Below are 57,671 nucleotides of genomic sequence, written 5' to 3' on the forward strand. Positions count from 1 at the left end.
GAATTTAAAAAATAATAAGGCACTGAACATATGAGTGGAAACAAACCTGAAATCGCTACCAAAACTGGGGCTAAAACCATACAAAATAAGGTACTTTAAAAATCTCCCACAAATACTTGACTCAACCGTAAATAGGGAATGTATTGACCTTCATCCAGTTCGTCTATTAAGGTATAGGTAAAGTGGCAAATGTTATGGGGGAGGATTGTTGATGATTTATCGTTACAAGGATAAAATTCCAAAGATTCATGAAACAGCTTTCATAGCGGACGGTGCTAAGGTGATTGGTGATGTAGAAATTGGTGCTTACGCCAGTATTTGGTTCCATGTGGTTTTACGTGGAGATGAAGGACCAATTCGGATTGGTGACCGATGCAATATCCAGGAAAATTCAGTCTGTCACTTATATGAGGGGTTCCCACTCATATTAGAAGATGAAGTAACGATTGGCCATAATGCAATTGTCCACGGATGTACATTGCGAAAGGGTGTTCTTGTAGGGATGGGAGCGACAGTGCTCGATGGTGCGGATATTGGGGAATACTCGATAATTGGTGCGAACAGCTTTATTCCATCTGGTAAGGTTATTCCACCACGCTCACTCGTCATTGGTTCACCGGGTAAGGTTGTCCGGACTTTGACAGATAAGGATATGGAATTAATTGAAGAAACCATTCGTACGTATGTTGGCAATGGTAAGGACTATAAACAAAAGGAGATTTTTGAACGGATAGATTGAATGTAGTAGACTACTTCAACCTAGTTTCAGGATAATAGGAAAGGAGATTGCTCCGCAACGGACGGGGTCAATCTCCTTTATGTTTCATATGGCATCTCATATATGTCCTGGTGTTTTGGATAATTTCTCAAATCATGATTGATTGCAAATTTCCCCGTTCTATCCTGATGAAGCTTCCATTTCTATCATCCTAAGTAGCACAGCGTTTTCAGATATTCCCCGACAAATTTGTCACAGATGGCTGTAATCCCCGTCCTTTAAGAATTTTTGTTGATAACCAGCATGGTAAGCGGGGGATCAACAGCCAGTTAAGGCCTGATTCGTTCAACTAACCATCCGTGGGTGAAGGAAAAAACCCCACGGATTGAAGTTTCAGTTTATTTTCCCCTGTCCATTTAGGAATTTATCTTTTGACCAACTTCACCACGTTCAAATACAGTTTCAAAAAATCGTTTGGCCGGGGTTGCCAGCACATTGTAATAGTCTTGAAAAAGCGAGGCAGCCGAATCTCCTAGCCACTCTTCTGGCAGTAATTCCTTTGGCAGACTTGGATCAATAAATAAGAATTTTCGATATTCATGAACGAGCAAGGCACATGTGACGAAACAGCTGCCATCACTCATTTCACCTTTTTCTATTTTATTTTTTTCAATAATATATTTTTGGCTGTATTCCTGAATGAATTGGGCGTACTTGGCATTCACTTCCTCCAGGTCCCAGCATTTTTGTACAAGACTTGCTGGTGTTTCCATTCCTTCATAGCTTGCTTTAAAAAAAGATACATATGGGTGAATATTGTATTTATCCAGTAGCCTGGTAATTTGCTCTTCAAGTGGATTTGGTGTAATCCAGCAGCTGTTCGATAATAAACCGAAACCGCTCCATACGAGCTCCTTACGTAATTCATCCCGTAGATGGCGCTTTTCCTCTGGAATGGTATAGATGAGCATCCGCCATGTACCATCCCATTCCGGTGCTTCCGATTGGTAAATTCGTTTAGATGCTTCTTCCATTCGGGCCTGCCCGCGCTCTGTTAAAGAATAATAGCTTTTATTGCCACGTCGTTCTGATTGAACCCAGCCCTGCTTGCTCATACGGGATACTGCTGCTCGAACCGCCTGTTCATTATGACCGAATTCTTCCAGTAATCGAATGAGACTGCCAATCCATATGACATTGCCATAATGGCGGATATAATCTCCAAATAAGGTAAATATCATGGATCTTGTATTGAACTGTTTTTCCATTTGTTATCCCTTCTTTATCTGTTGTAAATGTGTTGTAAAAGGCTAATCTGCTCTTTAGTGTACTATAACGGCAGAAAAGATTCATCCTATATCCTTTTAAATTGCATGACTAAAATAAAACGGAATATCAATATAACGTATGATTCTAATAGCTGAATAATAGGATAATAGTAACATGATAAATGAAACAACGCCATGTTATAGGGATTTAATCAATATAAAGTATCTTTATAATTAGAAAATTATTTTTATTCTTGCTTATCGTATAACATTTTGTTAAGATGACGTTAAATAATCGTAATGGAGTGATGCTGCGATGTATAACTATGTAGAAGATGGTGATTCGCAAACGACAGCATATATGGCAGATGATCAAGAGAAGTATGAACAGTTTATGGCCCGCATCGAGGCGGGGGAGAAAATAGAGGCAGATGATTGGATGCCAAATGATTATCGACAAGCGCTTATCAAGCTCATTTCCATGCATGGGATAAGTGAAATTATGGGGGCGCTCCCAGAAAAAGAATGGGTTCCAAAAGCACCGACTTTAAGAAGGAAACTCGGGATTATGGCGAAGGTTCAGGACGAAATGGGCCATGGCCAGCTGCTATTACGTGTAACAGAAGATTTAATGCGTCCATTTGGCAGGAATCGTGAAAATTTGATGAAGGATTTATTAAATGGTGATTTAAAATTCCATAACGTCTTTCATATGCCTACCAAAACATGGGCAGATGCCGGGATGGTTGGCTGGCTTGTGGATGGAGCGGCAATCATTTCTCAAACCAATATGCTTGATGCTTCCTATGGTCCATATCAACGTGCTTTACAACGAATCTGTGCGGAGGAAGTATTTCATGCCCAGCATGGTGAATCTATCATTATGGCATTAGCAGAGGGTACAAAACAACAGCGGGACATGTTACAAGAATCATTAAATCGATGGTGGCCATCCCTTTTGATGTTCTTTGGACCTGCATCCGCTGCAACGACCGGCTCTTCCAAGCAGGATATCATGATTAAATATCGTATTCGCAAAAGTACGAATGAGGAGCTGCGCCAAGCATTTTTGAGTAAATATATGCCGCGTGTATTTTCTTTAGGACTCACGGTTCCAGATGAAACCTGTCATTATGATGAAGAAAAGGAAGAATGGATCTATCAGCAGCCTGATTGGGAGGAGTTTAAGAAAATCATCCGGAATCAAGGGCCACGTTCAAAGGAGCGTTTACGCTTACGGGAAATTGCCTATGAAAACAATCGCTGGGTTAGGCGAGCGTTGGCAGCACAGCCAGTGGGCTAAGGAGGGAGCAGACGGGATGGGAACAAATGAAACAAATTTTTACCAGGAATATGAAGTCTTTAGTAAGCGAAGTGCAAAGGCTCCGGTTCAACATCAATTCAGCTTATTAGCCCCAAATGAAGAAATGGCATTGATCATGGCACAGGAAAATTTTATGCGCCGGGAGGATGTGCTGGATGTATGGGTCGTTAAAAAAAGTCATATCCGCGCCATGACAAGTGAAGAGCGGCAGAATTGGACCAAACGTTTGGATAATAAAGATTATCGGACGACAAAAGGCTATGGCTATTTACGAAAAAAATGGCGTGAAAAAGAGCAAGGCATGCTGGATGAAAAAGAAATTCTCTCCTGGAAAGAGGTGAAGAAATCATGACTGCCATCGAATCGCCTAAACAAGCATTGGAAAATCAAATCTATGCGCTGGCATTAAAGGATTTGCTTTATCAGCTGGCAGATGATGATTTCCTCATTTCTTTTCGCGGCTCTGAATGGCTTGGTTTAGCTCCGCATGTCGAGGAAGATGTTGCTTTTTCTTCCATTACACAAAACACAATGGGGCACGCATTTCTTTTCTATTCCTTGTTGGAGGATTTGGGAGCAGGTGATGCGGATAAATTAGCGCATGCCCGACCTGCAAAGGAACGGAAAAATACAGTCTATGCGGAGAAACGGAATGGGGATGGCTCTTATTTGGAAGATCCCTATTATGATTGGGCCTTAACGGTTGTGCGGTATTTCTTATATGAAGTCTTTAAAAAAGTAAAGTTGGAAGCGATTACAAACTGTTCTTATCGGCCGCTCGCAAATGTGGCGAAGAAGGTTTTGATGGAGCAGCCTTATCATTTAGCCCATTGGCGATTATGGTTTCAACAGCTGCAGGAGGCAAATGAAGATGCTGCCGCTAGAATACAGCAACGTGTGGAAGAAGCATGGCGGCAATTTGGTGATGCCTTTGATCTTGGACCATATGGCACGGAGATGCAGGAGGCTGGATTGATAGCGGATGAGGAAACCTTGTGGGCTGCTTGGTTTTCGGAGGTGCAGGAGGTTATACAGCATATGCCTGCAGGACCGCTTGAAAAACAACTTGGATCTGGAAGATTTGGGGAGCATACAGCTGATTTAGATCATGCGCTGCATATCCTGTCAGAAGTTTATAACAGTGATCGTGAAGCAGTATGGTAAAACGGCTGAACGGAGGGAAGGCTTGTGGAGGAAAAGAAACGATTCATAGCGATTGAAGCTGTGTTAAGAACGGTTGATGATCCAGAGCTTCCTACAGTGAGTGTGTTCGATTTAGGGATGATTCACGAAGTAGTAATTACCGGGAATCACGTTGCCATTCAGATGGTGCCGACCTTTATTGGCTGCCCAGCACTGGATTTTATTGAAAGAGATGTGAAGCAGGCAGTGGAGGCGATGGATTGGGTAGAAAGCTGCTCGGTGGCATTTACATTTGAAGAAAAATGGTCAACCGACAACATTACGGATGTAGCAAAGGAACGGCTGAAAAAGCATGGTATATCACCGCCGCCGGAAAATTATCAGCCAGGTGAGGAATGGACCGTTGATTGTCCATTTTGTGGATCAGACTATACATCTATGGAAAATGTTTTTGGACCAACTGCCTGCAGGAGTATTCTCTATTGCATTGCCTGTAAAAATCCGTTTGAAGCAATGAAACCGGTCGTGGAATATGTTTATGAATAGATAACAAAATGAGGAGGAACAATTGAATGGCCAAAGTGATTGCATTGTACAAGCAACCAGCGGATCAGGAGAAGTTTGATGAACATTATTTTCATACACATGCCCCTTTAACGCGTAAAATTCCTGGATTACGTGATATGAAAGTAACCAAAATCATTGGTTCTCCGATGGGGAAAAGTGAATATTATTTACTCTGTGAAATGGTTTATGATGATTTGGATTCACTACAGCAAGCAATGAAAACAGATGAAGGAAAAGCTTCTGGTAAGGATGTGATGCAGTTTGCAGGTGATTTGGTGACACTCATGATTGGTGAAGAAGTCGATGACTGACTATATTCAAGCTACTGTTGATGGCCATATTGGTGTGATCCAGTTGAATCGTCCAGAAGTGGCGAATGCACTGAATCGGCAAATGGTCGATGAGATTGTGCAGCAATTGGAGAAGTTTGATCAAGATAGAGCGATTCGGGTGATTGTAATAAAAGGGAATCACCAAGCTTTTGCCGCGGGGGCGGATATTGAGGAAATGATAGATGATACACCGTTTTCCCTGGAACAGCTCAATCAATTTGCTGTTTGGGATCGGATTCGTCTCATTAAAAAGCCGCTATTGGCTGCTGTAAATGGGTATGCCTTAGGTGGTGGCTTTGAGCTTGTATTGCATTGCGATTTAATTATTGCAGCAGCGGATGCCCAGTTTGGTTTTCCGGAGGTAACCCTTGGTGTTATGCCTGGAGCAGGAGGGACACAGCTTTTGACGAAGATGATGGGCAGACAGAAGGCATTGGAATGGATTTGGTTAGGCGAACGCATGCCGGCAGAGGTTGCCTACCAGTACGGAATCGTCAATCGTTTGGTGGCCCCGGAGCTCGTGGAAGAAGAAACGATGCGGTTGGCAAGCCAGTTAGCAACACGTGCACCGTTCGCGATGAAACTCATCAAAGAAGCGGTTGATGCAGCCTTTGACTTAAGGCAGGAAGGAATGACGGTAGAAAGGAAAAACTTTTACCTAGCCTTTTCATCAAATGATCAGCAGGAGGGCATGCAAGCGTTTATGGAAAAACGGCCGCCTTCCTTTAAGGGGGATTAAAGCATGGGATGGGATACAATCCTGTATGAAAAAAGAAATGGCGTTGCAACGCTGACCCTCCACAGACCAGCAGCATATAACGCTTTTACAGAAATGATGAACAAAGAAATGATACGTGCCTTGAAGCAAGCTTCTCGTGATAAGGAAGTTCGTGCCATCGTAATTACCGGCAGCGGCAAGGCTTTTTGTGCTGGTCAGGACTTAGAAGGCGTGGATGAAACGACGAACCACGCTGCATTTCTTCGGGAACGCTACCATCCGATGATGAAGGAATTGAAAAAAACACCCAAGCCAATTATTGCGGCTGTTCAAGGTGTAGCAGCTGGAGCAGGGATGAGCCTTGCACTTGGCTGTGATTTTCGTATCGTACAAGAACAGACGAAATTTGTGCCCGCTTTTATGCATATTGGACTCATCCCTGATTCCGGGTTTTTGTATGTACTGCCAAGATTAGTAGGCTATGCCAAAGCATTAGAAATCGCCACCATTGGTAAGCCAATCACGGGTGAGGAGGCAGTGGAGCTTGGGCTTGCTACAGAATGGATAGAAGCAGCCTTTTGGGAGGAACAGGTCATTGCGTTTGCGGAGCAGCTGGCAGCTTTGCCAACAACCGCTTTTGGATTAGTGAAACGCTACATGATGGATGGAATGCATATGCCATATGATGCCATGCTGGAGGCAGAAGCACAGGCTCAGCGAATTGCTGGCCTTTCAAATGAACACCGGGAAGGTATGCTTGCTTTTGAAGAAAAACGTAAGCCGAATTTCTCTGGTAGTGAATCGGGAGGAAAACGATGATGGAAAAAACAATAACAAGTGAAGCAATCACGGAAACAGGAGAAATGAAACGTAAGCATTATGACATGGTGATCAACGGAAAACGGGTGGCCGGAGCAGCTGGAGATACATTCGAAACCTTCAATCCAGCAACGGGGGAAGTCCTTGCAACGATTGCATTGGCACAGGAAAATGATGCAGAAAAAGCGGTTCAAGCAGCACGGGATGCATTTGATCATGGAAAATGGCGTAAGTATCCGGTAGGAAAACGTTCCAGGGTATTGAATCGAATTGCTGAAATCATGCGCCAGCGCTTTAAAGAGCTTGTGAAGATGGAAGTATTAAATAGTGGTAAATCTGTTGGTGCTGCACAGGTTCAAATCAACCAGGCTATTGAGGATTTTGAATTCTATGCAGGAGCAATTGTTGGTCATCGCGGCAAGGTAAATAATATGCCATACGGATTTTTTAACTACACACATAAGGAACCAGTCGGGGTATGCGCCCAGATTATTCCCTGGAATTATCCAATCATGATGGCTGCGTGGAAAATTGCACCAGCGATTGCTGCTGGCTGTTCTGTCATTATTAAACCTGCAAGTCTTACACCAATTACAGCCATTTTATTAAATGAAATTTGCCACGAGGCCGGTGTTCCGGAGGGAGTAGTAAATACTTTACCGGGATCAGGAGCAGTCGTAGGGGATTATTTGGTGAAGCATGAAGCCATTAATAAAGTAGCTTTCACCGGCTCGACACCAACCGGGAAGGACATTATGGAAAAGGCATCTAAAACATTGAAACGCATTACTTTGGAACTGGGTGGTAAATCACCGAATATTGTCTTTGAAGATGCGGACATGGACGCAGCCGTTGCGGGTTCATTATTCGGGATCTTTTTTAATACAGGTCAGTCCTGTGAGGCGCGTTCTAGAATGTTCGTCCATGAATCTATTTATGAAACATTTATGGAGCAGTTTATTGCGAAAACAGAGAAACTGCAGTTAGGCGACCCGTTTGATAAGACGACTCATTTAGGCTCTATCATTAGCAAGGAACAATTGGAGATTATCGATGGTTATGTGCAGTCTGCCAGGGAAGCTGGTGCAACCATTGCAACAGGTGGGAAGAAATTGCATTTGGAAGGCCTTGAAAATGGCCATTGGTATGCACCGACAGTCATTACAGATGTCACGCCAGATATGAAGGTCGTACAGGAAGAGATTTTTGGACCGGTCGTTGTGGTGGAAAAGTTTACAGATGAAAAGGACGTTATCCAGCGTGCCAACGATACCACATATGGTTTAGGTTCTGCTATTTGGACGACAGACCAAGGGCGCGCGACCCGGGTGGCCCATCAAATTCAAGCTGGCATTGTGATGGTAAATAGTCCATTCTCTGCTTTTCCAGGAACGCCATTTGGCGGCTATAAGCAGTCTGGATTTGGCCGGGAGCTTTGTGTTGAAACACTGGATCTTTATATGGAGGATAAAAGTGTGCTCGCCTATTATGGTGCCAAGCCAATTAATCCATTTGGCGTGTAAGAAAGGAAGTCTATGATGAAGATCAACACAATTATAGTAGTCGGTGCCGGCGTGATGGGGCGAGGAATTGCCTATTCGACAGCCCTTTCCGGATATCAAACCATTTTAGTCGATGTGCACGCGCAACAGCTTGCGGATGCATCTACCGCAATTTCTAAGTTGGTCCAAACGGGTATGGGGCGTGGCAAGGTAACGGCATCGCAAGCTAAGCATCTGGAAGCGTGTTTATCGACGACCTTGGATGTTCAGCAAGCCCTATCTCATGCGGATTTCGTTATTGAAGCTGTTCCTGAACAAAGGAATTTGAAAAAGGAAATACTAGCAACTGTGGATCAGTATGCACCAGCACATGCAGTTATTGCTTCAAATACTTCCACCATTAGTCCGACTGAGCTTGGTTCCTATACGTCAAGACCAGCACAGGTTGCAGCGATGCACTTCTTTAATCCAGTGCATCGGATGAAGCTGGTAGAAATTGTTCGTGGGTTGGAAACAAGCGATAAAACGATTCAACTTATTCAAAGACTGGCAGAGAATATAGGCAAGGAAACCGTGCATGTGCGCGATTTTCCAGGCTTTGTCACAAGCCGCATTAGTGCGATGATTGGGAATGAAGCATTTTATATGCTGCAAGAGGGGGTAGCTTCAGCGGCAGATATTGATAAAGCAATTAGGTTGGGGCTTCATTTTCCGATGGGACCTTTGGAGCTCGGTGATTTGGTGGGACTGGATACACGGTTAAATAATTTACGATATTTGCATGAAACACTTGGAGAAAAGTTCAGACCAGCTCCCTTGCTGGAACAATACGTCAAAGCAGGGCGTTTGGGCAGGAAATCAGGCAGAGGGGTTTATGATTATCGTAATGAATGAGAGGAAGAACCAATGAGAGACGTTGTCATAGTAGATGCAGTCCGAACACCAATCGGTCGATATAAAGGGGCATTAAAGGATGTCCGGCCGGATGACTTGGGTGCAATGGTTATTCAAGCATTATTAGAAAGAAATGGCCAATTGGCTCCAGAACATATAGAGGAAGTTGTCTTTGGAAACGCGAACCAAGCTGGTGAGGATAATCGTAATGTTGCTCGGATGTCGCTGTTACTGGCAGGTCTACCAGTTTCAGTTGCCGGCACAACGATTAACCGGCTTTGTGGTTCAGGCCTGGATGCGGTTATTTATGCAGCGAGAGCGATTGCTGCCGGTGATGGGGATGTGTTTATTGCGGGTGGTACAGAAAGCATGACACGGGCACCGCTTGTGATGGCAAAACCAGCTCAGGCGTTTCAACGTGGTCATACAGAATTATTTGACACGACCATTGGCTGGCGTTTTATAAATGAAAAACTAACGGAACGATTTGGGGCAGATTCCATGCCGCAAACGGCGGAGCACGTAGCGAAGCAATTTGCCATTTCACGACAGGAGCAGGATCAGTTTGCTTATCACAGTCAACAATTAGCGAAGCGGGCGATTCAGGCCAATCGCCTGCAGGATGAATTAGCTGTTGTGTCATACAAAGATCGAAAAGGAAATGAGGTAAGGGTGAGCGCAGATGAACATCCTAGACCAGACACAACGCTTGAGAAACTTGGAGAGCTTCGACCCCTATTCGATGGAGGAACAATAACAGCTGGCAATGCATCAGGAATAAACGATGGCGCATCAGCCTTGCTTTTGATGAGTGCGGATAAAGCGAAAGAGCTGAAGATAAAACCACTTGCGACTTACCGAGCTTCTGCGGTTGCAGGAGTGGAGCCACATGTGATGGGACTAGGCCCAATTCCGGCAACGCAGAAAGCCGTCGCCAGGGCAGGCTTAAATCTGGAGGATATTGGGTTAGTGGAGTTGAATGAAGCATTTGCCTCACAAACGCTGGCTTGCATTCGGGAGCTTGGCCTGAATGAAGAGATTGTCAATGTAAATGGTGGTGCCATTGCATATGGCCATCCACTTGGTGCAAGTGGTGCGCGGATATTAACCACACTACTACATGAAATGAAACGACGAGGTACTGCTTTTGGTATTGCGACTATGTGTGTAGGAGTTGGTCAAGGGATTGCGCTTGTCGTTGAAGGTCATACATGATGTGCATGGATAAAACATGACGCAAGGGAAGGGTGACACGATGTCTAAGGTGCTGTTGGAAATAAAGGATCGGCTTGCTTATGTGACCATTAATCGTCCAGCGTCACTAAATTGTTTTGATTATGAAACGCTATGTCAGCTGCAAGAAACTGTGGAAAGGCTACATGTCGATTCGCAAGTACATGTAGTCATGATTACCGGTGCCGGTGAAAAAGCTTTTTGTGCTGGCGCAGATTTGAAGGAAAGAAAGGGACTAACAGAATCTGAGGTTAGGCGCAATGTAAGAGCAATCCAAGCAGCTTTCCAAGCCATTGAAGATTTACCGCAGCCTACAATTGCAGCGGTAAATGGTTATTGCTTTGGAGGCGGGATGGAGTTAATGCTGGCCTGTGATTTTGCATTTGCTGCACAGCATGCCACGATGGGCCTGACGGAAACGAGCTGGGCGATTATTCCAGGTGCAGGGGGGACGCAGCGATTGCCACGCCGCATTGGTGAGATGAAAGCCAAGGAATTAATCTTTACCGCGAAACGCATTTCGGCAATGGAGGCTTATGATTTAGGGCTTGTTCTACGAATAACCGACAAGGATTCCTTAAACACCGCATGTACGGAGCTGGCCGAAAGCATCATGAGTAATGGTCCCATCGCGGTTCGTCAAGCCAAGTTTGCCATTAACCACGGCTTACATACGGATTTGCAGACCGGATTAGCATTGGAGGCAAAGGCATATGAGCTCACTATTTCTACAGCAGATCGTATGGAGGCGCTAACCGCCTTTGGAGAAAAAAGAGCACCAAATTTTACTGGAACTTAATCATAGCGCCATCAAACAGAGAGGATCATCTATATGAACGCAATATGCAATTTACTGCAAATTAAATATCCAATCATTCAAGGAGGGATGGGCAATATAAGCAATGCCCAGCTTACTGCAGCAGTTTCAGAAGCTGGTGGATTAGGGACCATTGGCTGTGGTACGTTGTCTCCCGCTGAAGTTGAAGCTATTATTTGTGAAACAAAACGGCTGACAAACAAGCCATTTGCAATCAATATACCAATCCAAGTTTCTCCTTACACAAAGGAATTGGTCATGCTCGCTATACAGCATCAGGTAGGGGCAGTCTCCTTATCAGCGGGAAACCCAGCATCGATCATTCCTATTCTTAAGGGAAATAGCATCAAGGTCATGGCTGTAGTAGCTTCGGTAAAACACGCAAAAAAAGCAGCTGCAGCAGGTGCTGATATGCTAGTGGCGGAAGGGTTTGAAGCTGCGGGTATAAATTCTAATTTGGAGCTGACTACCTTTACCCTCATACCACAAATTGTGGAGCAAGTATCTATTCCAGTTGCAGCAGCAGGGGGAATTGCCGATGGAAAAGGACTTGCTGCAGCATGGATGTTAGGAGCTCACGGGGTACAAATGGGGACAAGGTTTATTTCTGTTAAGGAAGCCCCGTTTCATGATACGTATAAAAAACGAGTGATGACAGCAGCAGATACAGAAACGATGATCATCGGGCGTTCTATTGGGCAGATGAGGAGAATCCTGAGATCTCCCTATGGTGAGCAAATCGCTGTTCGTGAAGCGGAAGGAATCACGAAAGAGGAATATCAGCAATTAACCTCAGAAGTGCAGCATGTGAACGGTGCATTAAAAGGGGATGGCGTGCAAGGATTTATGAATGGTGGTCAAATTGCAGGACTTATTACAGATATGCCAACCGTTGAAGAACTGCTGGAAAAGATGATGTGGGATGCTAAGAAGCAGCTTGAACATGGATGGAAGCAATGCAATGTATAGATCAAATTCATTCCTACTGTGTTCACAACATATTGACCGCATTATAACACGATGATAAAATAACGTGTAAATAACGTTATAAACGTTATATAAAAACAATAAATTGTAAGCGCTTTAATAAGGGAGATCTATACTGTATTAGCACTATTCCCACTGTGTAAACAAAGAATTTAAAAGGGGTGTCAGCTGTGAAGCCAGGTATGGAAATCGGCAGGCAAGAAACCATTGATATTCAAGTGACAGCGGATATGTTTGCAAGCTTTGAGGGGGATGTGGTTCATCCCGCTTATTCAACCGTTGCCATGGTATATCACATGGAATGGGTATCCAGAAAGATTATTCTTCCTTTTTTAGAGGAGCATGAGGAAGGTATGGGAGCGGCTGTAAAGCTCAAGCATCTTGCACCATCGCCTTTACATTCCCAAGTAACCCTGACTGCAACGCTGATCGCTTATGAGAATAACCAGGTGATTACGAAGGTGGATGCCCATAATATAAACGGATTAATTGGTGTTGGCGAAGTAAAACAAGTCATTCTTCCTAAAACAGTCATTGAAGAAAAGTTAACCGTAACACGCCTTGAATAGGAAGTAGCCCCTTATTTATGAAATGAAACCTTTGCTGTAACCACTACCTGAACAAAGTATAAAGGAGGTAATCCGTATGGGCTCGATTAAAGACATGACGCCGCATGATAGCAGCAGAGTATTGGATAAAATAGCAGGCCATGAACAAGTCATGTTTTGTAATGATCCAGGATCTGGTTTACAGGCAATTATCGCTATACATAATACAGTGCTTGGACCAGCACTTGGCGGTTGTAGAATGTATCCATATGAAAGCTTGGACGAAGCTTTAGATGATGTACTTCGACTTTCCGAGGGAATGACCTATAAATGCGCTGCAGCAGATGTCGATTTTGGCGGAGGGAAGGCAGTGATTATCGGTGATCCTCAAACAGATAAAACACCGGAATTATTTCGGGCTTTTGGTCAATATGTTGAAACGTTAAATGGTAGATTTTATACCGGTACAGATATGGGAACGACGATGGATGATTTTGTTTATGCGCAAAAAGAAACGAACTGTATCGTTGGTGTGCCGGAAGCCTTTGGCGGTGGTGGAGATTCTTCTATTCCAACTGCAAAAGGTGTGGTATATGGTTTACAAGCAACCTGTCACACCATATTTGGCTCGAATGAACTAAGTGGAAGATGTTTTGCCTTACAGGGACTTGGAAAAGTAGGTTATAAAGTAGCGATGCATTTGCTGGAACAAGGTGCATATCTATATGTTACAGACTTAAATATGGAATGGATTGAAGCGATTCAAGAAGTAGCAAAATCCACATCCGGTACGGTTGAGGTAGTAGATGGAGACGCAATCTATCAAGCTGATGCTGATATATTTATTCCTTGCGCCATTGGTGGAGTCATTAATGATGATACTTTGGCGCAATTTCGGGTGCGCGCCATTGCTGGTTCCGCGAATAATCAGCTCGCTTCACAAGCACATGGAGTTCAGCTTGCGGAAAAAGGAATCTTATACGCGCCAGATTACATCATCAATTCCGGTGGTTTAATTCAAGTGTCTGATGAATTGTATGGAGCAAATAAGGAACGGGTGTTGATGAAAACGAAGGAAATCTATTATAGTCTGTTGGATGTATTTCAACAGGCAAAATTAGATGGTGTCAGTACGATAGAAGCGGCCAATCGTATTTGTGAAAAGCGGCTCGAGGACCGGAGAAGGAGAAATAGTTTCTACTCTCCCGGAATCAGGCCAAAATGGAAGATACGAAACTAGCAGATCGGAGTGAAGTGTAATGGAAGCATCCTTTCCAATGAAGCAAATCATGGATGAGGAAGGTCGTTTAGTAGATCCATCTTATCAGGAACAAATAGATGAAAAACTTGTACAACAATTGCATTATCATATGCTCCGTATTCGTACGTTTGACCGTAAGGCAATAAGCTTGCAACGACAGGGGCGAATTGGGACGTATCCCCCATTTGAAGGTCAGGAAGCCTGTCAGGTCGGTAGTGCGCTTGCGCTTGGAGAAGGCGACTGGGTCTTTCCAACCTATCGTGATCATGGGGCAACACTAACCTTTGGTGCCGATATGGTGCGGATGTTTTTATATTGGAATGGTCGTCAGGAAGGCTGTGTAGCCCCGCCTGGAAAGCACATCTTTCCTGCTGCGGTTCCGATTGCAACCCAAATTTTACATGCAGTCGGTGCATCCTGGGCAGAAAAAAGAAAAGGTACAGACCGCGTGGCGATTGCCTATTTCGGTGATGGTGCAACATCAGAAGGTGATTTTCATGAAGGTTTGAACTTTGCGAGTGTCTTTCAAACCCCAACGATATTATTTAACCAAAATAATGGTTATGCCATTTCGGTTCCGATTGAGCGACAAATGAATTCCAAAACGATTGCACAAAAATCAGTCGCATATGGGATGCCTGGTATTCGAATTGATGGTAATGATTGTTTTGCGGTTTATTTTGAGACAAAGCGGGCAGTAGAAGCAGCACGTGAGGGAAATGGTCCGACTTTAATTGAAGCGGTAACCTGGCGTACAGGTGCACATACAACGGCAGATGATCCAACGAAATATCGTCCATCTGGAAAAGGGAAGGATATTGTCGATCCGCTTGTTCGATTGGAACGATTTATGAAAAATGATGGTTACTGGGATGAACAGGCAGTAAAAACATTGCAGGATAAGCTGAATGACGAGGTGGAAACAGCTGTGAAGGGGATGGCGGAATTTCCAGCTCCGAACCCGGAAGATCTGTTTGACCATGTATTTGCGGTCCTTCCACCACAGCTGCAGGAGCAAAAAGAATTCTATCTTGAATTTTTGAAAGGGTGATGGTGATGGCAACTAAAATGGAAGCCATACAAGCCGGTCGAACCTCCACAAAGGTAATGACAATGATTCAAGCAATTAATCAAGGGCTGCGGACCATGCTTGAGGCAGATGAAACGACCATTTTACTTGGGGAGGACATTGGTAAAAATGGTGGCGTTTTCCGTGCGACAGAGGGATTACAGGATGATTTTGGCGAGGAGCGGGTTGTCGATACGCCCCTATCCGAATCCGGAATTATTGGTGCATCGGTAGGTCTCGCGGTAAATGGCTTTAAACCAGTTGCAGAAATGCAGTTTATGGGATTTGTTTATCCAGCATATGATCAGATTATGACACATGTTTCACGGTTGCGCATGAAAACCATGGGGAGATTCTCCGTTCCAATGGTTGTACGTACACCATACGGGGCTGGAATCCGGGCGCCGGAGATACATTCAGACAGTGCAGAGGCATTGTTTACGCATATGCCGGGGATCAAGGTCGTTTGTCCATCGAATCCGTACGATGCGAAAGGCTTATTAATTGCTGCAATAGAAGACCCTGATCCAGTGATATTTATGGAACCCATGCGCAGCTACCGTGCGACGCGTGGAGATGTGCCGGAAGAAAAATACACGGTGGAAATTGGTAAAGGAGCGCTGCTTGAAGAAGGAACCGATCTGACGGTGATTGCCTGGGGAGCGATGATTCCGCTTGCACAAAAAGCAGCAAAGGCAGCAGCGCAACTAGGTATCCATTGTGATGTGCTTGATTTACGAACGCTATATCCACTTGACCTGGATCTGATTGCTTCATCCGTCCAAAAGACTGGGCGTGTAGTGATTGTTCATGAGGCGCAGCGAACAGGTGGACTTGGAAATGACATTATTTCATCAATCAATGATACATGCTTTCTTCATCTGCGGGCACCAATTGGACGTGTGACAGGCTTTGATGTTCCGGTGCCATTTTTTGCATTGGAGGAGCATTATTTGCCAACAGTTAAACGAATCACCCAGCAGATAGAAAGTGTTTATCGATTTTAATAAAAAGCTATCCGGAAATGAGGTGGGATATATGTTGGAAGTAAAATTACATGATATTGGTGAGGGAATGACAGAGGGGGAAATTGTCAGCTATCTTGTAAAAGTTGGTGACCAAGTAACGAGCGATCAGCCTCTTGTAGAAGTTCAAACGGATAAAATGGTTGCAGAATTACCTTCCCCAAGTACAGGTATAGTGAAAGATATTGTGGTTGAACCTGGTGTTACGGTAGAAGTAGGTACGACACTTTTATATATTGAAGCTGATCAGACGGAAAAAGTGGAGCCATTAGATCATACCGTACCGGTACAATCAGCAGTAAAGGAAAAAACGCAGCCACATATACAGCAGCATACAACTGCACTTCATGCGCTTGCTGCACCATATACAAGAAAGCTTGCAAGAGATCGGAATATGAATATCGAGGTCATTCAAGGCACAGGACCGGATGGCAGGGTAACGGATGCGGATGTATTGCAATTTGCGGCACAACAAGAGCAGCCAGCAGTTAATACGACTTTTTCATTACAGCGGTCAGAACCCCAAAATGAAGTCTTGGATGAAATCCCTTATCGAGGAATTCGCAGACAAATTGCTAAAAAAATGACGAAATCGTTATTTACCATTCCACATGTAACCCATTTTGATGAAGTGGACATGACAAATTTACTTTCCCTACGGCAAGCATTAAAGGATAGTGGACAACGGATTACCGTGGCTGCTTTCCTTGTGAAGGCACTCGTATTTGCATTAAAAGATTTTCCGATATTCAATGCAGAGCTGGATGAGGAGAATGAGCGAATTCGCTTAAAAAAACAATACCATATTGGAATGGCGACAGATACCGACAATGGTTTGCTCGTTCCCGTTATCCAACATGTCGATAAGAAAACCATTGGTCAAATCCATGATGAGGTGAAACACCTGACGGAAGCAGCCAGAGCCAACCGTTTGAAACCAGCAGAAATGAAAAACAGCACCTTCACCGTGAGCAATGTTGGTCCGCTCGGAAGCACGGCTGCAACACCTATCATTAATTATCCGGAAACTGCACTGATTGCTTTTCATAAAACAAAAAAGACACCAGTAGTAAATGAAAGAGATGAAATCGTGATTCGCCAAATTATGACGCTATCGATGTCATTTGATCATCGGGTAGCAGACGGTGCGACAGCAGTTGCCTTTACTAATCGATTTGCCGAATTCATAGAGCAGCCTGGCAAATTGTTACTGGAAATGACGTAATACCATGTGGGAGAAACGATAGGAGGAGATAGATGTAACAGCTTCGATTTATATTGCGTCGTCGAAAAATGAATCTGGAAAATTGCTTTCAACAGGAATCTGCTAACTACCTGAATACATGTCCATCACATTGCACGCAATAAAGTGAAATTTCAATGGGGGCTTGACCTCCCCACTGAATGTTAGTTGAACAGAATCGGACCTTTACGGGCAGTTGATCCCCCACTTATTTTTATTGTTTCATCTTCAAATCTTGAAGCGAGGGTCTCACTGCCCGTTAAGACGGGATAAATGTAAGCGCAATCATTGTATCACTTTTCAGAAAAGTCCGTAAAAGTACTTGATTATCTACTAGTCAGTGGTATAATTTCTCTTAAAACTTTTTTGACTTTGGGTTCTCCTGAGTAATTAAAATTTAACGGGTGTAGGAGGTAACAATGCAATGAAAAAATGGTTCCAGCTGTTGGTATTGGCAATGATTGGTGTTTTAGTTTTGGCTGCTTGTGGAACGGATTCAGACGATGCTTCCGGAAAAGATGATGGGGATGGAAAAACATATAAAATTGGAGTTTCTCAATATGTCGAACACCCATCCTTGGACAGAGCATATGAAGGCTTCCAAAAGGCAATAGAAGATGCAGGGATAAAGGCTGAGCTTGAATTTAATAGTGCCCAGGGGGATCAGAATAATGTGAAACCCATTTCGGATAATCTGGTAGCAGATCATGTTGATTTAATCTTTGCAAATGCTACACCGAGTGCACTAGGTGCGAAACAAGCAACGACAGATATTCCAATTGTATTTACTTCCGTAACAGATGCTGTGGGGGCTGAGCTCGTATCGGCAATGGATGAGCCAGGAGAGAATATTACTGGTGTGATTGACCTTCATCCAGATGCAATTAAGGAAACGGTGAATTTTATCGATAAATATTTTTCGGGAGTAACAGTAGGTTTAATTTATAATGCGGGTGAGCAAAATTCTGTATCCCAAACAGATGCAGTAAAGACGGCTGCAGAGGGAACAAGCTTAAAGCTGGTGGAGCGGACAGTGGCCAATTCTGCGGAGGTACATCAGGCAGCAACAACACTTGTGGGAGAAGCGGATGTATTCTATATCGTTACAGATAATACAGTTGTATCCGCATTGGAAAGTGTAGTAAGTGTAGCGAATGAACAGGATATTCCACTATTTGTCGGCGAGCCGGATTCGCTGGAAAAAGGTGGTTTTGCGACATTTGGAATTGACTACTTTACCATTGGTTACCGCACTGGTGAAATGGCAGTAGAGATTTTATCTGGGGAAAAAACGACAAAGGATATACCGGTAGAGATACCACCTGAAATCCAATTATTTATAAATAAACAGGCTGCGGAGGAACAGGCTGTCGAATGGAATGAAGACTGGGATCAAGACGCCGAATTTGTAGAAACGGCAGCGGAATAAATCCACATATACATCTATGCCACGGAGACAGGGTGGGGTATGATTAACAGCCTGTCCTGACAATTGAACGGCAGTGACTGCAGAAAGGTGGGCGTTATGTTTTCATTTATTGCAATATTCGGAGCAGTAGAATCAGGTGTTATTTATGCCATCATGGCGCTTGGTGTATATTTATCCTTCCGTGTACTTGATTTTCCAGATTTAACAGTGGATGGAAGCTTTGTAACCGGTGCTGCCGTTGCTGGGATCTCGATTATGCACGGTGTTTCACCAGTTCTTGCAACGTTACTGGCTGCTGTAGCCGGATTTATTGCCGGCTGTGTGACGGGAGTATTGCATACAAAAGGTAAAATTAATGCGCTGTTATCAGGAATTTTAATGATGATCGCTTTATATTCCATTAATTTAAGAATTATGGGCCGGCCAACTTTGTCTTTATTGAACGAAACAACCATTTTTAAGCAATTACGGGATTTTTGGTCTGGAACAGGATTGGATACTTTTTTCAATGGTATGTTGGCAGCAATTGGTATGGAGCGCTTTCCTGCTACATGGGCCATTGTTTTAGTCATGATGGTGGTAACATTGGCCATCAAATTTATCACAGATTATTATTTGAAAACAGAGATTGGTTTGGCGCTTCGGGCAACAGGTGATAACCAGCGTATGATTCGCAGCTTTTCCGCAAATACGGATAATTTGATCATTGTTGGAATTGGATACTCCAATGCCCTTGTTGCATTTTCCGGAGCTTTAATTGCACAGCATGGCGGTTTTGCTGATGTTGGTATGGGAATCGGTATGATTATCATTGGACTTGCTTCCGTTATTATAGGAGAGGCGCTATTCGGGACAAAGACCATTGCAAGGGCAACCATCGCGGTCATTGGTGGTGCTGTCATTTATCGGATTGTGGTCACCATTGCACTCCGGGTTGACTTCCTTGATACAGGCGATATGAAGCTCATTACCGCTGTACTCGTCATTGCAGCACTTGTTGCTCCAAAAATGATGCAAACCCATCGGGAAAAGAAGCGCCGCCAAAGAAAACGGGCCGAATTGGAACGTATCAAGGTAGGGGAGGTGTGACATGCTCCAGTTAAAGGATATTTCCATGACATTTAACGAAGGAACACCAGATGAGAAAATAGCGTTGCAACACACCAACCTGGAATTGGAACGGGGTGAATTCGTAACGATTATCGGAAGTAATGGTGCTGGAAAGTCTACCTTGATGAATGTAATATCCGGCAATCTGATTCCTGATGTTGGAGATGTTTTTATCAATGAAAAACAGGTTGTTCATTTGCCGGAATATCAACGCTCCGCATATATTGGCAGAGTATTTCAGGACCCGATGGCAGGAACAGCACCATCGATGACGATAGAAGAAAATTTGGCACTCGCCTATTCACGCAATAAAAAACGGACATTACGCCTTGGCGTGAATAAGAAGAGGAAGACTTTATTCAAGGAATATTTAGAAACACTTCATTTAGGGCTGGAAGATCGGTTAAATGCTAAGGTTGGTTTTCTTTCCGGCGGGGAGCGTCAAGCATTGTCACTCCTCATGGCCACTTTTACCAATCCAAATATTTTATTATTAGACGAGCATACAGCTGCATTGGATCCTTCCCGTGCAGCGCTCATTACCAAACTGACGAAGGAAGTCGTTGGCAAATCGAAGCTGACAACCCTTATGGTTACCCATAATATGCAACAGGCACTAGATCTTGGTACACGGCTGATTATGATGGATAAAGGACAAATTATCTTTGATGTTTCCGGTGAGGAAAAACAGAAATTGACGATTGAGGATTTGTTGACAGAATTTCAGCGTATCCGCGGTCAAAAATTTGAAAGTGATCGTGCTGTACTTGGTTAATAAAAAAGCAAGCAGATTCTGGACGTGGATTTGCTCGCTTTTCTGTTATCACAGATTAACTGGCTGTAGGCCCCCCACTTTAGGAATTATTGTTGATAACAAGCATTGTAAGCGGTGGAACAACAGCCAGTAAAGGCCTGATTGGTTCAACTAACAATCCGAGGGGGAAGTGCGAAGGCCCCCCCACGGATTGAAGTTTCACGTTATCACAAAGCTTGATCCACAGCTGTGAGCAGTTCGCCAATCTGTTGGTCCTGAATCACGAGATCAGCCATTCTATCTAAAGGAGTAGCATCGTGATTGACGATGACAAGCTTGGCACCATTTTCTTTTGCAAGCACTGGAAACATGTTGGCGGGTGTGACTGTTAGCGAGGAGCCGAGTACAATAAATAATTCTGCTTTTAAAGCTGCTTTTTCTGCTTGACGAAATGCATCCTCCGGTAACATCTCACCAAAAAGGACGATACCAGGGCGAATCGGACCGCCACATGTACAATGCACCGTTCCTTGAACATAATCATCTTGTTGAAAGGCTTGACCACAATGGTGACAATACAGCTTCCGAAATGTACCATGAAGCTCCATCACTTTCGTATTCCCCGCATCGTGATGAAAGCCATCCACATTTTGTGTAATGATGCCTTGGATTCGATTCTTCTTCTCCCAGCTGGCAAGCACATGGTGCCCTTGATGTGGTGCGAATGCTTTGACATCGGCCAGCCTGCTTTGATAAAAAGCAAGAAAGGCGGCTTCATTGTTTTCCAGCGCATGAACATTTGCTAATTCTTCAGGATTAAACTTTTCCCATAATCCCCCTTTTGCCGAACGAAAATCAGGCAGACCACTTTCTGTTGACATCCCTGCTCCAGTAAAAACAACAGTATAGTTGGATTCCTGTATCATTTCTGCTAACGTACGCATGCGTATTCGCTCCCTTTCAATATTCATTTCCATATCGTGTTGTATCAAAGGATTTCTTCTGCATATCATTATAGTACAGTTTGCTTGCGCGGTGTTATAATTGGGTATAGATGAATGAAAGGGGTAAGGTTACGTATGGAACGTATTGTGTTGTTTGATGGCGACTGTAACTTTTGTGATGCAAGTGTACAGTTTATTTTAAAGCGCGACCCAAAAGGATTGTTTAAATTTGCTTCCTTATCCAGTGACATTGGCAAGGAATTACTTGCAGCCCATCATGTGGATACTGCGGGAGATAGCTTTGTTCTCCTAGAAAATGGGCAGGTATATGAGCAATCAACTGCCGCTTTACGCATTGCTAAACAGCTTTCTGGAGCATGGAAGTTCAACTATGTCTTCATTGTCATACCAAAACCATTACGAAATCTGCTTTACCGCTTTATTGCCCGAAATCGCTATAAATGGTTTGGTAAAAAAGAAAGCTGCATACTACCAAGTCCAGAACAGCGAAAAAGATTTTTATCACAGGCATAAGGGAAAGCCTTGATAGGAAATCTTGCTAAATCTATGTTTATAATCGAATCAAGCTGAACCGTCAAAAAAAGCTAAGCAATCGCTGGAAAATTAAACGAATCGGGCTGAACCGTCAAAAAGTCACAAGCAATCGCTGGATAATTAAACGAATCGGACGGAATCGTCAAAAAATAGTAAGCAATCGCTGGAAAATTAAACGGATCAGGCTGAATCGTCAAAAAATCACAAGCAATCGCTGGATAATTAAACGGATCGGACGGAATCGTCAAAAAATCACAAGCAATCGCTGGAAAATTAAACGAATCGGACGGAATCGTCAAAAAATAGTAAGCAGTCGCTGGAAAATTAAACGGATCGGGCTGAACCGTCAAAAAATAGTAAGCAATCCCTGGAAAATTAAACGGATCGGACGGAATCGTCAAAAAATAGTAAGCAATGCCTGGATAATTAAACGAATCGGGCTGAACCGTCAAAAAAAAGTAAGCAATCGCTGGAAAATTAAACGAATCAAGCTTAATCGTCAAAAAAAGCTAAGCAATCCCTGGATAATTAAACGAATCGGGATGAATCGTCAAAAAATCACAAGCAATCCCTGGATAATTAAACGAATCGGGATGAATCGTCAAAAAATCACAAGCGATCACTAGATTATTAAACGAATCGGGCTGAACCGTCAAAAAAAAGTAAGCAATCCCTGAATAATTAAACGAATCAAGCTTAACCGTCAAAAAAAAGTAAGCAATCCCTGAATAATTAAACGAATCAAGCTTAATCGTCAAAAAAAAGTAAGCAATCGCTGGAAAATTAAACGAATCAAGCTTAATCATCAAAAAACACAAAGCAATTTCTAGATTATTAAACGACTCAAGAGAAACCGCTAAAGGATCAGCATATATTCCAAAATGTGTTCCAATAAAAAAACCACGAAACAGTAATTTGCTTCGTGGTTTTTATTATGATGGTTATACAGCACCTTGTGCGATCATCGCGTCTGCAACCTTTGTAAAGCCAGCGATGGTTGCACCAACGGAGAAATTCCCTGGTTCGCCGTGTGCTTCTGCTGCTTCGATACAGCTTTGATAAATGTTTTTCATGATTTCATGAAGTTTTTCATCTACTTCTTGGAAAGACCAGGAGCTGAACGTACTGTTTTGTGCCATTTCCAATGAAGAGACGGCCACTCCGCCAGCATTTACAGCCATTGCTGGTGCAAATAAAATATCCTGCTCTTGAAAAATTTCAGCTGCGTCTGGTGTGGAAGGCATATTTGCTCCCTCTGCGACTACTTTTACACCATTTTTTACAAGCTGCTTTGCTGCTGCTTCATCAATTTCATTTTGAGTGGCACATGGCAAAGCAATGTCACATGGGATGGACCAAAGTCCGGTACAATCCTCGACATAGGTAGCGCTTGGGTGACTATCTACATAATCACTGATTCTTCTGCATTCTACCTCTTTTAGCTGTTTGACTGTATCCAAGTTAATACCAGCTTCATCATATACATAACCATCAGAGTCACTGCATGCAACAACGGTAGCACCAAGTTCAATGGCTTTTTCCATGGCATAGATGGATACATTACCTGAGCCAGATACGACGACCTTGCTGCCAGCTAGCTGGTGACCTTCATTTTTTAACATTTCTTGAACGAAGTAGACAGTACCATAACCAGTTGCTTCTTTTCGACCGAGGCTGCCGCCATAGCCAATGCCTTTTCCAGTAAGTACGCCTGCTTCGAAACTGCCACGCAGCCGCTTATATTGGCCAAATAAATAGCCGATTTCTCTTGCCCCAACACCGATATCACCAGCTGGAACATCTGTATGTGGGCCGATATAATTGACGAGCTCTGTCATAAAGCTTTGGCAGAACCGCATGATCTCTCCGTCCGATTTACCCTTTGGATCAAAGTCCGATCCACCTTTACCTCCACCAATTGGCTGTCCAGTTAATGCATTTTTAAAGGTTTGTTGAAAGGCTAGAAATTTTACAATGCTCATATTAACAGTTGGGTGGAAGCGTAGACCACCTTTATACGGTCCAATGGCACTGTTAAATTGTACGCGGAAACCGCGGTTAATCTGAACCTTCCCGTTATCATCTACCCACGGTACGCGAAAGGTAATTGCCCGTTCAGGTTCTGTCAGACGTTCTAAAATCTGATGTTCCAAATATGTGGGGTTTTTCACAAGTGTGGGTTTAATAGATTTGAAAAATGTAAGAACCGCTTGATGAAATTCCTTTTCATGTGGGTCACGAGTCTGTATTTTGGAGAATACCTCATCAAGATGACGTTGAACATCTTCTTCTTCTTTTGAAACTGTTTTAAATATGCTCATTCGTGCACTCACTCCCTTCCAATGTAATCAGCACGACTTGAAAATTTCTGATATAATCTAATTTTACAGACATCCATTCATCTAAGCAATATTAATTTCAGATATAATTCATGCCGAAATGAGATAAGGCGGTGGAACATCGTATGGAATTACGGCAAATCAAGTATTTTATCGAAGTAGCTAGACGAGAGCACGTGACAGAAGCGGCAAATGCATTACATGTTGCACAATCAGCTGTCAGCAGACAATTGGCAAACTTAGAAGAAGAACTGGGTGTCAGTTTATTTATCCGTGAGGGCAGAAGTGTTCGGTTAACACCGATTGGGAAAGTATTCCATCAACATATGGAGCAAGCGGTGAATCTAATTGATGATGCTGCTCAAATTATCGATGAGTATACAGACCCGGAACGCGGAACCATTCATGTCGGTTTTCCTAGCAGTTTGGCTTCTTACATACTGCCAACGGCGATTTCAGCATTTCGTGAACAATTTCCACTTGTGAAGTTCCATTTGTTTCAAGGGTCTTATTATGAATTAAAAGAAGCTGTTGTAAAAGGTGATATTAATATGGCGCTGCTTGGTCCTGTCCCAAACAATGATAAAAAATTGAAGGGATCGATTTTATTTACCGAGAGAATGGTTGCTTTATTGCCGAAATCACATCGATTTTCAAAACGAACTTCGATTCAGCTTGCAGATTTACGGGAAGAGGCATTTGTTTTATTTCCCAATGGATATATATTGCGCCAATTAATTATGTCTGCTTGTGGGCAAATTGGCTTTCAACCGCTTGTTTCCTTTGAAGGGCAGGATATTGATGCTATTAAAGGCTTGGTTGCTGCTGGCCTTGGTATTTCCATTGTTCCAGAAATCACATTAGTAGATGGTGTACCGCATTCCGCCGTAAAATTACCGATTACAGATCCGGATATTAAACGGACTGTCGGTGTGGTTGTGCCGAAAGATCGTGAGCTGCTGCCAACAGAGAAATTATTTTATCATTTCTTACTCGACTTTTTCCGTCGATTAGAGGAATTTCAAAATTAAATTTATATCGATTCTATTGATTTACCTTTTTTTCTATGATAGGCTATTCATACAACATATTGATAAGGTGAATATAAAAGATGCTATATATAGTATCGCGAATGATGGTGACAAGCAATTGTCTTGAAAGGGAATCCAGTGTAAATCTGGAACTGCCCCCGCAACTGTATGTGTGAACGAAAGAGGTATACCACTGTATGGAACTGCTAAAAAGGCGGTCATATGGGAAGGCCTTTAGTAGGGTGAAGCACAGAGTCAGGAGACCTGCCATGATTTGCAGTTTCATTTCTTCGGGGTGGGAGAAGGTGAGGCGATGGAGACTGTATGTAAATCTGTCGTTATAAGCCACTCATGCCGGGAATGAGTGGCTTTTTATATGAAAAAAGGGAGGAATTTTTCGTGACAACAAAGGTATCGACTGGCTTTACAGAGGGCATTGAACAAATGATTAAACAAGCGGTTTCTGGACTAGCAATCCAAACTGATGCATATATGGAAAAATCATTACGGGCAATAAAAGAGGATACCTCTGCAGAGAAAAAGGCAGAAATTCTGATTAATAATGCCTTGGAAAACATTGATGAATCTGAACCGAATTGGACCTATGTGGCAAGTCGTATCTATTTGCAGGAATTGTATAGAAAAGCTGCCAAAAATAGAGGCTATGAGGCGGAGCAAGCATATGGAGACTTTTTGGAGCTGGTTCAGGTATTAACTGAAACTGGTATTTATACACCTGCATTGCTTGAAAAATATACAGCTGATGAAATACATTATTTAGGGAATCAACTGGAGCAAGAGCGGGATTTATTATTTGATTACCTAGGTATATATACGTTGGCAACACGTTATCTGGCAACGGATCACGAAAAAAATACATATGAATTACCACAGGAACGCTGGATGATTATTGCGATGCATCTGATGCAGGATGAAGCAAAGGACAAGCGTTTGGCGTTGGTAGAGGAAGCATATTGGGCGTTAAGTAATTTGTACATGACGGTTGCAACGCCAACAATGAATAATGCTGGTAAAACCCATGGTCAGCTTTCTAGCTGCTTCATCGACACGGTAGATGATAGTCTTCAGTCTATCTATGATAGTAATACAGATATTGCCAAGCTATCTAAAAATGGTGGCGGTATTGGTGTTTACATGGGGAAGGTACGTGCCCGCGGAAGCTCAATTAAAGGCTTCAAAGGAATGTCCAGTGGAGTTGTGCCTTGGATTAAACAGCTGAATAATACGGCAGTTAGTGTGGATCAGCTTGGAACGCGTAAAGGTGCCATTGCGATTTATTTGGATATATGGCATCGGGATATTGAACCATTCTTAGATTTAAAATTGAATAATGGGGATGACCGGATGCGCGCTCATGATATTTTTACTGGTGTTTGTTTACCAGACTATTTCATGGAGCAGGTTGAAAAGCGTGGCGATTGGCATTTATTTGATCCGCATGAAGTACGCCAGGTCATGGGCTTTTCATTGGAAGATTTTTATGATGAGACAAATGGTGCTGGACAATGGCGTGAAAAATACGAAGCATGCATTGCAGAGGAAGCTTTATCCAGAAAAGTAGTTCCCGCTATTGATATCATGAAGCGTATTTTAAAATCACAGCTGGAATCTGGTACGCCATTCATGTTTTACCGGGATGAAGTCAATCGTAAAAATAGCAACCCACATAACGGGATGATTTATTGTTCCAATCTATGTACAGAAATTACGCAGAATCAATCACCGACTCAATTTTTAGAGGAATTTATTGAACAAGAGCAAACGATTGTAAAAAAATACAAAACAGGTGATTACGTCGTATGTAATCTAAGCTCCATTAATCTGGGGCGGGCCGTTCCAGCGGGAGTATTGGATCGTCTTATTCATATTCAAGTACGGATGCTGGATAACGTTATCGACATTAATACATTACCAATTATGCAAGCACAGCTAACCAATCAAAAATATCGTGCAATTGGTCTGGGAACATTTGGATGGCATCATTTACTCGCGTTGGAAAACATCCACTGGGAGTCAGAGGAAGCCGTAACCTATGCGAATCAATTGTATGAGCAAATCGCTTATTTAACCATAAAGAACAGTATGGAATTAAGTAAAGAAAAAGGAAGCTACCCTGCATTCACAGGAAGTAAGTGGGAATCAGGCGCATATTTTTCCGATAAAGGATATACGGATGAGAAATGGACGGAGCTTAAGCAGGATGTACAAGCAAATGGGATACGGAATGCTTATTTAATGGCAGTCGCACCAAACTCAACTACATCTATGATTGCAGGATCAACTGCTAGTATCGATCCGATTTTTAAGCCATTTTATAATGAAGAGAAGAAGGATTTCAAGATTCCTACTACTGCACCAGAGCTGAATCATCGCACCTATGACGTGTATCGCAGATCCGCATATATTGTCGATCAGCGCTGGTCAGTAAAACAAAATGCTGCGAGACAAAAGCATATTGACCAAAGTATTTCATTTAACTTCTATGTACCGAATACAATTCGTGCGTCGGTTCTATTGGATCTGCATTTACAAGCTTGGAAAGGTGGACTGAAAACAACGTATTATGTCCGCTCTACGTCAAATGATGTCGAAGCATGTGAGTGGTGTGAAAGTTGAGAGCATTAGTAGCTTATTTATCCTATAGTGGAAATACGATGGAAACTGCAGAAATAATCTCCCAGCGTTTAAAAGATGATGGAATGCAGGTGGACATGCATCGGATTGGGATTGACTATCCCATCGATGCGTCCAGCTATGATTACATTTTTATTGGAACATTTACTTGGGATCAAGGCAGTACTCCGGATGAAATGAAGGATTTCGTTTTGGAGGTCGGCTATAAGCCTGACAATGTTGCTGTGTTTGGTACAGGAGATACGCAGTTTGGCGGCGATGATTTATTTTGTCGTGCCGTAGACAAATTGGCGACTTTTTATCATAGCAAGTGGGATGGGTTAAAAATTGAACAATCCCCAAGAGGCTATCAAGAAATACGAATTGATCAATGGATGGAAGGGGTTTTGCAAGATGTCAAAAGCTTTGCTTGAAAAAGCGAAAACACTGGAGCCGTTGCATCCAAATAAATCAACTGGTTTATTTGGTGGTAAATCAAGCGGCATACTGAATTGGAATGATATTGCCTATCCACATTGGTATAAAATGTACAAACGTCTTGTTGGGAATTATTGGCAAGCAGATGAAGTAAATATGTCCAGTGATGTGAAACAATTTTCGCAGCTGACACAATCCGAACAGGATGCTTATTTGAAAATTATTGGTTTGCTTTCAACCCTTGATGCACCGCAAACGAGAACAGCTTTACTATTATCTTTGTATGCAACAGATGCATCCGTACAATCAATCATGGCCGTCATTGCCCAGCAGGAAGCGGTCCATAATGAAAGCTATTCCTATGTATTATCTTCTGTCGTTTCACTAGGCGAGCAGAATGAAGCATTCCAGCATGGAAGAACAGATCCTGTCTTATTGAAGCGAAACGAAGATATTATGAAGCAATATAATGCGTTTGTCGAAGAACCAACCATTGAAAATATCTTAAAAACAATGGTATATACTTCTTTATTGGAAGGCATGTTCTTCTACTCTGGCTTTGCCTTTTTCTATAATTTAGCTCGACATAATAAAATGGTCGGGACTTCAACGATGGTGAGCTATATTAATCGTGACGAATTAGAGCATGGTCGATTCATTGCGGAATTATTCCGCGCCACATTAGCAGAAAATCCAGAGCATAATAATGCTGCATTTATCGATTGGGTCTATGATCATTTCCGCCATTCCGTTGAGTTGGAAATCGAATGGTCATCCTATGTATTGGCAGAAGTGGAAGGGATTGACCTGGAGGAAATGGCAGGTTACGTTAAATACCGGGCAAATAAAATGCTGCGAATGATGGGTTTGAATGAAATCTATCCAGAACACGTGGAAAACCCAATGAAGTGGATTCGTGCGTATGTTGATAATTTTGATGGTACGAAAACCGACTTCTTTGAGCAAAAATCAAGACAATATACGAAAACAAGTGATTTGAACGGATTTGACGATTTGTAATTTCGTACAAAAATGCAAGCTAAATCATCAAATAGATAAGAAGTTATGAATATGGGGGCTGGAATATAACTAGTCGCTCATCATGAAAAAATGGTCATGTTTATCACGAAAAGATAAACATGACCATTTTTATTGTTGATCCGTTGAAATAATGGGAGCTGGCAGTATTTATTTTCGAAATTACTGCCAATAAGGCAAATCCCAGTTCATTTTCATAAAGAGAACCCGCGTTACTTTAAATTTTACTAGGGCGTGCTCTTTTTGTATGTCTAAATTTAATAAGAAGTGGAATGAATCTACGGAGACAGCTGTGTCCAAAATCGACAAAGAAAGTGAAATTCTTTGTTGGAACGCCTACGGATTGAAGCTTCACTTCACTGAAACTCTTTTTATCAAAGATTAACTGGCTGTAAGATCCCCACCTCAAGATTTTTTGTTGATAATAAAAATTGCGCGTGTGGGTTCAACAGCCAGTAAAGGCCTGATTGGTTCAACTAACAATCAGTGGGGAGGGCGAAATCCCCACTGATTGAAGTTTCACTGTATTGTATTTCACTGTTAAAAATGAATGCTTTACCTTTACGCTGCGTTAACGTTTATAGTAGGAGTTGGGAGGGATAGACATTGAAAATAAATGAAGCGGCTAAACATTTAAATACAACACCTCGAGCAATTCGATACTATGAAGCGAAAGGTCTGATTTCACCAAAGAAGGATGAAGCAAATGATTACCGTACTTTTACAGATACGGATTTGATGCGAATTGGGACCATATTGGCATTGAGAGAGGTAGGCTTTACGATTGCAAAGATTAAAAAGTTGTTAGAGGATCCGGAAATGAGCATGACACAATATCTCCATGTGCAGCGACAGGCATTGTTTGAGCAATGGATGGAGATGCGGGACATGATTGAAACGATTGACCAAATGATTGGTCAAGAAAATGAAGACGAAACGACTATGGAGGATATGCAACAGCTGGCAGCTCATCTGAAAAAACTAAAGGAAATCCGGAGCAGCTGGAAAGATCGTTGGAATTTTGATAGTCAGGCAGAGACCTATGATGAGCAAGTTCAGCTTCGGGGGCAGGCATTTGATATTCATCAAGGATATGAGGAGGCTTTGGCTCAAACAGCAGAAAAGATTTCATTGATACGGGGGCAGACCTGCTTAGATATCGGAATTGGAACTGGTAATTTGGGTGCCCGATTTTTAGATAAGGGGGCATCAGTAATTGGTGTGGATCAATCAGACATGATGCTGCAAAAATGTAAAGAGAAACATCCAATGATTGAAACGAGACAAGGACATTTCTTAGCATTGCCAATGTTAGATCATCAAGTTGATGCAATCGTCACGAGCTATGCGTTGCATCACCTACCAGATGAGGAAAAACTGCTTGCTTTAGCTGAAATGGATCGTGTATTGAAAGCGAACGGGCAAATTTGTATCACGGATTTAATGTTTCCGAACGAGGTGGATCGGAAGGCTGCATTACATCAATATGAGGCAGCTGGAAATCAATTGGCCATTGATTGTATCGCGGATGAATATTTTGCGGATCAATCCTTGCTGGCAGCCTGGTTCATGGAAAAAGGCTATCAGGTGGAAACCCATCAATTCCATACTTTCCTTGGTATGATTTACGCAAAGCGGGTGACAAACGCATAAAAGCCACGACAAGATTTTGTTCTGTCTTTGTAATTGTATCTATACAAAATGCCCATCCTTTCTCCGTCAGAAGATAGGATGGGCATTACTTTTTATACACCTAATCGAGTTAGGATATTTTATATTTATTATCTAAAGAAATGATTTTTTAGTCCTTGGACAACAGCTGCACCAACTTGGTTCTGATAGTCAGCAGATTGAATGACTGCTAGTTCGCTAGGGTTTGTAATAAAACCAAGCTCTAATAATACCGATGTATCATTATTGGTTCGCAGTACACGATAGCTGTCCTGCATGATGCCGCGGTTAGCTCTGCCGGTATATTGTACAATGGATTGCTGTAGTGCACTAGCTAACTGACGATCCGCCGCAGAATAATAATGGGTGCTTACTCCATTCGCAGCCAATCCCGGAAAGGCATTGTAATGAATACTGATGAACGCGTGAGTCTGGTAAAGACTGCTAATACGAACTCTTTCATCTAAAGAAATGAATGAATCATTGCTTCGTGTCAAAATAACTGTCGCACCAGCATTCCGTAAATGCTGTGCAATAACATCCGTAGTAGCGTTGATCACATTTTTTTCATAAACACCATTAAAGCCGATGGCGCCAGGATCCTTACCACCATGACCAGGATCTAATACGATATTATATCCCTGTAGAGAACCTGATTTTGCAGCCTTGGTTGGTTGGGCATTGGATGTCGTACTTTTGGTAGCAGTCTTTGGCGCAGCAGTGCTTACTTTTGTAGGTTGATTTGTTAACCAACCAGCAATCCATCCTGTTTTACCATTACCTAATGCAACCTTATGCCAACCAGATGCAGTTTCTAATAATGTGTACGTTTTCCCAGTGGTTGTCCAATCAATAATCTTATAGCTGGTACCAGGACCAGAGCGTACATTCACACCAGATGCCTGTACAGTAATGTTATTTGTACTTGCTTTCTGATCGGCTGATTCACTTGCTGATGATGCTTGATTGGTAGCTGCTGCTGAAACAGGAACGAGATGATGCTTCGCAACCCATGCTACCTGCCCGGCATAGTATGTTTGTGCCCAGCCATAGGACTCTTTGAATACCGTTACCTTATTGCCCGGACGGAGCTGCCCGATAATATTACCATCTCTGGCAGGGGTATCCCGAACATTTAATAGATTGGTTGTGACTTCATAGACTTGTCCAGATTCTGCTTGAACAGCAGGGATAAAAAAGACAGATAATAGCAACATAAAGCCACAAATAGACAAAAAGCGCAACTTTCTCATGGTAGCCTCCTTAAAATGACATAATACTGGTAATGATACATTACCTCTTTGAAAGAAAACAAAACCCAACCATCCAAAAAAGATACGAAGGTACTAGAAATGGGCTTGTCCAACCCGGGCATTCCTCGTACGGAATACCCATCTGATGTGTTGTCATTCTCTTTTTAGCAAAAATGCTGCTTTTGCCAGTGCTTCTTCATGGTTCTTCATTTCTCCCGGCTTGCTTGCTTTACCAATTAAGTAACCTGCAAACGTCATGCCGAAAAACTGACAAATGTACTGGAACTGCTGAATAAGTGGGAGTCCTTTAATTTCTGGTGAATCTCCGCCAACGATGATGGCATAAACTTTCTTCTTCTTCATCTCCTCCCTAAAATGTTGGTAATCCGGATCCCGCATTATTTGCGACCAGCGATCAATAAATTGTTTTAGTGGTCCCGCCATGCCATACCAATAAATAGGAGTGGAAAAAACAACAGTATCATGCGCTAACAATTGATCTATCAGTATCTTATGATCATCGTCAATAGGCTTAAACCCTTGCTCACTATGACGCTCATCTACAATCGGATGTACCTGGTAGTCCCGTAAATGTATATGTGTAGCTTCACTTTTTGGAACTGCCCGATAGGTCAAATACGCTGTGTTACTGTCTTTTCGCGTTGAACCATGAAATACAATAATACCCAACATGCACGCCTCCTTTGATAGCAGCCTATAACTAAACTATGCAAAAGAGCTTAAATAATGAAGAAGCGAGTACCTATTAATATACCTTAAATTTCCATTAAAGTCACATATCTTTTTGGAATAGTATGAAAGTACCAAAGGAATATGTTTCATGGCTTCATTTCTATTGTACAAAGGATTATAATAGGTGAAGCGAAAATGGTTCGGATGAGCTGATTAACTGCATGAATGGAGTATGATTATGGCTATCAATGATATCATTTTATATATTATTATTGTTTTTTTGATTTTAGGTGCAATTGATGTATGTTTGGGAAATAAATTTGGCTTAGGTGATAAATTTAAGGATGGTATTCAAGCCATGGGGCCACTTACATTGGCAATGGTGGGAATTATTTCTTTAGCCCCCGTTATATCCAGCTTGCTTCTCCCTTTAATCGCTCCCGTATATGGCGTCATCGGTGCAGATCCGTCTGCATTTGCAAATACAATTCTAGCGCTTGATATGGGAGGTTTTGCATTAGCACGAGAAATGTCTGCAAGTGCCGATGCAGAGGTGTTTTCCTGGGTATTTCTCGGGACGATGATGGGACCAACGTTGTCATTTACCATACCGGTAGCAATCGGTATCATCAAGCGTGAGGATCATCCTTATTTTGCGAAAGGAATATTACTAGGAATCATGACAGTGCCGGTTGGTTGTTTAGTAGGCGGTCTTGTAGGTGGACTTGATTTGATGATGATGGTAAAAAACCTGCTGCCAACCATTATTTTTTCTATTTTTATTGCCCTTGGTTTATGGAAAATTCCTGAAAAAATGGTCAGTGGGTTCACGATTTTTGCCAAACTGATTCAAATCTTAGCTATTGGCGGCTTAACAGCAATTATCATTGAAACATTAACGGGTTTCGTGGTAATTCCGAATATGGCCCCATTAGAAGAGGGAATTCAGATTGTTGGAACCATCGCTATTTTACTTGCTGGTGCTTTTCCGATGGTGGCATTTATTTCAAAAGCGTTTAAGCCGTTATTAACTAAGTTAGGTCAGTTGCTTCGAATGAATAGTACAGCGACTGCTGGATTAATTGCATCACTTGCCCACCATATTCCGATGTTTGTGCTCGTTAAAGATATGGATGCACGTGGCAAGGTGATCAATATTGCATTTGCGGTAAGTGGTGCATTCGTATTTGGTAGTCATCTAGGATTTGTAGCTGGTATGGAAAAGGAAATGGTTTTTGCAATGATTGTTGGAAAGCTGGTTGCTGGTGTAAGTGCCATATTGCTCGTGCTCGTAGCGATGAAGGGCAGAACGGACCAAGTTTAAGTAATATGTGCATAAAAAAAGATGCAGGGAAGATCCTTATTACGGATCTCGCGCTGCATCTTTTTTATAGGAATTAATCAATAAACATCCATTTCCAAATTTCCTTTGGTGTTGCATTCTTTCCGTACATGAGAATACCGGTTTTAAATATTCTGCCGGCCATTTTCATAAAGAACCAGACGCTGATGGCTAGGATCAAAAGGGCAATGCCGATTTCCATCCATGGCCATGTCTCTAAGAAAGATAGTCTTAACAGTAATACGCCTGGTGCACTAAATGGAATGTATGAGCCGAGCTGTGCCATAAAGCCACTTGGGTCTTCAATGACAGGTCCAATAAATAGTACAGGTAAAAATGGCAGCATCATGATCATTCCTTGGAAATTACCAGCTGTTGAAATGTCGGCCATCGTAGCACCGATTCCAACAAATATTGCTGCAAACAATAGATATCCCAGTACTGCGATAAGTAACAGGAGCAGCAGCTTTGGTGTCAGTAAATATTCAATGATTGGGAAATCTATTTTCCAAACAGCGACTGGCATAACAAGTGCCAAGAATACCGCAACTTGGATAATACCTAAAACAAAGTAACCAATGATCTTACCCTGCATCAGTTCCTCAGGTTTAACAGATGATAAAATGATTTCTGCGATTTTATCTTTTTTCTCTTGTGATGCGCTTTGGAAAATCATCATCCCTGTAAAAACGATGGAAAGTAGGATAATACCTGCGAATATGCCTGGAACTAAATTTTCCAGTATGTTAGCTGCCTCTGTATCCTCTTCATTGGCAGTACCTTCGTCTAATGTGCCTTCTACATGTTCCTCAAATTGTACGCCTTCTGTAACCATTGCTAATTCTTCCTCTGAAAGCGATAGCTGTGCCAGACGAATCTGTTGAATCGGTTCTGCCAGGGCTTGGATGTCGTAGTTAAACCATTCGCCCATATCTTCGGATGTATATACAGGTACGGTTGCATTGTCTAATATACGTTTATCAATTGCCATGTAGGCCATATTTTCTTTATCTGTCAAGACTTCTTCGGCTTCAGATTCCAATAAATCACTTTGCTCCAATTCCAATGATAAGGATTGCTCGGCAACGATTGCTTCCAGCTGTTCAAATACACCTAGTTCGTCATGGACAAGCAATACAGCTGCATCATCATCTGGTACATCGGTAGATCCAATCCACTGGAAGATGAAGTATCCACCAAGCATGAGTAGTGGGGTTAAAAACATTCCAATCAGGAAGGATTTATTTTTTAAATTACGTTTGACCTCCCATTTGGCTACTTTCATTGTATTACGCATGTGCTTGCCCCCCTTCTGTTAATAGATGTTTGTCAGCGGCAATATCAACAAATATTTCATGTAGTGAAATTCTATCTATTGACAGTTCGTGAATGTCCAATTCTGCTGGCAGGTTTCGAAGCCAAGCAGCTGGATTCACGTCTTTTAGTAGAAATAAAATCGACAAACCTTCTCGTTCTTCGACACGTTCCACCCCAGGTAGTTGCTCTAAAACAGTCCGCTCGTTACGGCCACGTATGGTACATTTGAAATTAGCATACTGTTTTTTCACATCATCTAATGTTCCGTAGATGACTTTTTGTCCGTGTTGTATCATAAATAATCGGTCACACATTTCTTCCACCAGATTCATTTGATGGGAGGATAGTAATATAGCAGTTCCGCTCTTTGCTAGATTTTTAATTTCTTCCTTAAATAAATCCTGACTTACCGGATCCAGTCCAGAAAATGGTTCATCCAATATGAGTAGCTCTGGTTCATGTAATATAGAAGAGATAAATTGTACTTTTTGTCCCATCCCTTTTGACAATTCCTCTACAGATACATTTTCTTTTCCTTCCAGATCAAATTTTCTTAAGTAGGCCATTGCCCGTTCACGAGCTTTCTTGAGTGGATAGTCCTTTAAATCAGCTAAGTATAATAAAATATCCATCACTTTGACGTTTTTATATAAGCCACGTTCTTCTGGTAAATAGCCGATTTTATGTCTAGGAATTTCTTTTCCAGTCGCGTGATGAAAAATAATTGATCCTTCATCCGGATACAGGATTCCCATGATATTACGTATGGTCGTTGATTTACCAGCACCATTGGGACCAAGAATGGCCATGATTTCACCCTTATGTACATCAAAAGTGATTTGTTGTAGAACTTTTTTATGTTTGAATGATTTTTCCAAGCCTTCAACGGAAAGCATAACTTCCATGATATGGCACCCCTTTCTAACATCCTCTACATTACTACGAATCGTATTGAAAAAAGATTCAAATTGTTTTTTGATAGGAGGATATTGGGCTGTTTTTACGGTTTATACTGTACTAATGTTGCGGTGTTCACATTTCCGACATAACTTTATGTCCTAAATGTGAAATGATTCACAAACTGATGTATTATAAAAATGAACATGTTATTATAAAAATGTGGAAAAAATCATTATCCACCATATCACATGTGAAAAGATGAGCAATAGTAAAATAGATGAGGAGATGAGAATCATGATGATGGATTTCATTCGCAATAATAAAGTAGTCGCAGGTGTATTAGCATTTATTCGTATTTACATTGGTTATGCTTGGTTAAGTGCAGGGCTAGGGAAGGTAACTGCTGGATTTGATGCAAGTGGATTTATCCAAGGTGCCATCGCTGGTGCAGGTGGGGATAATCCAACAGTACAGGCATGGTGGGCTGCATTCCTGCAAAAGGTTGCACTGCCTGGTGCAGATGTATTTAGTATCCTTGTTGCTTGGGGCGAAGTATTGGTAGGGACTGCCTTAATTCTTGGTATCTTCACTAATTTTGCAGCATTAATGGGTATCACGATGAACTTTGCATTCCTATTTAGTGGTACAGTTAGCACAAACGCACAAATGGTTCTATTGACATTCTTCCTATTGGTAGCTGGCTTCAATGCTGGTCGCTATGGTTTGGACAGATGGGTGCTTCCATTCTTGAAAGCTAAAACAACACGCTTTACACGTAAAAACAAGCATCATAAAGAGGTGGCTGTTGCCTAATATCAGTAAATCATCAATCGACTTCTGCAGTGTTCCTTGCTGCAGAAGTTTTTCTGTTTTGGGTTTAATCTGCAGGACTTCCGGCAACAATTGTGAGGACAATGCTTAGGAAGGAGCAACACCATGAATAGAAAAACTTTTGCCATGTGGACAATGATGCTACTAATGCTCGTGTTAGCAGCATGTAATAATCAGATGGATGAAGGAACGACGAAGGATAACGCGGCTTTAAGTGATTCAGATGTCGAGACAGCAACAGCAAGTAGTGAACAAGCAGAAACACTTCGTGCGACGCTCATCAATCGTGAAGGGGCTGAGGTTGGCACGGTTGATCTGCAGGAAGGTGTAGAAGGAGTCAAAATCACGGTCGAAGCACAGGGCTTACCACCAGGGTTACATGGTTTTCATATTCACGAAAAAGGCGCCTGTGATCCACCAGAATTTAAATCAGCAGGTGAGCATTTTAACCCCACGGAAGCAGATCATGGCTTTGATCATCCAAAGGGTCCCCATGCAGGTGATTTACTTAATTTAAATGTGGCTGCAGATGGGACTGCATCCGCTGAATTCCTAAATGATATGGTTACGTTAAGAGAAGGAGCCGCCAACTCATTATTAAAAGAAGGTGGCACCTCCTTTGTGATCCATGCCAAGCCAGATGATTATGTGTCTCAGCCATCAGGGGATGCCGGTGACAGAATAGCCTGTGGTGTCATTAAGCAGTAAGACATACGAAGAGGAATGCTGTTGGATAGCATTCCTTTTTCCATGGAAGATTATAATCTGGCTAGTGTCTCCCTAACAGATGACCACACATATACAGATTCATTCAGTTCCTTCCCACCCATTTTTATGTTTTTGACAAATGCTGCTCCATAATACGTATAAAAATGTTTTGTTGGGTTATCCTCTAATACCTCCACGAAGACCTGTTGATATCCGTTTTGATTAAAATACTTGAAAGCTGCTTTCAATAGTTTTTTTCCAATGCCCCTACCTTGAAATTCCTGAAGGGCATAAATAGAAGTCAAGTCACCGGCATGTTTTATGTTGTTGGAAGGCTTTTTTCCTGCTGTTGCAAAAGCAACAATTTGTCCTTGATCAGAAACTGCAACTGCAATGAACTGTTTTGTGTCACTTAGATTCTTGACCCAAAGTTCCGTTCTATGCTCATAAGATAATTGATCCAGGACCGCATCTGGTAGGATACCTTTATATGTGGACCGCCAGCTATCCACATGAACAATCGCAATCCCTTCTGCATCCTCTAAAACAGCTCTTCTAATTCGCATACCATTGCACTCCTTTCTTCATTAACCTTATCACAGATTAACTGGCTGTAAGCCCCCACTTCGAGAATTTAAGTTGATCACAAGAATTGTGCGTGTGGATCAACAGCCAGTAAAGGCCTGATTGGTTCAACTAACAATCAGTGGGGGAAATGCGAAAAACCCCACTGATTGAAGTTTCACTTTACTCGACAGCAACCATTGAAAACCTTCCAGATATGAGATGATTTTATCTTATGATTGAAATTTTTGAAACATGAGATAAAAATTATGTTAGGATAGAAAAAGACTATAAAGAGGAGAGTGGAAAGTAGTGGAATCCATCGTGCCATTTATCCTTATCATTCTCGTAGCTTCTATTCTCCAAACGAGTACCGGATTTGGGTTCTCCATTATGGCTACCCCATTTTTATTATTATTGTTTGAGCCAAAGGAAGCCATTCAAATCAATCTTATTTTATCGCTTGTGATTTCCATCGTTTTAATAAGGAAAATAAGCAAGGATATTGATCGTGGTATCTGGAAGCGGTTTACGATAGGTAGCTTGTTCGGCTTGCCTATTGGAATGGTTGTTTTTTTAGTTATTCCTATGACATGGCTGAAGATTGGAATCGCTGTAATGATTTTAATACTGACTGTACTGTTGGTTTTCCATGTACGTATTGGTCAGACACCGGTTCGAGATCGGATTGCTGGTGGTTTTTCTGGAATCTTTACAACTGGAATCGGAATGCCTGGCCCGCCGATCCTGCTCTACTTTTCTGGAACAGATACGAGGAAAGAAGTATTGCGGGGTACGACACTGGCATTTTATTTATTTATCTATGCTGCAAGTCTCTTGATTCAGGTTTTTGCTGCTGGTACCTCAAAGGAAATTTGGGTATCCAGTGCCATTGCTTTGCCAATCGTTGGAGTGGGCTTGTTTTTGGGACAACTACTTTTCAAATGGATTAACCAATCATTATTTCGCATACTCACTTATATTTTATTATTTTTTACTGGTGGCTATTTATTAGTGCAGCAATTGTAATCGATATAGGCAGAAAGGAATGGGGAGTGAAGGATGAAAAGTTCGTTTAACAAAATTTTTTGGGGATTTTTATTGGCATTTCTTGATTTTCGTGTGATTGGACTGGATTTATTACCAGATCCGGTTGGTTATTTTTTAATTGCTGCAGGAGTTGCTGGACTATCTGCACAGCTATCTTATCGAACATTGGTAAAGAATTATGCGATAGCCTTAGGCGTCATATCCTTACCGACCTTTGTCATTGGGCTGGATAAGACAGACGAGCTGTTCACGGCTTCCTATCTATGGTCCATCTATACGATTGTATATATGGTTCTACAGCTTATTCTTGTATACGTATTCTTTCGATTGCTATTGGAGATTTGTGAGTCTTATGGAAAAACAGAACTTCATCGTCAAACGCGACAATTATTTATTGTCTACATGACTGCAAATATTATCGTGTTTTTCTTGCAGCCAGTTGCCATTGTAAAACCGATAGAAGTGGTATTTGCTTTTTTCTTGGCAGTGGCGATTTTTTTGCTCATATTAAATATTATTTTCCTTATTTGGCTATTACGATTTAAAAAATTGGATCGTCCATAGGTGGAATTGCAGAGCCAGTTTTTCCTTTCCATGCTATACTGGTACAGAACTGAATAGAATCGGATGGTGACCCTTAACCGGGTTGAAAAGGGAAGCTGGTGTGAATCCAGCGCGGTCCCGCCACTGTCATGTGGAGAGTTCATTCACAGCCACCGTTTGGAACGGGAAGGAGAATGGACTTGTTGAAGCTAAGCCAGGAGACCTGCCATGCGATGGAAACATGCAATCCTACGGGAGATGGGAGGGTATTGTGATAGTGATCGTGTATGCGAAAAACATACGCTTTGATTTGCTGTGCAAAAACCAACAACCTTTCCTCCAATGTGGGGAGAGGTTTTTATGGTTGTGGAAGTATTTACATGTGAATCCTGTAAACAAACAAAGGGAGGATGCAGGAAGTGAAACAAATTGCAATCAAGGATACGAAGACGGTACAAACAAGGCTTGTATTACCACCGGATACAAATCATCTCGATACCATTTTTGGTGGGAAGGTGCTTGCATATATTGATGAGATTGCAGCACTGACTGCGATGAGGCATGCCAAAGCAGCGGTAGTGACCGCATCGATTGATTCTGTTGATTTTCTGTCTTCTGCCAAGGTAGGAGATTCGCTTACCCTGGAAGCCGTCGTGACCTATACGGGAACAAGCTCAATGGAAATCTATGTGAAGGTAGTGGCTCATGATTTAATCCGGCATGAAGAGATGCTGACAACTGAATCCTTTCTTACGATGGTGGCGCTTGATGAAAAAGGAAAACCAATGCCAGTACCAAGTGTATATCCGGAAACAGAAGAGGAAATACAGCTGCATGAATCAGCGCCAGCGAGGAAAGAGCATCGCATTTCACGCGTTGCTGCGCGGAATACACGTATATAAAATCATTACAATCGCTTTTTCTAAAGATGAGAAGCGGTTGTTTTTTTGCATAGTAGGGAAACAATAAATATAGTCAGGCATATAACACCCGAATATCATGAATATTTTTGATGTGATTTTTAAGCCGCATCAATGTAAAAATGCATATTTTTCGTGTATACTATTACTTCGAGTATCGAAGGAAAGGAAGAATATTGAATGAGAGCAAAATCAGAGACAGCAAGTACAATGCAAGCGGAAAAAATTTGGACAAAGGATTTTGTTCTTGTTTGCCTAGCTAACTTTTTTATCTTTTTAGGATTCCAAATGACCCTGCCAACCCTTCCATTATTTATTAAAGAATTGGGAGGAAGCGATCAGCTAATTGGTGTGATTGTTGGGGTCTTTACTTTTTCTGCCCTATTATTTCGCCCGTATGCTGGCCATGCTTTGGAAACAAAGGGGCGGCAGTTCGTATATATGTTGGGCCTAAGTATTTTTGTATTATCGGTTGGATCCTTCGCCTTTATAACAAGTATCGGCTTTTTGATTCTGATGCGAATTGTTCAAGGAATTGGCTGGGGATTCTCGACTACAGCAACAGGTACCATTGCGACAGATTTAATACCACCGAGACGTCGTGGGGAAGGAATGGGTTATTTCGGCTTATCCGGTAACCTTGCGTTGGCATTTGGGCCAGCACTTGGTCTTACGTTAGCAGGGGTAATTTCCTTTACATCCCTATTTTTAATTTGTGCAGGCTCGGGATTGGTTGCTGTTTGTTTGTCATCCGTTATTCGCTATAAGAAAGTGGAGCAATCACCGCATAAATCAACAACAGTGAAATTTGACGTTTTTGAAAAAACAGCCGTTCAACCAGCTTTGCTATTATTTTTCATTACGGTAACTTTTGGAGGTATTGCCTCCTTTTTACCACTTTATGCAGCTCAAAAACAAGTTGGCGGAATTGAGACGTATTTTCTCGTGTACGCCATATTTTTATTGATTTCGAGAACATTTGCTGGAAGAATTTATGATGAAAAAGGTCATATTTATGTATTCCCGCCAGGAGTCATACTCATTTTTATTGCGATGCTATTACTAGCATGGTTGCCGAATTCCTTCGTCCTATTGATTGCAGCAGGTTTGTATGGACTTGGGTTCGGAAGTGTACAGCCAGCATTACAAGCTTGGGCAGTGGACAAGGCTCCCGGTAATCGTAAAGGGATGGCGAATGCAACCTTTTTCTCCTTTTTTGACTTAGGGGTCGGGTTTGGAGCACTAACCTTTGGACAGCTTGCTTTCCATTTAGGGTATGGTGCCATTTATATTGCGTCCGCATGCTCGGTATTGGTATCCCTTATGTTATACGTATACTTGCATATTCGTGCAAAAAGACAAGGTGTGAGCCTGTAAATGTTTTATATGGCTAAAAGGTACTGTTTCATTGAATGACGGTTTTAAAAAAACATGTGATGGTATAAAATAGTCTTATTCAAGCATGTACAAAGGTAGGTTATAAAACCCTTGAAGAATTTAAGCAAGTTCGATATTCGCAAACTATTCCCAGATGTTATTTATAAACGGGGATTACAATATTATGAGAGAAATCAGATAAGCGACCTATTGTATGACATCAATTTTAAAGTATGGACGGCAACCGTTCATGGGTCTGAGGATTATTTTGTCGAAATTAATATGAACACCATCCAGGAAGGGACGATAGACACGTTTTGTGATTGTCCTGCTTTTGATATGTATGGAAGATGTAAGCATGTTGTTGCCACACTATTGCAAATTCAACATCAGGAACGTATGGGAAATCATGATACTAAAACGCCTGGTGGCTATTCTACCGCTAAACATTTTATAAGTGCTTTTCGATCCATGCATGCAGCCGATTTGCCAACAGAAACCTGGATTGAAAAGACACCGATTCATATATCTTACTATTGCCATTGGAATTATTTAGGTCATTTTTTAATGGAATTAAAGGCCGGTGTCGATCATAAATACGTTGTAAAAAATGCCAAAGCCTTCTTAAAGGATGTACTGGAAGGGAAGGAGCATTTTTTTACAAAGAAATTCACCTATTCACCAGAAACACATCATGTATTAAAACAGGATTTGGAGCTATTGGAGCGATTATATGCTGTTTTGAAAAATGAGCAAGTATATGATCGATTCTCAAGCGCTTATTTTGGTACGACAAAGGATGAACGGTTTATCACGATACCACCGCTTGCGATGAATGAATTACTACAGCTGCTGGCGACACGTGATGTTACCATTGAAACCGATCGGAAAAGCTATCATACGCTAACATTACATGAGCCTGGTGTGCTACCGTATTCGTTTTCGATAAGTAAAAATAATAAAAATGAGTTGCTGCTTCAAATGGACGATTTGCAGGAAGGGGAATACTTGGAGCATTATCAGCTATTATTCCATGATGGTGGCTTCTATTTTCCGAAAAAAGAACAGCTTCCTATTGTTCAACAACTGAGCAGTTTTCAAAAAGATCCAGTACAACTGCCGATTGTTCAGGAACAAGCAGATGTATTTATCTCCGAAGTCCTGCCTTCCTTGAGCAAGGTTGGCGAGGTGGAGATGGATGAGGCGGTATCCGCAGATATCGTACAGGCGCCATTAAAAGCAAAGCTGTATTTGGAATGGAAGGATCAATTGATCATTGGTAAATTGGAATATCATTACGCAGACCAACAAATTGATCCATTCGGTAAACCAGAGCCGCGTAAGCAATATATTTTGCGGGATACGGAAAAAGAGCAGCAAATCATGGGTTTAATTGAGCATGCAAATTTTCACTTCAATGGGAAAGAGCTGTATATCGAAGCAGATGATGAGGTGTTATATGATTTCATCTATCATATGCTGCCATTAATGGATGAATATATGGAGCTATTTTTAACCTCTGACATACGCAATCTGATTTTGGATGATGAGCCGGAGCCGACTACGAATATTCGCATGGAATCTACTACGAATTTACTAGAAATCGGCTTTGATATGGAAGGGATTCAGACAGATGAGGTTCAGTCTATCCTGGAAGCAGTTATCGAGAAGAAAAGATATTATCGTTTACAGGATGGGGCCATGCTCAACCTGCAAAGTGATGCATTTGATTCCCTCCACAATCTATTATCGGATCTGGATGTGAAAAAGACCGATTTATCAGATGGTCAGCTGCACATGCCGGTATACCGCGGAGCACAGCTGGATGAACTCATTCATACGAAGAAAGATTATGATGCCTCGTTTCATCGGTTATTACATCAATTGAAATCACCAGAAGCACAGCATTATGAGCTTCCGGATGGATTGCAGGCAACATTGCGAAGCTATCAGATAACAGGCTATCAATGGTTTAAATCCTTGAGTGAATATCATTTGGGTGGTATTTTGGCGGATGATATGGGATTAGGGAAAACGCTGCAAAGCATTGCCTATATTGCCTCTGAACCGTCGGAAATGCCACATTTAATTGTTGCACCATCATCTGTTGTATATAACTGGAAAAATGAATGTCGTAAATTCGCACCGCATTTAGAGGTTGCGATTTTAACTGGTGCACCAGAGGAGCGTCGTAAACGGATGAAGCAGGCGACCGATACGGATGTTTGGATTACGTCGTATGCTACTTTGCGTCAGGATATTGACTTTTATCGTACGTATAGCTTTCAGTCGCTTATTTTAGACGAAGCCCAATACATTAAGAACTACGCGACCAAAACATCCAAGGCCATTCGTGAGATTACAGCGACGAGACGTTTTGCGTTGAGTGGCACGCCTATTGAGAATGCCATTGATGAACTATGGGCCATTTTCCAAGTGGTTTTACCTGGCCTTATGCCAAATCAGCGGGCATTCAAGCAGCTAAGCCATGAAAAAATTGCATCGATTACCCGTCCATTTATTTTACGGCGATTGAAGCAGGATGTGCTTAAAGAATTGCCGGATAAGATTGAGTCCGTGATGGTTTCGGAACTTTCAACCGAGCAGAAGGAGCTATACCTTGCTTATCTTCATCAGCTGCAACGGGAAACAGCCGCGACATTAAAGGATAATAGCTTTAGTCAAAATCGGATGAAAATATTGGCTGGGCTAACGAGATTACGTCAGTTATGCTGCCATCCATCTTTGTTTATTGAAAATTATCAGGGGGGATCAGGCAAGCTGAAACAGTTGATGGATACCGTTAGGACCGCATTGGAAAACGGGAAACGCATGTTGATTTTTTCCCAATTTACGAGTATGCATGAAATCATCATCTCTGAATTGGAAAAGGAAGGCATTGATTATTTTTATCTGCATGGACAAACTCCTTCACAGGAAAGAGTTCAGATGAGTGACCGCTTTAACAATGGTGAGAAGAATGTTTTTCTCATTTCATTGAAAGCGGGCGGAACAGGCCTTAATTTAACAGGTGCAGATACGGTTATTTTATATGATTTATGGTGGAATCCTGCAGTGGAAGACCAAGCAACCGGTAGAGCACATCGCTTTGGACAGAAGAATGTCGTACAGGTGATTCGCCTGCTTACAGAAGGAACGATTGAAGAGAAAATTTATGAATTACAACAGAAGAAACGTGAACTAATCGATCAAGTAATCCATCCGGGAGAAACCATGCTATCAAGCCTCTCTGAATCGGATATTCGCGCATTACTTAGTATCGCATAATAGACCCTGCCAAGTGGATGCTTGGCAGGGGTGTTTTTGTTCAGGAAAAACTGTAGAGATATGGCCCAATATGTTTTATAAACCGCTTTCAAGGGTATGTAATAGTAAGTTTTACCCCAGGTGATTGGGTGAAAAATATTGGAGACCAGCGAGAAATGAAGATGAAATCGGCCGTCGCCGATTTCTCCGTTCTTAAATTCAAATTCCCTGGACAGTGCCAATGTTTTACACAAAAGAATTATGTTGATTCGCCTCTAATAAATGGAAAGGAAGTTTATCCGATGGAAAAAAGAATTGAAGCATACTTTGAAACTGAAAATGATGCAGAATCTGCACGTGCAGGGCTACAACGTATTCGAGCAACAAATGTGATTGTTGATTCCATACCAGAAGGAGACGAAAATAAGAAATATGTGCCAGTCGTTCCATTTCGCGTAGATTCCAATCCGGGTGTCGTTTCAAGCGGAACACAAGGAACAGATGGCTTGGCTGGATTTGCCCAAGCGCAAGAAGATTGGCATGATAAAGGCGAAACAAAAGAATATATGACACATATGCTGCAGGCAGATGTGTACGAAGAAGACTATGACAAAGCAATCGATCTGCTCATCCGAAACGCAGGTTATTTTGAAGGATAATAGATAAAAATGAGAAACCCGCCCCCCAAGTTGTATGGGAAGCGGGTTTCTAATGGTTTGAATTGCGAACAAACGGACTGGACGGGACTCGTCAAGGCAGCGAGTCGAAAAATTGGCAGAGTTGGCCGAAAAATTACACTCGGCACGCCCGCGAGTGAAAAAAATCGCTGAGTGAGCCGAGAAATTACACTCGGCACGCACGCGAGTGAAAAAAATCGCTGAGTGAGCCGAGAAATTGCACTCGTCACGCCCGCGAGTGAAAAAAATTGCAGTACGCGCCTGAAAATTACACTCGGCACGTCCGCGAGTCAAAAAATCCACAGCACGAGCCTGAAAATTACACTCGTCACGCCCGCGAGTGAAAAAAATTGCAGTACGCGCCTGAAAATTACACTCGGCACGTCCGCGAGTCAAAAAAATCACAGTACGAGCCGAGAAATTGCACTCGTTACGCCCGTGAGTGAAAAAAATCGCTGAGTGCGCCGAGAAATTGCACTCGTCACGCCCGTGAGTGAAAAAAATCGCTAAGTGAGCAGGTAAATTGCACTTGGCACACTCGCGAGTCAAAAAAATCACAGCACGAGCCGAAAAATTACACTCGTCACGCCCGCGAGTGAAAAAAATTGCAGTACGCGCCTGAAAATTACACTCGTCACACCCGCGAGTGAAAAAAATTGCAGTACGCGCCTGAAAATTACACTCGTCACACCCGCGAGTGAAAAAAATTGCAGTACGCGCCTGAAAATTACACTCGGCACGTCCGCGAGTCAAAAAAATCACAGTACGAGCCGAGAAATTGCACTCGTTACGCCCGTGAGTGAAAAAAATCGCTGAGTGCGCCGAGAAATTGCACTCGTCACGCCCGTGAGTGAAAAAAATCGCTAAGTGAGCAGGTAAATTGCACTCGTCACACCCGCGAGTGGAAAAAATCCACAGCACGAGCCGAAAAATTACACTCGTCACGTCCGCGGGTGAAATAAATCGCTGATTGAGCCGGTAAATTGCACTCGCGGTGCTCCCGGGTCAAAACACCGGCACATCCAATCAGACATTGATTTGGAATAACTTTCGCGGGCGCCCTTTGAGATATGGCTTCTCTTGGCCGACTACTTTGATTACTTCACCGGTCAGCAATTTATTGATGGTTCGCTCTGCACTTCTTTTTGTCACCTGGTAATACGTTGCGATGTCGTGTGACGAAAATGGTTCGTTATTTCGATTAGAAATGAAATCAATGAAATTATAGGATAGTTCATTATTTAATCTGGCCTTATGAATTAATGCTTGATATAGTCTGGATTTGTCGAAATGTTTTTTTACACCGAGTGGTCCGATTACTTCTTGGCGGTCATTTACGATAAAGCAGCTACCGCTTGCAGTTCTGGCACATGCTTCAAGAGCTAGAACTGCATGGTCTTCAGCTTGTTTCGCGGTGAGTCCAAGCCCAAAACCAATATCGACCTCTGTTTTAAGCGCGCCTTCAATTTCAAGTAGCAAAGGAAAATCACGATAATGGTTGGTGATATGATCGAGTACGCCCCTTGTGCCAAATAAGACAAATTGATCATCCATACTTGGCAATACAGAAGCATAGGTTTTTTTGGCGAATCTTAATAGCAGCTGATGCAATTGCGCTAATGTTTCATCCTTCTTATGTTTTAAGTTTTCTGGGTGCTTTAGTTTTACATAGCTGGCAACAATTTGTGCACTTTTACTTTGGTTTATTTGGGTGATTGTAATTGCTTTATTGACTGCATGTGCCACGTTGATATCGGGCATATGCATCGTCGCAACAGGAATCCCCATTTCAACCAAAATAGCTGCAACTTCTTCAACGGATGTTAGTACACTATCAATTTTCTTATTTTGCCATAGCTGTATATGTAAATTCGCAATTACTTTTGGATCAATCGCCGTCATATTTCCATATGGATGGATGAAAATGTCTCTATCTTGTAATTGTAATTCCTGGATTACATTGTCGATAGGGCATTGCTCCAACATATCAATAGATATGCGATGGATTGGCTGCTTTAGCTTTGTTTTCATTCGATAAAAAGATGATAGAATCATGTATTCATCCTGGGCCACCTGGACAACAGGCCATTTTTTCTTTTCCATCTTCTCCTTGACATATAAATAGGCAAGCGGTTCTAAAAATAAGTAAACATCACACATGAATGCTTGTTCAATCAAGTCCACGGCTTCCTTTGCTTCCTCATAGGGATAAGGCATTATTTCATATTGCTCTTGGTCGCGCAGGAATGGAGGTATTGCAAGTAGCATGTCTTTCCTTCCAAAAACAGCGATTTTTATTTTCATATATATCCCCCTTGTGCGATGTAGTATATGCATGAAACGAGTACGCTTAATTCGTTTTCTATGTAAAATGGAATAATTGGGTAAAGTAAAATATATGTGGTATATAACGAAGGATAAAATATTATATTTACACTAAATAGACCGTTTTTTCAGAAAATAGTAATGATACCTATCCCATAAAATTTCCAGTATAAAACAAGCGTGTTATTTTGCGAATCATGTTTGATTCCTTATATAATATGGAATTTTCTTAATATTGTCAAGGAATTTTCGTTGCGGAAACACAGTGAATGTCACTAATCCTTGCATAAAAACTGTTTGTAAAAAGTATATTTACGATAAAAAAATAAATATATTACTCGTATGGAGGTTAAAGTTTTCAGAATTCTAGTGTAATTATGGTATGATTTACTTATATAAAATCTATGAATGGAGGGGAGCATATGGAAGATTTGTTTAAAAAGCTAGGTATTGGTCTTCCAATTATACAAGCAGGGATGGCAGGCGGGATTACAACGCCGGAGCTTGTAGCTGCAGTTTCCAATGCGGGAGGACTAGGTACGATTGGTGCTGGGTACATGGGTTCTGTTGAACTGAAACAGATGATTGAACAGGTGAAAGAGCTAACGGACCGGCCATTTGCTGTTAATTTATTTTCGGTTAATCTGGAGACATTTTCAACAGAGGTTGAGGAGACACAGCAATACTTGAATCGTTTTCGCAGTGGGCTTTCCATTGATCCTGGTTCTACTTCGATTAAGGTAAACGATTATTTACATGAAAAGATATATATTATTTTACAAGAAAATGTTCGTGTGGTTAGTACGGCATTTGGTGTGCTTTCCTCTGTCCTCATTGATCGGTTGAAACAAAAAAATATAACTCTGATTGGAATGGCAACCAATCTGGAGGAAGCAGAGCAGCTCGTTGAAGCCGGATATGATGCAGTTGTAGCACAGGGCTATGAAGCGGGTGGACATAGAGGAACCTTTAATATGAAAAAATATCCTAACGGATGCAACATTGGGCTTTTCACACTGGTGCAGGAGCTTGTGCGCTTTTTGCCAGTTCCCGTGATAGCTGCTGGTGGGATACATACAAAAAAACAAGTAGATGCCTTAATAAGCCTAGGGGCAAGTGGTGTTCAGCTAGGTACTAGATTTTTAGTTGCCAAGGAAGCAGGGACGAATGAATCGTATCGTCGTGCTTTAATTAAAGCGAAAACAGAAGATACGGTACTGACAAAAGTGTTTTCCGGAAGACCAGCACGTGCCATTCGGAATGAATTTATCCGTACCATGGAGGATAGTGGTGTGACCATTCATCCTTTTCCATTACAAAATGAACTAACAAAAGACATCCGTGCAGCGGGAAAAGAATTTGCTGACTCTGAAGTTCAATCATTATGGGCTGGACAAGGTGTTGGTGCCATTCAGCGTGAGGAATCAGTAACAGATATTTTGAATATTGTTATGGGTTCTTATATGACCCAGGTGCAACAACAGGAGGAGACGGACGCGGTGACAGAAGTCGCTGCAACCAATCAGGTTACAAAACATGAAAATGCTACAGATGAATGGGTTGCTCAAGCAGACCAACCATCTGGTGAAGTAGAAGCAAAAACTGCATCTGCGGAAAAGTAAATGGAAGGAAATAGACTTCACCGATAACAAAAATGAGTTAGAGCGTGAAACGGCCTATCCCTATTTATCACAGATCAACAGCCAGTAAAGGCGTGATTGGTTCATCTAACAATCAGTGGGGGAAAATGCGAAAACCCCCACTGATTGAAATTATGCAGGAAACTACTCAACCAGAAATGGAGTTATTCACTTTTGATTTGATAATGTGCTTTTACTTGTTCACGGAGCTGCCGTTTCAGGAACTTACCTACTGATGTTTTAGGAATGGCGTCGAGAAATAATACATCGTCTGGCAGCCAGTATTTTGCAAACTGCGGTTCTAAAAATTGGATAAAATCATCTTTCGTAACCTGTCCCTCATAGCCTTCCTTTAATACAACACAGGCAATGGGCCTTTCCTGCCATTCCGGGTCAGGGATTGCTACAACACTTGCCTCGAAAACAGCTTCATGTGCCATTAAAGCATTTTCTAAATCGACAGAGGATATCCATTCACCGCCACTTTTAATTAAGTCCTTTGTGCGGTCAACGATTTTCATGGTACCCTCTTTATCGACCGTGACAACATCCCCGGTATGGAACCAGCCGTCAATAAAGGCCAATTCACTGCGCTCATCTCGATAATAAGCATCAGCAATCCATGGTCCGCGAACGAGAAGCTCACCCATTTCTTCATCATTCCACTCTACTTCACCATCACTGCCAATCACTTTCATTTCTAAGCCTGGTACCAGAATACCTTGTCTAGAGCGTTCCTGCAGTTTCTCGTCTTCGCTCAAATCCTGTTGATAGCTTTTTAGCCTGGAAATGGTAACGAGTGGTGTCGTTTCTGTTGCACCATATGCATGATAAAAAGGAATATTATATTTCTTTTCAAAGGCGCGAATGAGTCCGAGTGGTGCTGCTGAACCGCCACATAAAACGGAGCGAAGACTAGACGTATCATAATTTCCTTTTTCTAATTCCTGCAAAAGTCCAAGCCATATGGTTGGGACACCTGCAGTAATGGTTACACGAAATCGCTCAATGAATGCCGCTAATCGCTGTGGGGTAAAGCGCGGCCCCGGCATGACTTGGGTGCTGCCAAACCAGGTACAGGCAAACGGCAGTCCCCATGCGTTCACATGGAATTGTGGAACAACCGGCATCGCCGTGTCGGATTCAGAAATAGCACCGCCGTCAGCCAGTCCAAGTGCCAAACTATGCAGTACGATGCCGCGGTGACTATACACAACCCCTTTTGGTTTGCCAGTTGTAGCGGATGTGTAGCACATACCGGCAGGGTCATTCTCATCCAGGTCATGGCGAAATGGATAGGCCGGATCGCCATCTGTGAGAAGCTGTTCATAATTGTATAATGGTTGTAAAGTAGTATCAGGAAGTGTGCTTTTGTCAGACATGATGACATACGCTTTTACGGTAGTTAAATGTGGGTGGATCTTTTCAATCAACGGCAGAATATCTTCATCAATAAATAATATTTCATCTTCCGCATGATTAATGATATAAATGATATGCTCAGGGGATAAGCGGATATTAATGGTATGCAGGACAGCGCCCATTCCGGGTGCGGCGAAGTAAATCTCTAGGTGACGATGATGATTCCAGGCCAGCGTGCCGACTTTATCGCCCTTTTCAATACCTAGTCGAGCAAGGGCACTCATTAACCTTCGAGTGCGGTGACCAACCTCTTTGTAGGTAAGTCGATGGAGTGTATCATGGGTTTGGGAAATGACTTCCTTTTTTGAAAAAAACTTTTCCGCATGTTCCATCATGGAGCCAACAAGCAAAGGTGTTTGCATCATATAAACCAACTCCTTTATCAATTTTAAAAGCTTAGGCTAATCGTATCATATTATTCAGAATAATTGGTATATATTTTTACAAATGATGCCGTTATTTTGTATATTGGAAAATAACTGGCTTGAAAATGAAGGAAGGGAAGAAATGAAGAAACAGCTTGATTTTACAGAGGGGAATATTTTAAAGCAAATGATTGTCTTTTCAGGGCCAATCATGCTGACAAATTTACTACAAACCTCCTATCAATTTATCGACAGTCTATGGATAGGAAATTTGCTCGGCGCGAATGCGCTTGGTGCGGTGGCGATTTCCGGTACCATTATTTTTACCGTTCTCTCATTTGTGATTGGATTAAATAATGCGGCATTGACCATCCTATCCCAACAAAAAGGTCGAGGGGATGAAGAAGGATTAAAACGCTATTTGAATGCGTTTGTTGTGCTACTCAGCATGATGTCGATTGTACTTGGCATTTGTGGATTTTTATTATCTGAGAGTTTGCTGCGCTTACTTGGTACGCCAGCTTCGATGCTGGAGCAAGCAACTAGTTATTTACAAATCAATTTTCTTGGTATGTTGTTTTTATTTGGTTATAACTTTATTAGTACCGTGCTCCGCGCATTGGGAGATAGCCGGACGCCGATGCGATTTGTCACCCTTGCCGTCCTTTTAAATGCCGCGCTGGATCCATTATTTATTGCGGGCTTTAACTGGGGGATTGAAGGAGCTGCATATGCGACCATTATTGCGCAAGGTACCGCATTTGCTTATGGATTTATCCATGTACTTCGTTATAAATTAGCGCCATTTCAATTACCACATATTCCAGCAGCAACTGAAGTGAAGCTCATACTCAATCTAGGAATCCCTTCTGGGCTGCAAATGTCTGTTATTTCTGCTGGATCTGCAGCAATTATGAGTGTAGTAGCAGTGTTTGGTTCCAATGTTGTTGGTGGATTTGGTGCTGCACAGCGGTTGGATAGCATTTTAATGCTGCCTGCACATGCACTTAGCACTTCCGTAACGAGCATGGCTGGTCAGAATATCGGTGTTCGTAATTGGGAGCGTGTACGGCAAATCGCTAGAAATGGTGTGTTATACAATTTTGCCATCATGGCTATCGTTGGTGTACTCATCGTTTTCTTTGCGGAATATGGGATGCGGATGTTCCTAAATGAAACAGAAGCTATTACCTTCGGGGTAAATTATTTAAAAATCATGGCACTCTGCTTTCCGTTTTTGGGGATTAATTTTGTCCTGAATGGTATCGTTCGTGCTGCAGGGGCAATGTATCAAGTGCTTGTGTTGAACATTATTTCCTTTTGGGTATTGCGTTATCCCTTAACTGCTTTGGCAGCTAATCTATTTGGAGAGATAGGGATTGCCGTTGGAATGGGGGCAAGCTTTGTCATTAGTAGTTTGGTTGCATTTTTGTATTTCCGATTTGGGAAATGGCGACAGAAAAAACTGTTTCAGACTGAGAAATCCACATGAGTTATCCACAACGATGTGGAAACGTGCATAAGTTATGAACAGGCTGTGGACAGAGTTGAGGATAACTCCATATTTGGTAGGAACATATATTCATCATACTAAATATTGCATGATGCTGTGTGAATCATGTTAGAAAGGCTGGGGGTAAATGATGAAGCGAATATGGCAGCTCGGTGGCATTGGTATTTTTGTAGGCTTTTTTCTAGGTGGACTTTTCTATGTGATGGAAGCGCAGACTGGTTATCAAGTTTATACGCTACTCTTAAATATCCAATACTTTCCATCCCTATCAAACGTTCAGCTTCATGGATGGATAGAATTTATCCTTCATATGCTTGTTTCCGTGCTGCTTGTTATCCTGCTATACTATCTGTTTAAGCATTTTCAGTTGGAAAAACACATCTATCCTTATGTTATTGCCCATCTTATCATCGGTTGGGGCCATTATTTGTTTACGGCATTATCGCCAGCAACAGTAGGTATGCTTGGTCTGCAGTTATGGATATATTGGACGATAGGTCATTTACTTCATGGTATACTCGTTGGTGTACTTATTAGATATATACTTCGTGAAGGGGAATATGCATGATATCTCGTCAGATGAGGGCAGCAATCAAACAGACCATGTTCATCAGTGTGCTGCTACTCGTAATCTTCGTGTTGATGTCTGTTATTGGCCATCAACAAGAAAAACCAGAAGTGAAACCGAATGAAACATTACCAGCTATTTCAGATCAGGTACTTGGCTATCGCCCTCTTGTAGAAAAATATGCTGCTAAACATGACATCGCAGCGCATGTGAATGTGCTATTGGCAATCATGATGCAGGAATCTGCTGGTCGTGGGAAGGATCCCATGCAAGCATCTGAAAGCTACTGTGGGAAAATAGGCTGTATCCAGGATGTTGAATTATCGATTAGACAAGGGGTCAGGCATTTCGCTTCCACGCTAAAAGCTGCTGATGGGGATATGGAATTAGCAATTCAGTCCTATAATTTTGGAAAGGGATTTATTTCCTACGTCCAAAAACATTCTGGGCAATTTAGCGAACAAGCAGCAATTGATTTTTCCAAACAAATGTATGAACGTGCGGAGGATCAAACCATTTATACCTGTTTACGAAAGGAAGCGAAGCAATACGATGCTTGTTACGGCGATATTTATTATGTGCGATCTGTTCAAGCATACCAGCGTTCATTGGTTCAGCGATGAATGTCAACCTATCATTCGTATCGCCTGCAACAGGAAAGAAAGCATGATATGATAAAAAAATAAGCTATAAGATTGTAAATAAAGGGAGGAATTATCATGGTAAAAGAAATTCATTCTACAAATGCACCAGCAGCAATTGGACCTTATTCACAGGCTATTCAAGCAGGGGATTTTATTTATGTATCTGGACAAATTGGTGTGAATCCAGCTAATGGTGAGGTAGTTGAAGGCATTGAGGGACAAACCAAACAAGTGTTGGATAATTTACAAGCTATTTTAACAGAAGCAGGTACGGACTTTTCGCAGGTTGTTAAATTCACGATTTACCTCGCATCCATGGATGATTTTGCGGTCGTCAATGAAATCTATGGCAGCTATTTACAAAAACCATATCCTGCACGCGCAACAGTCGAGGTTAGCAGACTACCAAAGGATTTATTAGTAGAAATGGATGCAGTTGTTTATACGAAATAATAGGGGGCTTTCGGCATGAATCCATTTATTTTTGAAAATCCGACCAGACTTATTTTTGGTGAAGGACAGCTGAAGGAATTACCCAAGCAATTAGCACCATATGGTAAAAAAGTGTTGCTGCTTTACGGTGGAGGCAGTATTAAAAAGAACGGTATTTATGATCAGGTCAAGGGGAAGTTGGCTGAGGTGGATGCAATCGTAACAGACTTTCCAGACATTGAATCCAACCCGCGCATTTCAACTGTACGTCGCGGCGTAGAGATTTGTAAGCAAGAAGGAATTGATTTCCTGCTTGCGGTGGGGGGCGGCAGTGTTATCGACTGTACAAAAGCGATTGCAGTCGGTGCGAAAACAGAAGCGGACATGTGGGATGTGATTACTCGGAAAGCATCCTATGATGGAGCACTTCCTTTTGGTTCGATTCTAACCCATGCTGCTACAGGTTCTGAGATGAACCGTGGCTGCGTGATCACCAATTGGGAGCTACATGAAAAAAGGGGTTGGGGTTGCCCATATACATATGGACAGTTTTCCATCCTGGATCCAGCATTTACGACAACCGTGCCACGTAAACAAACCGCTTTAGGAATCATTGACATCATGTCTCATGTCATGGAACATTATTTTCATTTGGAAAAAAATACGCCGATTCAGGATCAATGGTGTGAATCACTGCTTCGGACATTGATTGATGTAGCGCCAAAGCTGTTGGATGACTTAGGAAATGTGCAACATCGGGAAACAGTGATGTTGGGTGGCGCCCTTGCATTAAGTGATATCTTGAATATGGGGTATCGTGGTGATTGGGGCTCCCATCAGTTGGGGCATGCACTATCGGCTGTCCATGACGTATCCCATGGTGATAGCTTGGCGGTCGTATTCCCCAATTGGTTAGCGTATGTACTATCATCCGAAACAATTGGTCGACTGAAGCAATTTGCTGAAAATGTTTTTGCGATTGATGGAAAAGGGAAATCAGATAGACAAATTGCCGAAGCGGGTATTCAAGCTTTGCGACAGTTTTGGACAGATTTGGGCGCACCTGCGACCTTATCGGACCTGTCTATTAATGCAGCTGATATTCAAACATTAGCAGAAAATACCGTCCAATTTACAGCTGAATTTGGTAATTTTAAAAAGCTATCCAGAGAGGATGCACACAAGATTTTTGAAATGAGTTTATGACGAAGATGTTACTTCTTTGGCGAAAAGGACAGAATTATTTCCTGGGAAATGGAAGTACGTTCATTTCATGTCAAAAAAGACCATCTTATGCCACAAGTGTAAAGTCGCTTATTACATTAAAAAAAGAGCCGACCATTATTCATAAATGGCCAGCTCTTTTTCTATAGCTTCTCGTATATGATTGAGACATTCTTCCGGTGTTTTTCCGTGAATGCGTTTATTGTTTACAATTGCAAATGGACGTACCCGGCATAGCCCGCAAAACGATAGACAATCATTCGTCAGCACAGCTACTTCAGGATATTCATTTTCCAAGATTTCCTCAAGATTCATGGCTGCCATGGCATTTCCATCACAAACTTCGACAACGACAATCCCCACTTCGATCACATTCTTTCATTATAAGGTTGTCTACCATGCTATTTTTATCATATTGCAGCAGGCAAAGCAATTATTCTGCATGACCCTAAGAGGAAAGAGAATGGGAATGCTTACCTGAATATTCATGTTTATACCAAGCGGTGAGCATAATCATTCCACTAGCGATGAGCAGTGCACTCGTAACGAAAAATACTGCTGAAAATCCGAAATGACCAGATAAAACACCACCAAGTGCTGGACCAATAATATTTCCTAAAAAGCGTAGACTCGTATTGTAGCCAAGCACCTCACCTTGCATGGACAATGGCGCTTCCTGACGAAT

At 42.0% G+C, this 57,671-nt stretch carries 56 protein-coding genes and 2 riboswitches (1 of these 58 running past the window's edge); of the genes, 42 read left to right on the forward strand and 14 right to left on the reverse strand.

Going from position 1 to position 57,671, the window contains the following annotated elements; genetic code table 11:
* Nucleotides 1-211 precede the first annotated feature (211 nt).
* A complete protein-coding gene (locus DX933_RS13625; protein WP_123316987.1) occupies nucleotides 212-739 on the forward strand; it encodes a gamma carbonic anhydrase family protein in 528 nt (175 codons plus the stop codon).
* A gap of 395 nt (nucleotides 740-1,134) precedes the next feature.
* Here the strand turns inward: DX933_RS13625 and paaX are convergent, their stop codons facing one another.
* Nucleotides 1,135-1,986, reverse strand: coding sequence for a phenylacetic acid degradation operon negative regulatory protein PaaX (gene paaX, locus DX933_RS13630; RefSeq protein WP_123316988.1), 852 nt, complete (start codon nucleotides 1,984-1,986; stop codon nucleotides 1,135-1,137).
* Between the two features lie 316 nt (nucleotides 1,987-2,302).
* Between paaX and paaA the strand changes: the two genes are divergently transcribed.
* From paaA to DX933_RS13730, 20 genes are all read left to right on the forward strand, one after another.
* The gene (gene paaA / locus DX933_RS13635) at nucleotides 2,303-3,289 is read left to right on the forward strand and encodes a 1,2-phenylacetyl-CoA epoxidase subunit PaaA (RefSeq protein WP_123316989.1); all 987 of its coding nucleotides are present in this window, start codon (nucleotides 2,303-2,305) and stop codon (nucleotides 3,287-3,289) included.
* Nucleotides 3,290-3,305: 16 nt separating this feature from the next.
* Nucleotides 3,306-3,662 (forward strand): 1,2-phenylacetyl-CoA epoxidase subunit PaaB, encoded by a 357-nt coding sequence (gene paaB, locus DX933_RS13640; protein ID WP_123316990.1) that lies wholly within the window; start codon nucleotides 3,306-3,308, stop codon nucleotides 3,660-3,662.
* Nucleotides 3,659-4,474, forward strand: a complete 816-nt coding sequence (gene paaC / locus DX933_RS13645; protein ID WP_123316991.1) for a 1,2-phenylacetyl-CoA epoxidase subunit PaaC — start codon at nucleotides 3,659-3,661, stop codon at nucleotides 4,472-4,474. Before paaB ends, paaC begins: the two co-directional genes overlap by 4 nt.
* 24 nt (nucleotides 4,475-4,498) lie before the next feature.
* Nucleotides 4,499-4,999 carry a 1,2-phenylacetyl-CoA epoxidase subunit PaaD gene (paaD, locus tag DX933_RS13650; RefSeq protein WP_123316992.1) on the forward strand — a complete coding sequence of 167 codons (501 nt, stop codon included), beginning with the start codon at nucleotides 4,499-4,501 and terminating at the stop codon, nucleotides 4,997-4,999.
* A 26-nt stretch (nucleotides 5,000-5,025) separates the two neighbouring features.
* The gene (locus DX933_RS13655) at nucleotides 5,026-5,331 is read left to right on the forward strand and encodes an EthD family reductase (protein WP_123316993.1); all 306 of its coding nucleotides are present in this window, start codon (nucleotides 5,026-5,028) and stop codon (nucleotides 5,329-5,331) included.
* The gene (locus DX933_RS13660) at nucleotides 5,324-6,091 is read left to right on the forward strand and encodes an enoyl-CoA hydratase/isomerase family protein (RefSeq protein ID WP_123316994.1); all 768 of its coding nucleotides are present in this window, start codon (nucleotides 5,324-5,326) and stop codon (nucleotides 6,089-6,091) included. The genes DX933_RS13655 and DX933_RS13660 overlap by 8 nt, the downstream gene beginning before the upstream one ends.
* A 3-nt stretch (nucleotides 6,092-6,094) precedes the next feature.
* Nucleotides 6,095-6,889: an enoyl-CoA hydratase/isomerase family protein gene (locus DX933_RS13665; protein ID WP_123316995.1), complete on the forward strand. Its 795-nt coding sequence runs from the start codon at nucleotides 6,095-6,097 to the stop codon at nucleotides 6,887-6,889.
* Nucleotides 6,889-8,412 (forward strand): aldehyde dehydrogenase family protein, encoded by a 1,524-nt coding sequence (locus tag DX933_RS13670; RefSeq protein WP_123317202.1) that lies wholly within the window; start codon nucleotides 6,889-6,891, stop codon nucleotides 8,410-8,412. Before DX933_RS13665 ends, DX933_RS13670 begins: the two co-directional genes overlap by 1 nt.
* Nucleotides 8,413-8,427: 15 nt before the next feature.
* Entirely contained in the window at nucleotides 8,428-9,285 is an 858-nt protein-coding gene (locus DX933_RS13675) for a 3-hydroxyacyl-CoA dehydrogenase (RefSeq protein ID WP_123316996.1), read from the forward strand.
* Nucleotides 9,286-9,297: 12 nt separating this feature from the next.
* Entirely contained in the window at nucleotides 9,298-10,500 is a 1,203-nt protein-coding gene (locus DX933_RS13680) for a thiolase family protein (protein WP_123316997.1), read from the forward strand.
* A 40-nt stretch (nucleotides 10,501-10,540) separates the two neighbouring features.
* Nucleotides 10,541-11,317, forward strand: coding sequence for an enoyl-CoA hydratase-related protein (locus tag DX933_RS13685; protein ID WP_123316998.1), 777 nt, complete (start codon nucleotides 10,541-10,543; stop codon nucleotides 11,315-11,317).
* A gap of 33 nt (nucleotides 11,318-11,350) precedes the next feature.
* A complete protein-coding gene (locus tag DX933_RS13690) occupies nucleotides 11,351-12,304 on the forward strand; it encodes an NAD(P)H-dependent flavin oxidoreductase (protein WP_123316999.1) in 954 nt (317 codons plus the stop codon).
* 188 nt (nucleotides 12,305-12,492) lie between these two features.
* Nucleotides 12,493-12,891, forward strand: a complete 399-nt coding sequence (locus DX933_RS13695; protein WP_123317000.1) for a thioesterase family protein — start codon at nucleotides 12,493-12,495, stop codon at nucleotides 12,889-12,891.
* Between the two features lie 76 nt (nucleotides 12,892-12,967).
* Nucleotides 12,968-14,110 (forward strand): Leu/Phe/Val dehydrogenase, encoded by a 1,143-nt coding sequence (locus DX933_RS13700; protein WP_397316577.1) that lies wholly within the window; start codon nucleotides 12,968-12,970, stop codon nucleotides 14,108-14,110.
* A 19-nt stretch (nucleotides 14,111-14,129) separates the two neighbouring features.
* Entirely contained in the window at nucleotides 14,130-15,182 is a 1,053-nt protein-coding gene (gene pdhA / locus DX933_RS13705) for a pyruvate dehydrogenase (acetyl-transferring) E1 component subunit alpha (protein WP_123317001.1), read from the forward strand.
* A 5-nt stretch (nucleotides 15,183-15,187) separates the two neighbouring features.
* Complete coding sequence (locus DX933_RS13710; RefSeq protein ID WP_123317204.1) at nucleotides 15,188-16,207, forward strand: alpha-ketoacid dehydrogenase subunit beta; 1,020 nt, start codon at nucleotides 15,188-15,190, stop codon at nucleotides 16,205-16,207.
* 31 nt (nucleotides 16,208-16,238) lie between these two features.
* Entirely contained in the window at nucleotides 16,239-17,450 is a 1,212-nt protein-coding gene (locus DX933_RS13715) for a dihydrolipoamide acetyltransferase family protein (RefSeq protein ID WP_123317205.1), read from the forward strand.
* Between the two features lie 442 nt (nucleotides 17,451-17,892).
* A complete protein-coding gene (locus tag DX933_RS13720; RefSeq protein ID WP_123317002.1) occupies nucleotides 17,893-18,897 on the forward strand; it encodes an ABC transporter substrate-binding protein in 1,005 nt (334 codons plus the stop codon).
* Between the two features lie 96 nt (nucleotides 18,898-18,993).
* A complete protein-coding gene (locus tag DX933_RS13725; protein ID WP_123317003.1) occupies nucleotides 18,994-19,986 on the forward strand; it encodes an ABC transporter permease in 993 nt (330 codons plus the stop codon).
* 1 nt (nucleotide 19,987) lies between these two features.
* Complete coding sequence (locus DX933_RS13730; RefSeq protein ID WP_123317004.1) at nucleotides 19,988-20,782, forward strand: ABC transporter ATP-binding protein; 795 nt, start codon at nucleotides 19,988-19,990, stop codon at nucleotides 20,780-20,782.
* A gap of 206 nt (nucleotides 20,783-20,988) precedes the next feature.
* Here DX933_RS13730 and DX933_RS13735 read toward each other — a convergent pair whose 3' ends face one another.
* Nucleotides 20,989-21,705, reverse strand: a complete 717-nt coding sequence (locus DX933_RS13735; RefSeq protein WP_123317005.1) for an SIR2 family NAD-dependent protein deacylase — start codon at nucleotides 21,703-21,705, stop codon at nucleotides 20,989-20,991.
* A gap of 135 nt (nucleotides 21,706-21,840) precedes the next feature.
* On the opposite strand from DX933_RS13735, the gene DX933_RS13740 reads away from it, so the two are divergent.
* The gene (locus DX933_RS13740) at nucleotides 21,841-22,239 is read left to right on the forward strand and encodes a thiol-disulfide oxidoreductase DCC family protein (protein ID WP_123317006.1); all 399 of its coding nucleotides are present in this window, start codon (nucleotides 21,841-21,843) and stop codon (nucleotides 22,237-22,239) included.
* Between the two features lie 71 nt (nucleotides 22,240-22,310).
* Here DX933_RS13740 and DX933_RS13745 read toward each other — a convergent pair whose 3' ends face one another.
* The 3 genes from DX933_RS13745 to gdhA all read right to left on the reverse strand — a co-directional run bounded on the left by DX933_RS13745 (nucleotide 22,311) and on the right by gdhA (nucleotide 24,581).
* Complete coding sequence (locus DX933_RS13745; protein WP_123317007.1) at nucleotides 22,311-22,763, reverse strand: hypothetical protein; 453 nt, start codon at nucleotides 22,761-22,763, stop codon at nucleotides 22,311-22,313.
* Between the two features lie 6 nt (nucleotides 22,764-22,769).
* Nucleotides 22,770-23,066, reverse strand: a complete 297-nt coding sequence (locus DX933_RS13750; protein WP_123317008.1) for a hypothetical protein — start codon at nucleotides 23,064-23,066, stop codon at nucleotides 22,770-22,772.
* Nucleotides 23,067-23,201: 135 nt separating this feature from the next.
* Nucleotides 23,202-24,581 carry an NADP-specific glutamate dehydrogenase gene (gene gdhA, locus DX933_RS13755; RefSeq protein WP_123317009.1) on the reverse strand — a complete coding sequence of 460 codons (1,380 nt, stop codon included), beginning with the start codon at nucleotides 24,579-24,581 and terminating at the stop codon, nucleotides 23,202-23,204.
* A gap of 143 nt (nucleotides 24,582-24,724) precedes the next feature.
* On the opposite strand from gdhA, the gene DX933_RS13760 reads away from it, so the two are divergent.
* The 5 genes from DX933_RS13760 to DX933_RS13780 all read left to right on the forward strand — a co-directional run bounded on the left by DX933_RS13760 (nucleotide 24,725) and on the right by DX933_RS13780 (nucleotide 31,393).
* Nucleotides 24,725-25,630, forward strand: coding sequence for a LysR family transcriptional regulator (locus DX933_RS13760; RefSeq protein WP_123317010.1), 906 nt, complete (start codon nucleotides 24,725-24,727; stop codon nucleotides 25,628-25,630).
* 88 nt (nucleotides 25,631-25,718) lie between these two features.
* Nucleotides 25,719-25,916, forward strand: a riboswitch (cobalamin riboswitch).
* Nucleotides 25,917-26,074: 158 nt separating this feature from the next.
* A complete protein-coding gene (locus DX933_RS13765; RefSeq protein ID WP_190279541.1) occupies nucleotides 26,075-28,267 on the forward strand; it encodes a ribonucleoside-diphosphate reductase subunit alpha in 2,193 nt (730 codons plus the stop codon).
* Nucleotides 28,264-28,698 carry a flavodoxin gene (locus DX933_RS13770; RefSeq protein ID WP_123317011.1) on the forward strand — a complete coding sequence of 145 codons (435 nt, stop codon included), beginning with the start codon at nucleotides 28,264-28,266 and terminating at the stop codon, nucleotides 28,696-28,698. The genes DX933_RS13765 and DX933_RS13770 overlap by 4 nt, the downstream gene beginning before the upstream one ends.
* Nucleotides 28,679-29,722, forward strand: a complete 1,044-nt coding sequence (locus tag DX933_RS13775; RefSeq protein WP_123317012.1) for a ribonucleotide-diphosphate reductase subunit beta — start codon at nucleotides 28,679-28,681, stop codon at nucleotides 29,720-29,722. Before DX933_RS13770 ends, DX933_RS13775 begins: the two co-directional genes overlap by 20 nt.
* A gap of 624 nt (nucleotides 29,723-30,346) precedes the next feature.
* Complete coding sequence (locus DX933_RS13780) at nucleotides 30,347-31,393, forward strand: MerR family transcriptional regulator (RefSeq protein ID WP_123317013.1); 1,047 nt, start codon at nucleotides 30,347-30,349, stop codon at nucleotides 31,391-31,393.
* A gap of 128 nt (nucleotides 31,394-31,521) precedes the next feature.
* Here the strand turns inward: DX933_RS13780 and DX933_RS13785 are convergent, their stop codons facing one another.
* Nucleotides 31,522-32,664 (reverse strand): N-acetylmuramoyl-L-alanine amidase, encoded by a 1,143-nt coding sequence (locus tag DX933_RS13785; RefSeq protein WP_123317014.1) that lies wholly within the window; start codon nucleotides 32,662-32,664, stop codon nucleotides 31,522-31,524.
* 153 nt (nucleotides 32,665-32,817) lie between these two features.
* Entirely contained in the window at nucleotides 32,818-33,354 is a 537-nt protein-coding gene (locus DX933_RS13790; RefSeq protein ID WP_123317207.1) for a flavodoxin family protein, read from the reverse strand.
* Nucleotides 33,355-33,595: 241 nt separating this feature from the next.
* Between DX933_RS13790 and eutH the strand changes: the two genes are divergently transcribed.
* Nucleotides 33,596-34,681, forward strand: coding sequence for an ethanolamine utilization protein EutH (gene eutH, locus DX933_RS13795; RefSeq protein ID WP_123317015.1), 1,086 nt, complete (start codon nucleotides 33,596-33,598; stop codon nucleotides 34,679-34,681).
* Between the two features lie 73 nt (nucleotides 34,682-34,754).
* Here the strand turns inward: eutH and DX933_RS13800 are convergent, their stop codons facing one another.
* Both DX933_RS13800 and DX933_RS13805 read right to left on the reverse strand, forming a co-directional pair.
* Entirely contained in the window at nucleotides 34,755-35,996 is a 1,242-nt protein-coding gene (locus tag DX933_RS13800) for an ABC transporter permease (protein ID WP_123317016.1), read from the reverse strand.
* Complete coding sequence (locus tag DX933_RS13805; protein WP_123317017.1) at nucleotides 35,989-36,921, reverse strand: ABC transporter ATP-binding protein; 933 nt, start codon at nucleotides 36,919-36,921, stop codon at nucleotides 35,989-35,991. The genes DX933_RS13800 and DX933_RS13805 overlap by 8 nt, the downstream gene beginning before the upstream one ends.
* A 289-nt stretch (nucleotides 36,922-37,210) precedes the next feature.
* Between DX933_RS13805 and DX933_RS13810 the strand changes: the two genes are divergently transcribed.
* Nucleotides 37,211-37,729, forward strand: a complete 519-nt coding sequence (locus DX933_RS13810) for a DoxX family protein (protein ID WP_123317018.1) — start codon at nucleotides 37,211-37,213, stop codon at nucleotides 37,727-37,729.
* 123 nt (nucleotides 37,730-37,852) lie between these two features.
* Complete coding sequence (locus DX933_RS13815; RefSeq protein ID WP_123317019.1) at nucleotides 37,853-38,455, forward strand: superoxide dismutase family protein; 603 nt, start codon at nucleotides 37,853-37,855, stop codon at nucleotides 38,453-38,455.
* Between the two features lie 50 nt (nucleotides 38,456-38,505).
* Here the strand turns inward: DX933_RS13815 and DX933_RS13820 are convergent, their stop codons facing one another.
* A complete protein-coding gene (locus DX933_RS13820) occupies nucleotides 38,506-39,021 on the reverse strand; it encodes a GNAT family N-acetyltransferase (RefSeq protein WP_123317020.1) in 516 nt (171 codons plus the stop codon).
* Nucleotides 39,022-39,331: 310 nt separating this feature from the next.
* Here DX933_RS13820 and DX933_RS13825 point away from each other — a divergent pair, with 310 nt between their 5' ends.
* From DX933_RS13825 to DX933_RS13850, 6 genes are all read left to right on the forward strand, one after another.
* Nucleotides 39,332-40,048, forward strand: coding sequence for a sulfite exporter TauE/SafE family protein (locus tag DX933_RS13825; RefSeq protein WP_123317021.1), 717 nt, complete (start codon nucleotides 39,332-39,334; stop codon nucleotides 40,046-40,048).
* A gap of 33 nt (nucleotides 40,049-40,081) precedes the next feature.
* Nucleotides 40,082-40,633: a hypothetical protein gene (locus tag DX933_RS13830; protein ID WP_123317022.1), complete on the forward strand. Its 552-nt coding sequence runs from the start codon at nucleotides 40,082-40,084 to the stop codon at nucleotides 40,631-40,633.
* 47 nt (nucleotides 40,634-40,680) lie between these two features.
* Nucleotides 40,681-40,857, forward strand: a riboswitch (cobalamin riboswitch).
* A 174-nt stretch (nucleotides 40,858-41,031) separates the two neighbouring features.
* Nucleotides 41,032-41,514 (forward strand): acyl-CoA thioesterase, encoded by a 483-nt coding sequence (locus tag DX933_RS13835; RefSeq protein WP_397316587.1) that lies wholly within the window; start codon nucleotides 41,032-41,034, stop codon nucleotides 41,512-41,514.
* Between the two features lie 198 nt (nucleotides 41,515-41,712).
* On the forward strand, nucleotides 41,713-42,909 hold the full coding sequence (locus DX933_RS13840) for an MFS transporter (RefSeq protein ID WP_123317024.1): 1,197 nt from the start codon (nucleotides 41,713-41,715) through the stop codon (nucleotides 42,907-42,909).
* A 111-nt stretch (nucleotides 42,910-43,020) separates the two neighbouring features.
* Nucleotides 43,021-46,197: a DEAD/DEAH box helicase gene (locus tag DX933_RS13845; RefSeq protein WP_123317025.1), complete on the forward strand. Its 3,177-nt coding sequence runs from the start codon at nucleotides 43,021-43,023 to the stop codon at nucleotides 46,195-46,197.
* Nucleotides 46,198-46,478: 281 nt separating this feature from the next.
* Nucleotides 46,479-46,835: a hypothetical protein gene (locus DX933_RS13850; RefSeq protein ID WP_123317026.1), complete on the forward strand. Its 357-nt coding sequence runs from the start codon at nucleotides 46,479-46,481 to the stop codon at nucleotides 46,833-46,835.
* 1,044 nt (nucleotides 46,836-47,879) lie between these two features.
* Here DX933_RS13850 and DX933_RS13855 read toward each other — a convergent pair.
* Nucleotides 47,880-49,157: a hypothetical protein gene (locus tag DX933_RS13855; protein WP_123317027.1), complete on the reverse strand. Its 1,278-nt coding sequence runs from the start codon at nucleotides 49,155-49,157 to the stop codon at nucleotides 47,880-47,882.
* Between the two features lie 443 nt (nucleotides 49,158-49,600).
* On the opposite strand from DX933_RS13855, the gene DX933_RS13860 reads away from it, so the two are divergent.
* Complete coding sequence (locus tag DX933_RS13860) at nucleotides 49,601-50,800, forward strand: NAD(P)H-dependent flavin oxidoreductase (RefSeq protein ID WP_123317028.1); 1,200 nt, start codon at nucleotides 49,601-49,603, stop codon at nucleotides 50,798-50,800.
* A gap of 182 nt (nucleotides 50,801-50,982) precedes the next feature.
* Here the strand turns inward: DX933_RS13860 and DX933_RS13865 are convergent, their stop codons facing one another.
* Nucleotides 50,983-52,605 (reverse strand): long-chain fatty acid--CoA ligase, encoded by a 1,623-nt coding sequence (locus DX933_RS13865; RefSeq protein ID WP_123317029.1) that lies wholly within the window; start codon nucleotides 52,603-52,605, stop codon nucleotides 50,983-50,985.
* Between the two features lie 142 nt (nucleotides 52,606-52,747).
* Here DX933_RS13865 and DX933_RS13870 point away from each other — a divergent pair, with 142 nt between their 5' ends.
* The 5 genes from DX933_RS13870 (at nucleotide 52,748) to DX933_RS13890 (ending at nucleotide 56,968) form a co-directional block, all read left to right on the forward strand.
* Entirely contained in the window at nucleotides 52,748-54,097 is a 1,350-nt protein-coding gene (locus DX933_RS13870; protein ID WP_123317030.1) for an MATE family efflux transporter, read from the forward strand.
* Nucleotides 54,098-54,248: 151 nt separating this feature from the next.
* A complete protein-coding gene (locus DX933_RS13875; RefSeq protein WP_123317031.1) occupies nucleotides 54,249-54,686 on the forward strand; it encodes a hypothetical protein in 438 nt (145 codons plus the stop codon).
* Nucleotides 54,683-55,309, forward strand: coding sequence for a lysozyme family protein (locus DX933_RS13880; protein ID WP_223805971.1), 627 nt, complete (start codon nucleotides 54,683-54,685; stop codon nucleotides 55,307-55,309). Before DX933_RS13875 ends, DX933_RS13880 begins: the two co-directional genes overlap by 4 nt.
* A gap of 96 nt (nucleotides 55,310-55,405) precedes the next feature.
* Entirely contained in the window at nucleotides 55,406-55,783 is a 378-nt protein-coding gene (locus DX933_RS13885; protein WP_123317032.1) for a RidA family protein, read from the forward strand.
* Between the two features lie 15 nt (nucleotides 55,784-55,798).
* The gene (locus DX933_RS13890; RefSeq protein WP_123317033.1) at nucleotides 55,799-56,968 is read left to right on the forward strand and encodes an iron-containing alcohol dehydrogenase; all 1,170 of its coding nucleotides are present in this window, start codon (nucleotides 55,799-55,801) and stop codon (nucleotides 56,966-56,968) included.
* A 135-nt stretch (nucleotides 56,969-57,103) separates the two neighbouring features.
* Here DX933_RS13890 and DX933_RS13895 read toward each other — a convergent pair whose 3' ends face one another.
* Together DX933_RS13895 and DX933_RS13900 are read right to left on the reverse strand one after the other, a co-directional pair.
* Entirely contained in the window at nucleotides 57,104-57,349 is a 246-nt protein-coding gene (locus DX933_RS13895; RefSeq protein WP_123317034.1) for a DUF1450 domain-containing protein, read from the reverse strand.
* An 85-nt stretch (nucleotides 57,350-57,434) separates the two neighbouring features.
* On the reverse strand, nucleotides 57,435-57,671 hold the final stretch of the coding sequence (locus DX933_RS13900) for an MFS transporter (RefSeq protein ID WP_190279530.1). Its footprint extends 1,029 nt past the window's final position; only the last 237 of its 1,266 coding nucleotides appear in the window; its start codon lies beyond the right edge, outside the window; its stop codon occupies nucleotides 57,435-57,437.

Source organism: Ornithinibacillus gellani (genome assembly GCF_003730295.1).
GTDB classification, from domain to species: Bacteria; Bacillota; Bacilli; order Bacillales; family Amphibacillaceae; genus Ornithinibacillus_A; species Ornithinibacillus_A gellani.

Bases quoted from the DNA above. Each gene is read 5' to 3' on its own strand.
- DX933_RS13625 (WP_123316987.1), top strand. From the start codon at position 212: ATGATTTATCGTTACAAGGATAAAATTCCAAAGATTCATGAAACAGCT.
- paaX (WP_123316988.1), bottom strand. From the start codon at position 1,986: ATGGAAAAACAGTTCAATACAAGATCCATGATATTTACCTTATTTGGA.
- paaA (WP_123316989.1), top strand. From the start codon at position 2,303: ATGTATAACTATGTAGAAGATGGTGATTCGCAAACGACAGCATATATG.
- paaB (WP_123316990.1), top strand. From the start codon at position 3,306: ATGGGAACAAATGAAACAAATTTTTACCAGGAATATGAAGTCTTTAGT.
- paaC (WP_123316991.1), top strand. From the start codon at position 3,659: ATGACTGCCATCGAATCGCCTAAACAAGCATTGGAAAATCAAATCTAT.
- DX933_RS13655 (WP_123316993.1), top strand. From the start codon at position 5,026: ATGGCCAAAGTGATTGCATTGTACAAGCAACCAGCGGATCAGGAGAAG.
- DX933_RS13660 (WP_123316994.1), top strand. From the start codon at position 5,324: ATGACTGACTATATTCAAGCTACTGTTGATGGCCATATTGGTGTGATC.
- DX933_RS13665 (WP_123316995.1), top strand. From the start codon at position 6,095: ATGGGATGGGATACAATCCTGTATGAAAAAAGAAATGGCGTTGCAACG.
- DX933_RS13670 (WP_123317202.1), top strand. From the start codon at position 6,889: ATGGAAAAAACAATAACAAGTGAAGCAATCACGGAAACAGGAGAAATG.
- DX933_RS13675 (WP_123316996.1), top strand. From the start codon at position 8,428: ATGAAGATCAACACAATTATAGTAGTCGGTGCCGGCGTGATGGGGCGA.
- DX933_RS13680 (WP_123316997.1), top strand. From the start codon at position 9,298: ATGAGAGACGTTGTCATAGTAGATGCAGTCCGAACACCAATCGGTCGA.
- DX933_RS13685 (WP_123316998.1), top strand. From the start codon at position 10,541: ATGTCTAAGGTGCTGTTGGAAATAAAGGATCGGCTTGCTTATGTGACC.
- DX933_RS13690 (WP_123316999.1), top strand. From the start codon at position 11,351: ATGAACGCAATATGCAATTTACTGCAAATTAAATATCCAATCATTCAA.
- DX933_RS13700 (WP_397316577.1), top strand. From the start codon at position 12,968: ATGGGCTCGATTAAAGACATGACGCCGCATGATAGCAGCAGAGTATTG.
- pdhA (WP_123317001.1), top strand. From the start codon at position 14,130: ATGGAAGCATCCTTTCCAATGAAGCAAATCATGGATGAGGAAGGTCGT.
- DX933_RS13710 (WP_123317204.1), top strand. From the start codon at position 15,188: ATGGCAACTAAAATGGAAGCCATACAAGCCGGTCGAACCTCCACAAAG.
- DX933_RS13715 (WP_123317205.1), top strand. From the start codon at position 16,239: ATGTTGGAAGTAAAATTACATGATATTGGTGAGGGAATGACAGAGGGG.
- DX933_RS13720 (WP_123317002.1), top strand. From the start codon at position 17,893: ATGAAAAAATGGTTCCAGCTGTTGGTATTGGCAATGATTGGTGTTTTA.
- DX933_RS13725 (WP_123317003.1), top strand. From the start codon at position 18,994: ATGTTTTCATTTATTGCAATATTCGGAGCAGTAGAATCAGGTGTTATT.
- DX933_RS13730 (WP_123317004.1), top strand. From the start codon at position 19,988: ATGCTCCAGTTAAAGGATATTTCCATGACATTTAACGAAGGAACACCA.
- DX933_RS13735 (WP_123317005.1), bottom strand. From the start codon at position 21,705: ATGCGTACGTTAGCAGAAATGATACAGGAATCCAACTATACTGTTGTT.
- DX933_RS13740 (WP_123317006.1), top strand. From the start codon at position 21,841: ATGGAACGTATTGTGTTGTTTGATGGCGACTGTAACTTTTGTGATGCA.
- DX933_RS13750 (WP_123317008.1), bottom strand. From the start codon at position 23,066: ATGATTAAGCTTGATTCGTTTAATTTTCCAGCGATTGCTTACTTTTTT.
- gdhA (WP_123317009.1), bottom strand. From the start codon at position 24,581: ATGAGCATATTTAAAACAGTTTCAAAAGAAGAAGAAGATGTTCAACGT.
- DX933_RS13760 (WP_123317010.1), top strand. From the start codon at position 24,725: ATGGAATTACGGCAAATCAAGTATTTTATCGAAGTAGCTAGACGAGAG.
- DX933_RS13765 (WP_190279541.1), top strand. From the start codon at position 26,075: ATGATTAAACAAGCGGTTTCTGGACTAGCAATCCAAACTGATGCATAT.
- DX933_RS13775 (WP_123317012.1), top strand. From the start codon at position 28,679: ATGTCAAAAGCTTTGCTTGAAAAAGCGAAAACACTGGAGCCGTTGCAT.
- DX933_RS13785 (WP_123317014.1), bottom strand. From the start codon at position 32,664: ATGAGAAAGTTGCGCTTTTTGTCTATTTGTGGCTTTATGTTGCTATTA.
- eutH (WP_123317015.1), top strand. From the start codon at position 33,596: ATGGCTATCAATGATATCATTTTATATATTATTATTGTTTTTTTGATT.
- DX933_RS13800 (WP_123317016.1), bottom strand. From the start codon at position 35,996: ATGCGTAATACAATGAAAGTAGCCAAATGGGAGGTCAAACGTAATTTA.
- DX933_RS13805 (WP_123317017.1), bottom strand. From the start codon at position 36,921: ATGGAAGTTATGCTTTCCGTTGAAGGCTTGGAAAAATCATTCAAACAT.
- DX933_RS13810 (WP_123317018.1), top strand. From the start codon at position 37,211: ATGATGATGGATTTCATTCGCAATAATAAAGTAGTCGCAGGTGTATTA.
- DX933_RS13815 (WP_123317019.1), top strand. From the start codon at position 37,853: ATGAATAGAAAAACTTTTGCCATGTGGACAATGATGCTACTAATGCTC.
- DX933_RS13820 (WP_123317020.1), bottom strand. From the start codon at position 39,021: ATGCGAATTAGAAGAGCTGTTTTAGAGGATGCAGAAGGGATTGCGATT.
- DX933_RS13830 (WP_123317022.1), top strand. From the start codon at position 40,082: ATGAAAAGTTCGTTTAACAAAATTTTTTGGGGATTTTTATTGGCATTT.
- DX933_RS13840 (WP_123317024.1), top strand. From the start codon at position 41,713: ATGAGAGCAAAATCAGAGACAGCAAGTACAATGCAAGCGGAAAAAATT.
- DX933_RS13850 (WP_123317026.1), top strand. From the start codon at position 46,479: ATGGAAAAAAGAATTGAAGCATACTTTGAAACTGAAAATGATGCAGAA.
- DX933_RS13855 (WP_123317027.1), bottom strand. From the start codon at position 49,157: ATGAAAATAAAAATCGCTGTTTTTGGAAGGAAAGACATGCTACTTGCA.
- DX933_RS13860 (WP_123317028.1), top strand. From the start codon at position 49,601: ATGGAAGATTTGTTTAAAAAGCTAGGTATTGGTCTTCCAATTATACAA.
- DX933_RS13865 (WP_123317029.1), bottom strand. From the start codon at position 52,605: ATGATGCAAACACCTTTGCTTGTTGGCTCCATGATGGAACATGCGGAA.
- DX933_RS13870 (WP_123317030.1), top strand. From the start codon at position 52,748: ATGAAGAAACAGCTTGATTTTACAGAGGGGAATATTTTAAAGCAAATG.
- DX933_RS13875 (WP_123317031.1), top strand. From the start codon at position 54,249: ATGAAGCGAATATGGCAGCTCGGTGGCATTGGTATTTTTGTAGGCTTT.
- DX933_RS13880 (WP_223805971.1), top strand. From the start codon at position 54,683: ATGATATCTCGTCAGATGAGGGCAGCAATCAAACAGACCATGTTCATC.
- DX933_RS13885 (WP_123317032.1), top strand. From the start codon at position 55,406: ATGGTAAAAGAAATTCATTCTACAAATGCACCAGCAGCAATTGGACCT.
- DX933_RS13890 (WP_123317033.1), top strand. From the start codon at position 55,799: ATGAATCCATTTATTTTTGAAAATCCGACCAGACTTATTTTTGGTGAA.